This is a genomic window from Nocardia veterana NBRC 100344 (assembly GCF_000308855.1).
Lineage (GTDB): Bacteria > Actinomycetota > Actinomycetes > Mycobacteriales > Mycobacteriaceae > Nocardia > Nocardia veterana.
This window is the reverse complement of the sequence record NZ_BAGM01000136.1, coordinates 1-43,857: the sequence shown is the minus strand read 5'-3', so window position 1 is coordinate 43,857 and position 43,857 is coordinate 1. Positions and strand designations below refer to the sequence as shown.

33 protein-coding genes, 3 tRNA genes and 1 pseudogene are annotated in these 43,857 nt (G+C 66.6%); 11 read left to right on the top strand and 26 right to left on the bottom strand.

What is annotated here, in order from left to right:
• Nucleotides 1-207: 207 nt before the first annotated feature.
• From ON37_RS26470 to ON37_RS26450, 5 genes are all read right to left on the bottom strand, one after another.
• Complete coding sequence (locus ON37_RS26470; protein WP_040723116.1) at nt 208-1,014, bottom strand: ABC transporter permease; 807 nt, start codon at nt 1,012-1,014, stop codon at nt 208-210.
• Nucleotides 1,015-1,049: 35 nt separating this feature from the next.
• Nucleotides 1,050-2,054 carry a daunorubicin resistance protein DrrA family ABC transporter ATP-binding protein gene (locus tag ON37_RS26465; RefSeq protein WP_040723098.1) on the bottom strand — a complete coding sequence of 335 codons (1,005 nt, stop codon included), beginning with the start codon at nt 2,052-2,054 and terminating at the stop codon, nt 1,050-1,052.
• A 664-nt stretch (nt 2,055-2,718) separates the two neighbouring features.
• Nucleotides 2,719-3,732 (bottom strand): adenylate/guanylate cyclase domain-containing protein, encoded by a 1,014-nt coding sequence (locus tag ON37_RS26460; protein WP_040723097.1) that lies wholly within the window; start codon nt 3,730-3,732, stop codon nt 2,719-2,721.
• Nucleotides 3,733-3,862: 130 nt separating this feature from the next.
• On the bottom strand, nt 3,863-4,273 hold the full coding sequence (locus ON37_RS26455) for a DUF7144 family membrane protein (protein WP_040723094.1): 411 nt from the start codon (nt 4,271-4,273) through the stop codon (nt 3,863-3,865).
• Between the two features lie 127 nt (nt 4,274-4,400).
• Nucleotides 4,401-5,549 carry an AI-2E family transporter gene (locus ON37_RS26450; RefSeq protein WP_051032075.1) on the bottom strand — a complete coding sequence of 383 codons (1,149 nt, stop codon included), beginning with the start codon at nt 5,547-5,549 and terminating at the stop codon, nt 4,401-4,403.
• A 298-nt stretch (nt 5,550-5,847) separates the two neighbouring features.
• Here ON37_RS26450 and ON37_RS26445 point away from each other — a divergent pair, with 298 nt between their 5' ends.
• The gene (locus tag ON37_RS26445) at nt 5,848-8,436 is read left to right on the top strand and encodes a winged helix-turn-helix domain-containing protein (protein ID WP_040723093.1); all 2,589 of its coding nucleotides are present in this window, start codon (nt 5,848-5,850) and stop codon (nt 8,434-8,436) included.
• Between the two features lie 9 nt (nt 8,437-8,445).
• Here ON37_RS26445 and ON37_RS26440 read toward each other — a convergent pair whose 3' ends face one another.
• The 4 genes from ON37_RS26440 to ON37_RS26425 all read right to left on the bottom strand — a co-directional run bounded on the left by ON37_RS26440 (nt 8,446) and on the right by ON37_RS26425 (nt 13,568).
• Entirely contained in the window at nt 8,446-9,489 is a 1,044-nt protein-coding gene (locus ON37_RS26440) for an alpha/beta fold hydrolase (RefSeq protein WP_051032072.1), read from the bottom strand.
• A gap of 154 nt (nt 9,490-9,643) precedes the next feature.
• Nucleotides 9,644-11,155, bottom strand: coding sequence for an FAD-dependent monooxygenase (locus tag ON37_RS26435; protein WP_085997403.1), 1,512 nt, complete (start codon nt 11,153-11,155; stop codon nt 9,644-9,646).
• Nucleotides 11,156-11,229: 74 nt separating this feature from the next.
• Nucleotides 11,230-12,294, bottom strand: coding sequence for a lipocalin-like domain-containing protein (locus ON37_RS26430; RefSeq protein ID WP_051032071.1), 1,065 nt, complete (start codon nt 12,292-12,294; stop codon nt 11,230-11,232).
• 14 nt (nt 12,295-12,308) lie between these two features.
• Nucleotides 12,309-13,568: an oxygenase MpaB family protein gene (locus ON37_RS26425; protein WP_040723088.1), complete on the bottom strand. Its 1,260-nt coding sequence runs from the start codon at nt 13,566-13,568 to the stop codon at nt 12,309-12,311.
• A gap of 199 nt (nt 13,569-13,767) precedes the next feature.
• Between ON37_RS26425 and ON37_RS26420 the strand changes: the two genes are divergently transcribed.
• Nucleotides 13,768-14,421, top strand: coding sequence for a TetR/AcrR family transcriptional regulator (locus tag ON37_RS26420; protein ID WP_051032070.1), 654 nt, complete (start codon nt 13,768-13,770; stop codon nt 14,419-14,421).
• Nucleotides 14,422-14,501: 80 nt separating this feature from the next.
• Here ON37_RS26420 and ON37_RS26415 read toward each other — a convergent pair.
• The 11 genes from ON37_RS26415 to dnaA form a co-directional block, all read right to left on the bottom strand.
• Nucleotides 14,502-14,574 (bottom strand) — tRNA-Ala (locus tag ON37_RS26415).
• 16 nt (nt 14,575-14,590) lie between these two features.
• Nucleotides 14,591-14,698, bottom strand: coding sequence for a DLW-39 family protein (locus tag ON37_RS33900; RefSeq protein WP_210741223.1), 108 nt, complete (start codon nt 14,696-14,698; stop codon nt 14,591-14,593).
• A gap of 114 nt (nt 14,699-14,812) precedes the next feature.
• Nucleotides 14,813-14,885: transfer RNA gene (locus ON37_RS26410), tRNA-Ala, on the bottom strand.
• 33 nt (nt 14,886-14,918) lie between these two features.
• Nucleotides 14,919-14,992 (bottom strand) — tRNA-Ile (locus ON37_RS26405).
• Between the two features lie 149 nt (nt 14,993-15,141).
• Nucleotides 15,142-16,113 carry a DUF3566 domain-containing protein gene (locus ON37_RS26400; RefSeq protein WP_040723087.1) on the bottom strand — a complete coding sequence of 324 codons (972 nt, stop codon included), beginning with the start codon at nt 16,111-16,113 and terminating at the stop codon, nt 15,142-15,144.
• A 79-nt stretch (nt 16,114-16,192) separates the two neighbouring features.
• On the bottom strand, nt 16,193-18,691 hold the full coding sequence (gene gyrA / locus ON37_RS26395; protein WP_040723086.1) for a DNA gyrase subunit A: 2,499 nt from the start codon (nt 18,689-18,691) through the stop codon (nt 16,193-16,195).
• Nucleotides 18,692-18,763: 72 nt separating this feature from the next.
• Nucleotides 18,764-20,812: a DNA topoisomerase (ATP-hydrolyzing) subunit B gene (gene gyrB / locus ON37_RS26390; RefSeq protein WP_040723085.1), complete on the bottom strand. Its 2,049-nt coding sequence runs from the start codon at nt 20,810-20,812 to the stop codon at nt 18,764-18,766.
• A gap of 368 nt (nt 20,813-21,180) precedes the next feature.
• A complete protein-coding gene (locus tag ON37_RS26385) occupies nt 21,181-21,756 on the bottom strand; it encodes a DUF721 family protein (RefSeq protein ID WP_040723084.1) in 576 nt (191 codons plus the stop codon).
• Nucleotides 21,757-21,920: 164 nt separating this feature from the next.
• Nucleotides 21,921-23,126 (bottom strand): DNA replication/repair protein RecF, encoded by a 1,206-nt coding sequence (recF, locus tag ON37_RS26380; protein ID WP_040723082.1) that lies wholly within the window; start codon nt 23,124-23,126, stop codon nt 21,921-21,923.
• A 165-nt stretch (nt 23,127-23,291) separates the two neighbouring features.
• Nucleotides 23,292-24,461, bottom strand: coding sequence for a DNA polymerase III subunit beta (dnaN, locus tag ON37_RS26375; RefSeq protein ID WP_040723081.1), 1,170 nt, complete (start codon nt 24,459-24,461; stop codon nt 23,292-23,294).
• An 864-nt stretch (nt 24,462-25,325) separates the two neighbouring features.
• A complete protein-coding gene (gene dnaA / locus ON37_RS26370) occupies nt 25,326-26,891 on the bottom strand; it encodes a chromosomal replication initiator protein DnaA (RefSeq protein WP_505786789.1) in 1,566 nt (521 codons plus the stop codon).
• A 1,021-nt stretch (nt 26,892-27,912) separates the two neighbouring features.
• On the opposite strand from dnaA, the gene rpmH reads away from it, so the two are divergent.
• The 9 genes and pseudogenes from rpmH (at nt 27,913) to ON37_RS26330 (ending at nt 35,052) form a co-directional block, all read left to right on the top strand.
• Entirely contained in the window at nt 27,913-28,056 is a 144-nt protein-coding gene (gene rpmH / locus ON37_RS32030) for a 50S ribosomal protein L34 (RefSeq protein ID WP_006550910.1), read from the top strand.
• 85 nt (nt 28,057-28,141) lie between these two features.
• A complete protein-coding gene (rnpA, locus tag ON37_RS32025; protein WP_083893307.1) occupies nt 28,142-28,564 on the top strand; it encodes a ribonuclease P protein component in 423 nt (140 codons plus the stop codon).
• Nucleotides 28,561-28,797 (top strand): annotated as a pseudogene (gene yidD / locus ON37_RS34775) (membrane protein insertion efficiency factor YidD); the annotation flags it as partial. The gene rnpA and the pseudogene yidD, both read left to right, overlap by 4 nt.
• 223 nt (nt 28,798-29,020) lie before the next feature.
• On the top strand, nt 29,021-30,166 hold the full coding sequence (gene yidC / locus ON37_RS26355; RefSeq protein ID WP_040723077.1) for a membrane protein insertase YidC: 1,146 nt from the start codon (nt 29,021-29,023) through the stop codon (nt 30,164-30,166).
• A gap of 73 nt (nt 30,167-30,239) precedes the next feature.
• Entirely contained in the window at nt 30,240-30,809 is a 570-nt protein-coding gene (locus ON37_RS26350; protein WP_040723076.1) for a Jag family protein, read from the top strand.
• A 135-nt stretch (nt 30,810-30,944) separates the two neighbouring features.
• A complete protein-coding gene (rsmG, locus tag ON37_RS26345) occupies nt 30,945-31,691 on the top strand; it encodes a 16S rRNA (guanine(527)-N(7))-methyltransferase RsmG (RefSeq protein WP_083893306.1) in 747 nt (248 codons plus the stop codon).
• A 382-nt stretch (nt 31,692-32,073) separates the two neighbouring features.
• A complete protein-coding gene (locus ON37_RS26340) occupies nt 32,074-33,084 on the top strand; it encodes a ParA family protein (RefSeq protein WP_245553495.1) in 1,011 nt (336 codons plus the stop codon).
• Nucleotides 33,085-33,088: 4 nt separating this feature from the next.
• Nucleotides 33,089-34,090 carry a ParB/RepB/Spo0J family partition protein gene (locus ON37_RS26335; RefSeq protein WP_040723074.1) on the top strand — a complete coding sequence of 334 codons (1,002 nt, stop codon included), beginning with the start codon at nt 33,089-33,091 and terminating at the stop codon, nt 34,088-34,090.
• A gap of 221 nt (nt 34,091-34,311) precedes the next feature.
• Nucleotides 34,312-35,052 (top strand): hypothetical protein, encoded by a 741-nt coding sequence (locus ON37_RS26330; protein WP_040723073.1) that lies wholly within the window; start codon nt 34,312-34,314, stop codon nt 35,050-35,052.
• An 81-nt stretch (nt 35,053-35,133) separates the two neighbouring features.
• Here ON37_RS26330 and ON37_RS26325 read toward each other — a convergent pair whose 3' ends face one another.
• From ON37_RS26325 to murJ, 6 genes are all read right to left on the bottom strand, one after another.
• The gene (locus tag ON37_RS26325) at nt 35,134-36,330 is read right to left on the bottom strand and encodes an N-acetylmuramoyl-L-alanine amidase (RefSeq protein WP_040723070.1); all 1,197 of its coding nucleotides are present in this window, start codon (nt 36,328-36,330) and stop codon (nt 35,134-35,136) included.
• A 234-nt stretch (nt 36,331-36,564) separates the two neighbouring features.
• The gene (gene trxA / locus ON37_RS26320) at nt 36,565-36,894 is read right to left on the bottom strand and encodes a thioredoxin (RefSeq protein ID WP_040723069.1); all 330 of its coding nucleotides are present in this window, start codon (nt 36,892-36,894) and stop codon (nt 36,565-36,567) included.
• A 52-nt stretch (nt 36,895-36,946) separates the two neighbouring features.
• On the bottom strand, nt 36,947-37,933 hold the full coding sequence (trxB, locus tag ON37_RS26315; protein ID WP_040723067.1) for a thioredoxin-disulfide reductase: 987 nt from the start codon (nt 37,931-37,933) through the stop codon (nt 36,947-36,949).
• A gap of 97 nt (nt 37,934-38,030) precedes the next feature.
• Nucleotides 38,031-38,870 carry an RsmA family anti-sigma factor gene (locus ON37_RS31215; RefSeq protein WP_157171595.1) on the bottom strand — a complete coding sequence of 280 codons (840 nt, stop codon included), beginning with the start codon at nt 38,868-38,870 and terminating at the stop codon, nt 38,031-38,033.
• A gap of 183 nt (nt 38,871-39,053) precedes the next feature.
• On the bottom strand, nt 39,054-39,686 hold the full coding sequence (gene sigM, locus ON37_RS26305; protein WP_245553490.1) for an RNA polymerase sigma factor SigM: 633 nt from the start codon (nt 39,684-39,686) through the stop codon (nt 39,054-39,056).
• A 205-nt stretch (nt 39,687-39,891) separates the two neighbouring features.
• Complete coding sequence (gene murJ, locus ON37_RS26300; protein ID WP_245553493.1) at nt 39,892-43,647, bottom strand: murein biosynthesis integral membrane protein MurJ; 3,756 nt, start codon at nt 43,645-43,647, stop codon at nt 39,892-39,894.
• Nucleotides 43,648-43,857: the final 210 nt, after the last annotated feature.

The following is a 43,857-nucleotide window of genomic DNA, read 5'->3' as shown; positions in this document are numbered from 1 at the left end:
CCCAGCCGCGGCGGCTCGGCGGCCGGTTGCGGCAGCTGCGGGCGGCGCGAGGCGGCCGCCCACGCGGCACCACCCGCGACCGCGGCCAAGCCCGCGGCGATGAGCCGATTGCGCAACCGACCGGATTTCCGGGAACTCCCCAACTGCATGCGTCCATGCTGTCACAGCCCCCCGCGGTCCGCAGTAACGCCAGGTGAGGCGAGCGGCTCACCGGCTCACCGACCGCTTGAACTGCCGCAGCGCCAACGGCACGAAGATCACCAGGATCGCCACCACCCAGATCAGGGTCGTCGCGACCGGATGCTGGAGCGACCACACATCAGGAGTGGGATTGGTGGGGCCGGTATTACCGAACAGGTCGCGGGTCGCCTGGGTCACCGCCGAGACCGGATTCCATTCCGCGATCACCCGCAGGGGCGTGGGCAGCACGTCACTGGGGACGAAGGTGTTGGCGATGAAGGTGAGCGGGAAGATCACCATGAAGCTGGCGTTGTTGAACACCTCCGGTGCGCGCACCAGCAAACCCACCACCGCCATGATCCAGGAAATCGCGTAGGCGAACAGCAACAGCAGCACATAGGCCAGCACGGTCTCCAAGAAGGATCCGTGGATGCGCCACCCGACGATCAATCCGGTCAGCGACATCACCACCAGGCTGACCACATTGATGACCACATCGGCGACCGTGCGCCCGACCAGCACCGCGGACGGCGCCATCGGCAGCGAACGGAACCGGTCGATGATGCCGCGCTGCATATCCTCGGCCAAGCTGGTTCCGGTGAACGTGGCCCCGAAGACCGAGGTCTGCGCGAAGATGCCGGCGATCAGGAATTCCCGGTACGAGGTGCCCTGCACGGTGATCGCCGAACCGAAGATGTACGCGAACAGCAGCACGAACATGATCGGCGACAGGGTCGAGAAGATCAGCACGTCGGGCACGCGTTTGATCTTGATGACATTGCGCTTGGCGATGGTGATGCTGTCGCCGACCACGATGGCCGCGCGCTCGGCCATCGACGGCCGACGGGTGTCGGTCACCGCGGTGGTGGTCATCTGCGGGTTCCTTCCGTGGCTTGTTCCAGCTTTTCGGCGGCATCGGCCGGATCGATGGAGTCCTCGGCCTCGTGCCCGGTCAGAGTGAGGAAGACGTCGTCGAGAGAGGGCCGGCGCAGCCCGACGTCCTGGATGCGAATGCGGTGCGCGGACAATCGTTCGATGGTGTCGACCAACGCCTGGGATCCGTCGTCCACCGGAATGGTGATCCGCCGCAGGCCGGGTTCCAGGTGGATGTCGCCGACGGCGAGGCCGGTCAGCGCCTGCTGGGCGGCCGCGAGACTGTCGACGTGTTCGACCGTGAGCTCGATGCGATCGCCGCCCACCATGGCCTTCAACTCGTCGGCGGTGCCGCGGGCGATCACCGTGCCGTGGTCGATCACCGCGATCGCGTCGGCCAGCCGATCGGCCTCCTCCATGTACTGGGTGGTCAACAGCAGGGTGGTGCCGCCCGCCACCAGCTCCTCGATGACGTCCCACAGATCGAGCCGGGCCCGCGGGTCCAGCCCGGTGGTCGGCTCGTCGAGGAACAGCACCGGTGGGTTGGCGACCAGCGCCCCGGCCAGATCGAGCCGCCTGCGCATACCACCGGAGTAACCGCGCACCGGACGGTCCGCCGCCTCGGCGAGCCGGAAGCGTTCGAGCAGTTCCCGGGCCCGTTGTTTACTGCGCTGGATCCCGAGGTGGTACAGCCGGCCGACCATCTCCAGATTCTCGAAGCCGGTGAGGTATTCGTCGACGGCCGCGTACTGTCCCGAGGCGCCGATATGGGCCCGCAGCCGCTGCGGCTCGCGCAACACGTCGATTCCGGCGACCGTCGCTCGCCCGGCGTCGGGGGTGAGCAGCGTGGTCAGCACCCGAACGGTCGTGGTCTTCCCGGCGCCGTTCGGCCCGAGTAGTGCGGTCACCGTTCCCTCCGGAACCCGTAGGTCCAGACCGTCGAGGGCGACGAGCCGTCCGTACTTCTTGACCAAACCCTCGGCAATGATGGCGTCGGGCATGCTTTTCCCCTGCCGTTCGATGTGGATGTGAGGTTCGCTACTGCCGTGCAGTATTGCCCACACCACCGACAAGTTTCATCCGAATAACCGCAAAACGGACAGGTGCGCCTTCGGGGGAAGAAGGCTTCGGGGGAGAAGAGGCCGCATCCCGTGATCCGGCGGTGCTCGGGGGTGCCGGCGGGATGCGACCGGCTTCGATACTCCCCTACCGCGTCCGCGCGGTCCCGAGTAGTGCGCTACCCGACTCCGCCCGGTCGGGCTACTCACCGCACCTCGGACCGGCCGCAGCATGTGAAAACGCCCACCGTTGTGCGTTACCGCGCCGACAGAGCTACCGACCACGCGCAGGGCCGGCAAGGGCGACGAAGACCTGTAGTTTCACCTGGAACTACGGTAATACGTTGCTATACAACAACATTCACATCTACTGCGGCATGCACTATCGGGCCTCACGCGAAGCGTTCGGCCGACCCCGCAACACGCCAGAGAAAAAAATTCGGAAACTAGCGCCCCTCATGCAGACACAATCGAGAATCGTCGCGTAGGATCATTCACGTCGGCCCCTCCCCCCCGGGCCGACCCTACGCGGGCCTCGGCTAACTCCCCCCCTTCGCCGAGGCCCGCTTCCTATTCCCGGGACTTTCCCGCCCGCTACGCCCGCGGGCTAACCGCTACGCCCGTTGCGCCGCAGCACATGCGAGCGCAACCGGTTGATCCCGCGGACTCGAACGCTGCGCAGATGCCGCAGGGCGAACTCCGGTTCGTCCGCCAATTGTGTTGCCACACCGTCGTCCACCAGTACGGTGCCGGGTCGCGCGACGCCGGTCAGCCGGGCCGCGGTGTTCACCACCGAGCCGTAGAGATCACCGAAGCGCTGCAATACCTGGCCGTAAGCGAGGCCGACCCGCAGTTCCGGTGTGGTGCCGGCCCGAAACGTGGCTTCCTGGATGGCCAGTGCGATTCGCGCCCCCGCGACCGACGATTCCGCCGCGAACATCACTTCGTCACCGACGTTCTTGATCACCCAGCCGCCGTTGGCGGTGATCGCCTCGGTCGTGATCGATTCGAAGGACTCCAGCAGATCGTCGAGTTCATCGGCCTCGAGATGCCGGGTGAGCCGGGTGTAGCCGACCATATCGGCGAAGCCGACGGCCAACTCCCGCAACGTTTCTCCGGTTCCGTCCCCGGCCAGCGACCGGGCGAGTGCCGCGGCCAGATGACGCCGCCACGCATAGGCCTGCAATTGCTGGAGCGCCGACACGACCTCCGCGGTGGCCTCGCGGGCGACGGCCTCCTCGTCCACCGTCGGATCGCCGGCCGTGATCGATCGAATGCGGTCGGCGATCTCCTCGGCGACCAGATCCACCTGCCATTCCGCCAGCCGCGCCATCGACTGCCCCAGGGTTCGGGCGGCGGCCTGCTGCCGGCGCACATCGGCCTCGGCGAGGGCATCGAGACTTTTGAAATTGCGGACCGCGTTCACATCGCCGTCGGTGTATTCGACGGCGGCGTCGTCGGCATGGGCGGGAAAGCCGAGCGAAACCCACAGCCGCCGTGACAGATCCGCGGGCACGCCGGAGAGTTCCGCCACCTCGTCCCGGTTGTAGCGCCGCGGCCCGTCCAGTAAATAGGGCTCGACAACCGACTGAACCAGCTTCGACAGCTCCGGGGAGGCCATGGTTCGACGATACGGATCCGGCCCCGCTCCGACCTCCCGGTGGTGATTTGTCACAGTCCGTGTCCGGATCGCACGCGCGAACGGTCGGGTTCCACGTGGAACCCGACCGCTGCCGACCCCTGCCTGGGTACTACCGGTCCAGTCCGGGCTGCCAGGTCGCGATCGCCCAGATCACCACCACATTCAGCGCGATCACCAGAATCGACCACGCCGGGTAGTACGGCAGCCACAGGAAATTTCCCAGGATCGACAACGCGGCCAGCACGATCGCCACGATGCGCCCCCAGGTCGTTCCCGCCATCAGCCCGAGGGCCGAGACCACGAGCAGGATGCCCAGCACGATGTGGATCCACCCCCAGGTGGTGGTGTCGAACTCGTAGACGTAGTCGATGCCCGCGACGAACAGCTTGTCGTTCGCGACCGCCGAAATACCTTCCAGGATCGACAGAACACCGACCGTGATCAGCAGAATCGCTGCCCCGATCGAGGTTCCGGCGGCGATACCCTGCCGGACGGGGTGCTCCTGCGGGGTTGTTGTCATGACGAACTCCTTCGCAGCCGAGGGTCTTGCCCCGACTGTGCCCGGGGTGCCGGAGGTCGGCTTCACCCGTGGAGGGTGAGCCGCGCGCCGCCTCGCCGGGCCTCACCCCGGCGACAGCCGGTGGGCCTCACCCCGGCTGCAGCCGCCGGGCGTCGTCGGTGGCGCCGACCGTCTCGTCCGGTCCGGGTGCGTGATCGCTGATCAATACGCCGACCCACCGGGTGCTGGGGTCGATGTCGAGGAGTAGTGCCTTCATCAGCAGGGTCAACGGAATCGCCAGCAGGGCGCCCAGCGCGCCCAGGACCCACGACCAGAACACCAACGACAGAAAGGTCACCGTGACACTGAGCCCGACCGCATCGCCCACGAATTTGGGCTGGATGATCGACTGAATCACGAAATTGATCACCGAGTACGCGACGATCACCCAGATCATCAGCATCGGCCCGCTGTCCAGCAAAGCCAGTAGCGCCGGTGGAACCAGCCCGATAACGAAACCGATATTCGGGATGTAGTTGGTGATGAACGACAGCAGCGCCCACAGCACCGGCAGCGGCACCCCCATCAGCCACAGCGCGCCACCGTCGAACACCGCGACGATCAGGCCGAAAACCGTGGAGACGACCAGATATTTGCGGGTGCCACGGGCGAATACGGTCAGCGCATACGCGATCTCCGGCCGGGCCTGCGCCACCACTGCGAGTTTGCGGTCGATCATCATGCCGTCGATCGCCATGAACAACAGCAACGCGAGCACGAAGAAAAGATTCGAGAAGATGCCGAGGGCATTGCTCAGGGCCGCCGACAGCACGTCCACCACTTTGCCCACGTCCACGCCACTGAGCGCGTTGTGGATCTGCTCGGTGTCGACCCCCGCGTCGGCCAGCGTGCTCCGCACCCCGGCGAGCAGATCGTTGAGTTTCTCGGAGTACTTGGGCAACTCGGAGGCCAGCTGCGCGACCGAGAGCACCAGCGAGCCGAGCAGGCCGAGCAGGATCAGCACCACGAGGAGAAGTGCGGCGACCATGCCGATCCACGGCCGCCACCCGCGCCGCTGCGCCCAGGTCTGCACGGGCTGGACGGCCATTGTCAACATCAGTGCCAGAAAGGTCGGCCCCAGCACACCGGAGAATGCCTTCATACCCGCGATGGCCACCACGGCGCCGGCGGCCGACAGCACCACGATCAGACCCCGCGGCAGTGACCAGGTCCCCCCGGAGGCGGGTGGCGGAGCCGCCGTTTCACCCCGCGGTGCTCGATCTCGTCGGGATCGCATCGGTTCCACCTCGCCGCCTCGAGCGCGCGCCAACGGTTATCGGGGCTGACATTAGTGCCCACGCCGGGGTATCCGCTGGATATCCGCTGCGGGTGCATCGGGTCGCCCGAGACGGTTTCGATACTGAGACGGAATTCACTTTTGCCCGAATTTCGGCAAATTGGTGGTGTACGTTTCAAATTGGAGATAGCAAGGCTTCGCCGCTCCTGCCTTTGATGAAGGCGCAGCTCCGGGAGGCGCTTTGAATGCTTCACCCAGAACTTACCGGTCGATTTTCGATAACTCGAATGTTGCCACCGTGCGCAGTGGCCTCCAGCTCGGCGTGCCGCGGCTCTCCTTCCGACCGCTCTCCATACCCGCCGCTCATTCCCGCATCGACGAGGCCGCGGCCGCCGGCGCCGCCACGGTGCTGATCTGTGCGCCCGCCGGGACCGGCAAGACCGTCCTCGCCACCGACTGGCTGACCCGGCACGCCCGTCGCCATCCCGAATACCGGATCGGCTGGCTGACCTTCACGGGACGCCGGGGCGAATCCGCCGAGCTGTGGCGCGCGATCGCCGGCGTACTCGGATTTCCCGGTGAACCGGCCACCGCTTCCGATCTCACCGCGCCACTGGCCGAACCGGCGGAACTGGTGGACCTGCTGACCGCCCGTGCGGAGCCGGCGGTTCTGGTGCTCGACGATGCCCATCTGCTGACCGACCCGCTGGCACTGGCCGGACTGGAATATCTCGTCGAGAACGCCCCGCCGACGCTGACCACCATCGTGACCGGCCGGTTCGACCCGCCGATGCGCTGGCACGGGATGGAATTGAGCGGCCGCCTCACCCGGTTGAGCGCGCACGACCTTGCCCTCGACGAGGACCTCACCGCCCGCCTGCTGGATCAACACGATCTGCGTCCCACCCCCGCCGAGGTCGCCGGCGTGCACCAGCTGACCTGCGGCTGGGCCGCATTGGTACGCATCGCGGCAATCTATCTGGCGGCCAACTCCGAGGATCGGGTGACCGCGGTGGCGGCGTTGGCCCGCGCACCGCATGCGATCAGCGATTTCCTGGTCGGTGAACTCCTGGCGGCCCTGCCCGGGGATGCGCTGCACTTCCTGCTCGCCACCGCCGTACCCGAAGAATTCACCGTGCCGTTGGCCACCGAGCTGGTCGGCGAATCGGCTGCCGCCACAATGGATTTCCTGCTGCGCAACAACCTGCCGATCAAGTGCGTGGCCCGCGACGGCGAGCTGTGGCACAGCTACCATCCGATGCTGCGCGCCTATCTGCTGGCCGAGGCCACCCGCTCGGTTCCGGACCGGATGCGGCGGATCCACCGCAGCTGTGCCCAATGGCTTCTCGACAACCGAATGCCCTCGGCCGCATTGCATCACGTCCTCGCCGAGTCCGGGCATCCGCGGTTGACCCGGTTTCTGCGGGAGAACGGACCTCGGCTGGTGTTCTCCGGTGACGGCCCCTCCCTGCTGGCCCGGCTGGACGAGATCGGTGAACTGGCCGACGATCAGTTCGTCCAGTTGCTGCGGATCGCCGAGGCCGCCGACCGAGCCGATATCGCCGCCTGCACGGCCTACCTGGATCGGCTACTGGCCGAACCGTATTCGGCCTCGGCGCTGGTGCCGGCAGCCTGGTTGACCGCCCTGCGCGAGGCCGTCGCCGTCGACGTCGCCGTGGTGTCCGGCACGGAACCGGCCGCATCGGCGCTGACCACGACCACTCCCACCGGTCACCCCGATCTGGACTGCTACATCGTGCTGCAGTTGGCGACCGCCCATCTGTATCGCGGCGAGCTCACCCGGGCCGAATCCGGTCTGTGGCAGGCGTTCTCCCTCGCCGAGCAGGCCGGCCTGGGCCGCCTGCTGCTCCCGGCGGCCACTCGAGCGGCCCTGTGCGCGGGCCTCGACGGACACCTCACGGTGATGTGCGGACGCGCCGAACACGCTGTCGAGCTGGCCGGAAAGTACGGGCTGCGAAGCCATCCCGCGGTCACCTACGCGCGAGCGATCGTCGCCTACGGCCGCTACCTGCAGGGTGATCCGGTGGACCCGCACGCGATCCAGCTTCCGCCGGCCGTATTCGAGGGTCTGGCCCCCACACCCATGGCCGACCGGCAGACGCTCGCCGTGGTGCGCATCCTCGAATTCGATTCCGCCGGTGACCGGTTCCGCGCGGCGGATGCCGCCCGCATCCAGGTACTGGAGGTGCTGAGCGAGCCCGCGCCCTCCCCCTCGTCGGCCTATCTGGTTCTCCATACCGTATCGGCGCTGCTGCGCATCCAAGCCCGGGTTGCCGCGCAGAGCCTGGTCGAACGGGCGATTGCCGTGCTCGGTCGCACGCCGGAGGTCGTGCTTGCGCAGGCGCTGCTGTCCGAGTACGCGCAAACGGCTTCTACCACAGTGGATCTGGTGCAGCCACTACTGCGCCGCTCGCACCGGCTCACACCGCTCGCCGCGATCACCGGCTGGTTGGTCTATGCCTCGGCGAGCGCGCAATTGGACCGGCCGGTCAAGGCCTACGAGGCCCTGACGCAAGCGCTGAGCTGTGCGGCCGAGGACCGGATCATCCGTCCCTTCCTGGATGTTCCCGGCATCGTCGCCCTGCTGGACGGATCGGTCGGGCGTTTCGGCCACCTCGACCGGCTGGTCGAGGTGATCCGTGCGCATCCGCTGGCCCGCGCCGAGACGCACAATCCGGGACTGACCGAAACCGAGATCTCGGTATTGCGCCAATTGCCCTCGGGCATGACCACACTGAATATCGCCGAGGGTATGGGTGTTTCGGTGAACACCGTCAAAACACATCTGCGCGGGATCTATCACAAACTCGGCAGCGGCTCCCGCGCCGACGCCATCGCGCGGGCTCGCGAACTCGGTCTGATCTGAGCGAAACCGCTACTCGCCCAAGAATTCGCCGATGGCGGGCCAGGTCGAGTCGGCGGCGTTCGGCCCGACCATGAGCCCGAGATGCCCACCGCTCACCTCGACGAACCGCACCTCGGCCGCACCGGTCAGCAACTCCACGCCACGGCGGGTCGATCGAGCCGGCACCAACATATCGGTCCGGCTGCCGATCAGCAGGACCCGGCAGGTCAGCTTCGACAGCTCCACCACCAGATCCGATCGCAGTCGAATCACCCCGTCGGCCAACTCGTTTCGCAGGATCAGGCTGCGGTAGATCTGCCACAGCGACCGGCCGGGGTAGCCCGGCATCGTCGCCATGAACCGGTCCACCGCTTCCATCCGGGCCAGCGCCTCGGTGTCGGCGGCGTGCCGGGCGATGAACAGCGGCCTGGTCAGCTCCCGATCGAAGGCCTGCAGCCGGAACCCCAGGCGGACCAATTCGCGCGGTGCGCCGCCGAGCAGCCGGGTCGCCATCGCGATGCCACGACCGCCGGTCACTCGTCCCGCCATCCGCACCGGCACCAGGAAGGGGGTGCGGCGCTGATCGAACGGTGTGGCGAGGCCGGTCACCGAGGCGATCGGCAGATCGGCCGCGGCCGCTGCGGCGATCATCGCCAGTGCGCCGCCGAGCGACCAGCCGATCACGTCCACCGGTCGGCCGTGTTCGGCCGCGACCCGCCGGACGGCGTCCGGCACGATGCCGTGCGTCCAGTGTTCGAGGCCGAGATGCCGGTCGCCGTAATCGAAATCGCCGTAATCGATCACGTACGGCTGCTTGCCGATTCCGAGCAGATACCGCACCAGACTCTGTCCGTCGCGCAGGTCGAAACATGCCGGGGTCACCGCCAGCGGTGGCACCAGCAGGACCGGATTGCCGGTCCCGGGCTCGGCGCGGTCGTAGCGGAGCAGTCGATTGTGTGGTTCCTCGCTGATCGGCGTGGACGGCGCCGGACGATAGGGCTCGATGCCGTCGCCGAACGACACCGCCCAGATATTGCGCGCGGCGCGCGGCAGATCAGCGACGAAGGCGACCACCGACGACTTCCTCCCATATCCCGCCGCGGGTGACCCACGGCCACGCCGAACCACGCCGACGCCCTCCGAACAACAGCCCCGATGGTAGTCAGCCCGCCATTGTTGCCGCTACTCGACGTTACATATAACACGTCCCGCGGCCGGTCCGCCCCGCTCAGGCACCCCCGAACCACCGGCGCAGGGCCGGAACGAGACCCTGCCGATCGTCGGTACCGGCCCACGCGACGTAGCCGTCGGGCCGCGCGAGCAGCGCCGAGGCCGACACCGGGTCGAGCGGCTTCGCGGTGACGATGCGGACCCGGTCCTGCCATGGGCGAGCAGCAGCGCGCAGGTCGGTGGAATCGGCGAAATCGAACAGCACACCGGAACCCGCGGCGAAGTGTTCGGACACCCTCGATCCGTCCGAGAGGTCGCGCTCCGGGACGACCGCACCGACCAGATCATGGTCGCCACCGAGGTCGTACCGATGCAGGACCCCCGCGATCCGCTTGTAGACGGTGGTGGCGCCGTCGGTCGTCCCCAGCAGCTCGCGCATCACCGCGCGCAAGGCCTTGCTCCGGCGATCCAACCGCATCAGGGCCACTTGGGCGCGGGTCCAGTCGAGCACCCACGCACCGATCGGATGCCGTTCGGCGGTGTAGGTATCGAGCAGTTCCTCCCCCATCCGGCCGGTGACGACCGCGGCCAGCTTCCAGCCGAGATTCACGGCGTCACCGATGCCCAGATTCAGACCCTGACCGCCGAAGGGCGAGTGGACGTGGGCCGCATCGCCGGCCAGCAGCACTCGGCCCCGGCGGTAGTCGGGCACCTGGCGCGTGTTGTCGGTGAACCGCGTCGCCGAGTGAACGGCCGTGATCCGCACCGGTTCGCCCGTAACTCGGCGCAGGCCGGCCTGCAGTTCGTCCGCGGTGATCGGCGCATCGCGGTCCGCGGGCGGACCGTCGAGTTCGACGGTGAGAAAGCGTCCGGGGGTCGGTCCGTACACGTAGATACCGTGCTCGGTGTCGTGCCATCCCGGTCGCAGCCCCTCGGTTCCGGTCATCTCGACCACGGCCTGGCGGCCGGTGATCTCCGGATCCAGCCCCGGAAATTCGAACCCGGCGAGTTTGCGGACCGTGCTGCGCCCGCCGTCGCACCCGACCAGCCAGGACCCGCGAATCCGCGCGTCCCCGCACGTCACGGTGACGCCCCGGCCATCGTCGACGAATTCGGTGAGTTCGACGCCGCGTCGGACCACCACACCGAGTTCGGCGGCCCGGGCCCCGAGAATCTCCTCGATCCCCTGCTGATTCACCAGGACCGCGCGACCGGCCGGGCCCGCGTCGACGAAGACCGGATCCTCGACGTCGACGACGCCGAACGGCAACATGATGCCCGCGAAGTGACCGCCGATCGGCGGCCGATCCGAACTGCCGATCGGGGCGCCGGCGAACGCCCGCATCCGCTCCAGCGCCGCCTCCTGGCGCACCAGCAGTTGCGGCAGCAGCCCGCGCCGATCGAAGGCCTGCGCGGTGGGCACGTTGACGGCGCCGGCCTTGAGCGTCCGATCGATCTCCGGCAACCGCTCCAGGACCACCACGTCGACCCCCGCCAACCGCAATTCACATGCCAGCATCAGCCCCACCGGGCCGGCGCCGGCCACAACCACGTCGAATACCTCGTCCATGCCCCCGACACTGCCGTCGGCCACTTGCAGGCGACTTGCATCGTGAATGCGCCGCCGCCGGGCTCATGCAAGCCTCAGGTGAGCGCGACCAGTTCGTGCAGCGTGATACCGGACCGTCGGACCGGTGCACCGCCACCGTGGACGGTCAGTTCGAAGCCCGATTCGAACCGGAAATAGCCGGGATGCCCGATCATCTTGTGCGCCAACGGTTTCACCAGCGATGATCGCACCACGGGAATATCGTCGAGCAGATCGTGGGCATGGATCACCCGCTGCACGGTCAACCGTAACTCGACGTGGTCCGGAACCAGCAGTTCGATCCATTCGGGATAGGTGCGCCCCGCGGTGGCGTCGTAACGTGGCGGCCCCTCGGTCAATCGGGTCTCGCCCGTCGACAACACGATGCGGTCGCGGTGGGCCAGCATCAGCGGGGCGATCTCGTGCGCACCACGCCGCTGCTGGGTCAGCACATCCGCGAACAGCAGCGAATAGTCCTCGACGTACAGCCGTCCCCAGTGCCAGCGCTCGATGATCTTGCGCATATCGCCGACACCCCAGTTGTGATCGGCGTATCCGCGCCCGGTGACGGTGAATTCGCTGCTGTCGACGCGGATCGTCCCGCTCACCCTGGCCCGGGGCGCACCGACCACCCAACCGAACGAATCACCTCCGCCGAAACGGGTTTCTCCCTGTCCGGGCATCCAGCTCGGCAGCTCGTTGTCGAAACGCAGATCGAATTCCAACCCGCCCTCGGCCAGCCGCAAGTGGTGGGTCGGCAGCCCGCCGGCGCGAAATTCGGTGTGCGCGCGATTATCTCCGATCCGAACGTCGCACGCACGAGTGGCGAAGGACGCGCGATCACGCGGGTACTTTCGGGCGACCTGCCGACGGGTGCCGTCCGGCTCGTAGACCATCAATTCCACCCAGGGCCGCGCATGCGGAAAGTCTTCCGGCCGGCGTTTGATCAGAAAGCCGATCACGGTGTGCCCGCTGTCGAGATGCGCGTCGAAATACCAATGTTCGAAGGCCAGTGAACTCGCCGCGGGATGTAATGCGTTGTGGTGCGGCTCGACCGGTGTCAGTTCGCCGTCCCGGCGGCCGGGACCGTTCCAGGCCTCGACAATAGCGGTGCTGGTCATGGCTGGTCCTTCCCTCACCGGCGCAGTGCGCCGCCGGCGTCGAATTCCGCTTCCCGGCCCTGCATCTGGGCTCGATACCAGTTCTCCCGGTGCCGAACCATCACCCGCTCGTGTATCCGGCCGATCGGTGGTACCCGCCGCGCGAACTCCATGGCGGAGATCAACGGAAACCGCAGCACCGGAATCAACAGCCACGGAAATGCCGGTGGCAGCCGGTATTTGCGTCGGGTTCGGGGTGCCATGTACATCGCCGAGTACACGGAGTTGATCCGGAAGTTGTAGGCGGCGCGCAGCCGGCTCAGGCCGCGATGTTCCGGCCGCGGCGCGAAGGCCGCCGGATAGGACTCGATCAGTTCGGCGCCGTGGTCGCCGGCATCGTAGGAACGTGATGCGATGGTCATCGCGAGGACCCGGAGCGAATCCGCGATCGTCTCCGGATGCCACCGCAGGCGCACCCCGAGCAGGTAGCCCATGTACTTCTGAAAGTGCAGCAGCGCACGGATTTCCGCGGGCGTCGTCTGATACCCCAACGCCCACAACCCGAGTCCCGGCGTGACGCTGCCGGCGATCAGAGTCAGCAACTGATAGGTCTGACTGATCGGCAGGCCCCACCTGTCGATGTCCCATTCCGGATGTTCGGCCACCTTCGCACGCACCGACACATGCATCACCCGAACCTTCAATGCCGTCGCCCGGCCGGTCGAGCCCGGAGTCAACAGCGCACCGGGCTGCGAGACGTCCATCCAGAATCGGCAGGTCTCCAGGTATCGGCGCAGTGCGCTGTTCCCGGCATAACCGCCGGCCAGCGACAACGGGGTCGCGACGGCGGATTCGGTGTACATTTCCAGGGTTTCCGCGCCGGCGAAACTGAACAGCATGGTGCCCCACCGACGCCAGATGGCCGCACCCTGTTCGACGAGGTCCGGGACGACCCAGTCGGGAACGGTCTCGAATTCCGCGAACAATTCCCGCATGGCCGCGGGCGCCTCGGGTACGGCGGCGATGCCGTCGGTCAGGGCCCGGTCGAGCAGTTGCCGTCCCGCCGCCGAACCGCCCGGACCGCGCATCACCTCAGCGACGAAACGTTCGGCGACCGGATCGCCGGCGAACAGATCCTCGGTGAGCGCGCGGGCCTGCTCGTCGGTGGGGAAGAGATGGGAGCCGGTCACCTTCCGCACGAGCGACTCCACTCGGCGCACCGCGGGTCGATTCCTCGCCTCCCAGTAGCGAAAAGCGCTGGGGCAGGTGACGTTCTGAATATCGGTTGGAGTCATGGTCTCACCGAACCGTTCGGAATCGCAGCATCGAATCGGTGACTTCGCTCGTCACCGTCGCAGCGACCATACCATCGAGTACGGTGGACGGTACTCGAAAGAATGGTCCGTTCTCGGGAGGTGAGCCGTGGGCGCATCCCGACGGCGGTCGGCTCCCCTACCATCGGGTCATGCATCTCGGCAGTGCGACGGCGCGGCGATGACGGCGGAGCTTCCGCTACCGGACCGGCGGAAGACGACACCCCCGAAGTCCTCGTCGGAAAGAGTCCCGCTGTCGAAGAAGGCCGAGGCCCAGCACCGCAGCCGCCGCCGGACGCCGCGGCTGTCCTACGACGACTGGGTCGACGGCGCGCTGGACCTCCTCGCCCGTGAGGGGGTGACAGCCATCCGTATTCCACGGCTGTGCCAGGAACTCGGTGTCACCAAGGGCAGCTTCTACTGGCATTTCGACGATCTCGAACAGTTGATGGCGGCCATGGCCGACCGCTGGCGTGACCGGCAGAGCGAGGCGGTCCGCGCACTGGCCGCGCTGGACTCGATCCCGGTGGAATCGCGCATCGAACAGATGGCGGCCATGCTCGTCGACCCGAAGCACTGGATGGTCGAGGCCTCGGTGCGGGAGTGGTCACGCACCGACGAGACCGTCGCCCGGGCCGTCGAAGCGCTCGATCAGCGCATCTTCCACACCGTACAAACGGCGATGCTAGACCTCGGCTTCGACCCGGCGCAGGCGAGGCTGCGGGCGGGCGCGATGGTGTATCTGGGGATCGGCCTGATCCACGGCCGCGACAATCTACCGACCCCGACCACGGCAGAAGTGCAGGCCGTGATCGATCTGCTGGCGCGGCCATGACCTGCCGTCACGGCACGTCGGCTATCAGCGCAGCCGCAGGTCCCGACCTGCGGCCTGCTCGATCGAGTGGAGCCATCGAGTGGAGCCTAGGGGAATCGAACCCCTAACCCCTGCCTTGCAAAGGCAGTGCTCTGCCAATTGAGCTAAGGCCCCGGCAACTCGCGCTGGTTCAGCGCGTGGTCACCTCGTGCCACAGGTCCGCGTCGTTGCGCTTGCGAACCTTGGTGACAGCGAAGACAACTGCGGCCACTACACCGATCGTCAGAAGAAGTTTCATGCCACCACCCTACTGTGCTCCGGGCAGTGCGGCCGCCACGGCCGTAACGGCGACAGCGGCGTGATGATGAGTCCCCCGGGATCGGCTACCGGATGCGGTGACGGCCGAACGAAGTGGAGCCTAGGGGAATCGAACCCCTAACCCCTGCCTTGCAAAGGCAGTGCTCTGCCAATTGAGCTAAGGCCCCCTCGGCCGTGGAATACGACCAGGTCTGTGGATGTGGGCCTAGGAGGACTTGAACCTCCGACCTCTTCGTTATCAGCGAAGCGCTCTAACCGCCTGAGCTATAGGCCCGTAGTGCTCGTCCCGACTCGCGGTGTGTCGTGACTTGACTCGGTAGAGACTACACAACCCCCCGATTGCTCTCCAAAACGCCTGGTCAAAGCCCCAACAAAGCACGAACGGCCGGGCGGGAACACCCGGCCGGCCGTTCGCCGCGATCGTCAGTCCGGATCGGCCAGCGTCACCTGGACACCGCCGACGAGGTCGGTGCACTGGTTGTAGATGAACACCCCGACCGTGGACAGGGCGGTGAACAACACCACGTTGATGAGGCCGATGACGGCCGCGTATCCGAACACGCTGCCCGCATCGATGATCGTCGTCGCCGAGGAGTTGTTGTCGTTCACCATGTCGGTGAAGGTGCTGTTCAACCGGTCCCAGACACCCATGCCGGAGAGCACGATGTACAGGAAGCCGACCGCCAGCATCCAGACGAAGAACATGGCGACACTGATCACCAGCGACACCTTCAGCGTCGACCACGGATCGATGTGGCGCACCTGGACCGTCGCGCGCAGCGGCTCCCCACTGCTGACCGCTTGGGCCACCGCCGCCTGAGCGGCCGGGGACACGGTGGCCGAGCCCGGCTGCACCGCCATCGGAACCGCCTGTGCCGCAGCGGGTTCGGCCTGCGGCAGCGGATGGCGCAGCTCCGACAGATCGGGCAGATCCTTGATCAGCTCCGGCCGCGAAATGCTACGAGTCGGTCCGTCGATGCCGACGGACTTCACCATGGCCGCCTCCTTGCGGGCGGCCTTGGCGGCGAGGTCGGTAGTGGTGCGGGCGTTGCTCACGCCCCCACCGAGTCCGGTGGAGCTCGAGCGGCCCGTCACCGGCGCCGCGCCCGGCCGGGGCAGATTCGACTGCGGTTCCCGCTGCGGCAGCTGCGACCATCCCTCCTCGAAGCGGGAGCCACCACGACCCTCGCCACCTTCTGCTGCCTCCGGCGCCGCGGCACCGGACTTCGCGGAATCGCCCTGCGGCTCGGAGTTCGCGGGCGAATTACCCGAGCCGTTGTCGGCCGACGACCCGGACCGCGGCGCCGGCCGCGGCGGAATCGGTGACGGTGCGATCCGCTCGGTCACACCGTTGGCGTGGTGTCGCTCGTCGTTCGGCTGATTCGGAGTGGTCAATGCAGAATCCTTCGATCCGTCGTGGCGCCGCTGCTTGTGGAGAAACTACCGCTTCCAGAACCTAACGCTAATCCGAGCCTCAGGCCTCTTCTTCACCGGAAACCTGGTCGGGCTCATCGGCGTTACGCGCGATCGCGAGCAACGTATCGCCCTCGCCGAGGTTCATCAACCGCACGCCCTTGGTCTGCCGGCCTGCCTTGCGCACCTGGTTCGCCGCCGTCCGGATGACGCCGCCGCCGGAGGTTATGGCATAGAGCTCGTCATCGTCGTCGACGATGAGCGCTCCGACCAGACTGCCACGCTTCGGGTCGTACTGAATCGTCAACACGCCTTTACCGCCACGACCCTGCGCGGTGTACTCCTCGATCGCGGTGCGCTTGGCGTACCCGCCCGCCGTCGCGACCAGTAGATACGTGCCGTCGCGAACGACGTTGAGCGACAACAGCTCATCGTCGGCGTTGAACCGCATGCCCTGCACACCCGAGGTGGCGCGGCCCATCGGGCGCAACACCTCGTCGTTGGCGGTGAACCGGATGGACTGCCCGTGCGCGGACACCAGCAGCAGATCGTCCTCCGCCGAACACAGTGCGGCGCCGACCAATTCGTCACCGTCGCGCAGATTCACCGCGACGATGCCGCCGGTGCGGTTGGAGTCGAAGTCGGTCAGCTTGGACTTCTTCACCAGACCGTTGCGGGTCGCCAGGACCAGATACGGCGCATCCTCGTAGGTCTTGATCCGGATGACCTGGGCGATCTTCTCCTCCGGCTGGAATGCCAGCAGGTTGGCCACGTGCTGACCGCGAGCGGTGCGGTTGGCCTCGGGCAGTTCGTAGGCCTTGGCGCGGTAGACCCGGCCGAGGTTGGTGAAGAACAGCAGCCAGTCGTGGGTCGAGGTCACGAAGAAGTGCTTGACCAGATCGTCCTGCTTCAGGCCGGCGCCCTGCACACCCTTGCCACCGCGCTTCTGGCTGCGGTACAGATCGGTCTTGGTGCGCTTGGCGTAGCCGGTCGCGGTGATGGTGACGACGACATCCTCGCGGGCGATCAGATCCTCGTCGGCCACGTCGCCGTCGGCCGCGACGATCTTCGTGCGCCGCTCGTCGCCGTACTTCTCGACGATCTCGGCCAGCTCGTCGCGCACGATGGCACGCTGCCGTTCCGGCTTCTCCAGAATGTCCTTCAAATCGGCGATCTCGGCCTCGATGCGGGCCAGTTCGTCGATGATCTTCTGCCGCTCCAGGGCCGACAGGCGCCGCAGCTGCATATCGAGGATGGCGGTCGCCTGGATCTCGTCGATCTCCAGCAACTCCATCAGGCCGGTGCGTGCGGTATCGGTGTTGGCCGACCGCCGGATCAGCGCGATGACCTCGTCGAGCATGTCCAGCGCCTTGACCAGGCCGCGCAGGATGTGGGCTCGCTCCTCGGCCTTGCGCAGCAGGTAGCGGGTGCGCCGGACGATGACGTCCAACTGGTGTTCGACGTAGAGCCGGATCATCTGATCCAGGCGCAGCGTGCGCGGCACGCCGTCGACGATCGACAGCATGTTCGCGCCGAAGCTGGTCTGCAGCTGGGTGTGCTTGTAGAGGTTGTTCAGCACCACCTTGGCCACGGCGTCCCGCTTGACGGTGACCACGATCCGCATACCCGCGCGATCGGAGGACTCGTCGTGGATATCGGAGATACCCGCGATCTTGCCGTCCTTGACCTGCTCGGCGATCGAGTTGATGAAGTTGTCGGTGTTGACCTGGTACGGCAGCTCGGTGATGACGATCGTGGTGCGACCGCGATTGTCCTCTTCGATCTCGACCACACCGCGCATCCGGATGGAACCGCGGCCCGTGGTGTAGGCGTCGTGGATGCCCTGGCTGCCGACGATCAGGCCGTAGGTCGGGAAGTCCGGGCCCTTGACCCGTTCCATGCACGCGGCGAGGGTGGTCTCCTCGTCGGCGTCATAGTTGTCCAGCGCCCAGTAGATGGCCTCGGCCAGCTCGTTCAAGTTGTGCGGCGGGATGTTCGTCGCCATACCGACCGCGATGCCGTTGGACCCGTTCATCAACAGGTTCGGCACCCGGCTGGGGAGAACGACGGGCTCCTGGGAGCGGCCGTCGTAGTTCGGCGTGAAGTCGACCGTTTCGTGGTCGATTTCGCGGAGCAGCTCCATCGCCAGCGGGGTGAGGCGGCACTCGGTGTACCGCATGGCGGCCGCGCCGTCGTTACCGCGGGAACCGAAGTTGCCCTGGCCGTCGACCAGCGGATACCGCAGCGACCAGGGCTGCGCCATGCGCACCAGGGTGTCGTAGATCGACGCGTCACCGTGCGGGTGGTAGTTACCCATGGTCTCGGCGACCGGACGAGCGGACTTCACATAGCCGCGGTCGGGCCGGTAGCCGTTGTCGTACATCGCGTAGAGCACGCGCCGGTGCACCGGCTTGAGGCCGTCCCGCACATCGGGCAGCGCGCGGCCCACGATCACGCTCATCGCGTAATCGATGTAGCTGCTCTGCATCTCGTTCTGGATGTCGACCGGCTCGATCCGGTCGCCCGCACCACCGTTGGGCGGCAGCGTGGTCTCGGTCATGAACTCTCCTTGGAAGGCCTGTGCATAGGGCTCGACATGGGGACGGGCGCGCGGTGAGCCGCGCGGCGCCGGCTACACGTCGAGGAAGCGAACGTCCTTGGCATTGCGGGTGATGAAACTGCGACGCGCCTCGACGTCCTCGCCCATCAGCACGGAGAACAGCTCGTCGGCCGCGGCCGCGTCGTCCAACGTCACCTGACGAAGCACCCGCACCGCGGGATCCATGGTGGTCTCCCACAGCTCCTTGGCGTTCATCTCGCCGAGACCCTTGTACCGCTGGACGCCGTCGTCCTTGTTGATCTTCTTGCCGGCGGCCAGACCGGCCTCCAGCAAACCGTCGCGTTCACGGTCCGAGTAGGCGAATTCCGGATCCGCGCGCTGCCACTTCAGCTTGTACAGCGGCGGCTGCGCCAGATACACGTGACCGTGCTCGACCAGCGGCCGCATGAAGCGGAACAGCAGGGTGAGCAGCAGCGTCGAGATGTGCTGGCCGTCGACGTCGGCGTCGGCCATCAGCACGATCTTGTGATACCGCAGCTTCGAGATGTCGAACTCGTCGTGGATACCGGTGCCGAAGGCGGTGATGATCGACTGGACCTCGTTGTTCTTGAGGACCTTGTCGATGCGCGCCTTCTCGACGTTGATGATCTTTCCGCGCAGCGGCAGGATCGCCTGATACATCGAATCGCGGCCGGACTTCGCCGAACCACCGGCCGAGTCACCCTCGACGATGTAGATCTCGGACTTGCTCGGATCCTTGGACCGGCAGTCGGCCAGCTTGCCCGGCAGGCCGCCCAGATCGGTCGCGCTCTTGCGCCGGACCAGCTCACGGGCCTTGCGAGCGGCGACGCGGGCCTGCGCCGACGACACCGCCTTCTGCACGATCGTCTTGGCGTCGGCCGGATTGGCCTCGAACCAGTGCGCCAGATGTTCGTTGCAGGTGCGCTGCACGAACGACTTCACCTCGGTATTGCCGAGCTTGGTCTTGGTCTGACCCTCGAACTGCGGCTCGCTGACCTTGACGCTGACGATGGCGGCCAGGCCCTCACGGATGTCGTCACCGGTGAGGTTGCCGTCCTTCTCCTTGATCAGCTTCTTGTCCTTGGCGTACTTGTTGACCACCGTGGTCAGCGCCGCGCGGAAGCCCTCTTCGTGGGTACCACCCTCGTGGGTGTTGATCGTGTTGGCGAAGGTGTGGACGGATTCGGAGTAACCCGAATTCCACTGCATCGCGACCTCGAGCTCGTGGCCGGTGCCCTTGCTGGTGAACGAGACGACCGTGTTGTGGATCGGCTGCTTGGTGCGGTTGATGTGTTTGACGAAGTCTTCGAGTCCGCCCGGGTAGTGATAGGTGCGGGTCTTGACCTTCTGTTCCGGCGCCTGCGACTCGCCGTCGTCGTGCTTGGGCGCGTCGGCCGTCTCGCTGACGACCTCGTCGGTGACCTCGGCCTCGCTGACGCGCTCGTCGGTGAGGGTGATGGTCAGGCCCTTGTTCAGGAAGGCCATCTCCTGCAGCCGACGAGCGATCGTCTCGAAGTTGTAGGTCGTGGTCTCGAAGACCGCGGGGTCGGCCCAGAACCGCTGGGTGGTGCCGGTGCGGTTGGTGGGCTCACCCTTGACGAGCTTGCCGGGCTTGGCGTCCTTGTACTCCTGGGTCCAGTGGAAGCCGTCGCGGTCGATCTCGGTGACCATCCGGGTCGACAGCGCGTTCACCACGGAGATACCGACACCGTGCAGACCACCGGAGACGGCGTACGCGTCCGAGTCGAACTTACCGCCGGCGTGCAGCTGGGTCATGACGACCTCGATGGTGGGCACACCGGAGGCGTGCATCTCCACCGGGATACCGCGGCCGTCGTCGACGACCTCGACACCGCCGTCGGCGAGCAGGGTCACATCGACCCGGCTGGCATAACCGGCCATCGCCTCGTCGACGGAGTTGTCCACAACCTCCCAGATCAGGTGGTGCAGACCGCGCTCACCGGTGGAACCGATGTACATACCCGGGCGTTTGCGGACCGCCTCGAGTCCCTCGAGGACCGTGATGTTGGAGGCACCGTAGTCCTTGTTGCCCGCTTTCGCCTTGGACGAGCCGCTTGCGTTGGAGTCGTTGGCAGCCACTGCTCGGTAGCTCTCCTTACTTGCTGATCCCTCGATGCGACGTCGGACAACGCACACAGACGAGCCCCGTATGGCATCTGCTCGAGATTTCGAACTGCTCGAGAATTACGGGTCCTCGCGCGGGCTGCACGGAACGCGCCGAAGGTATCGCCGCTAGTTACTCCTCCATCCTACTGGTACCCCCGGCACAGGATGCACCTATGACACCCCTGACGGCGTCGTGGGTGCGTGAAATCGGTCGCCACCGGGTCCGGTTATAGGCGAACTCGCTCTCGCGAGTCTCAGCGGGAAGCTGCGGCCACTCCCCGATGTCCAGCGAAGCGAACCTCGCATCGCTCACACGTTCCACGTGAAACTCACCGGGCGGATCAGCCGTAGGTGTCGCGCGGGCCACGGCCCTTGATATGCCGCTCCCCCTTGCGCCAACTGGGCGCGGCCGGCCCGCTGATCTTCAGCGAGGTCACCACCCCCTGACCGACGGCGGCGTTGATCTTCGCCAGCAACTGAGCCTGCAAGAGGCGCAGCTGCGTGGCCCAGGCCGTGGATTCGGCCTGGATGCTCAGCACCCCGTCGGTGAGTGAGACCGGGTCGGCGTGGGCTGCGATATCGTCGCCGACCACCGCCGCCCAACGGCCGAAAACCATGCCCTCCGCGACCTTTCCGGACCAGCCGCGGCTCTTCGCCAGCGAGCCCGCGAGGGTGGCGAGCAGCTGCGGATCGCGGTCGTCGGGTCGGGCGCCGGACCATCCCGAGCGCCGGCGCAATGCCCGCACCCCGCCTTTACGCGGTGACGCGCGGCCCTGGCCGACCGCCTTCCCGCTCGCCCGAGCGGCCGCCCGGGCCTCTTCCAAGGCCCGGCGCGCGAGATCCACACCGCGTAGTTCCGGTTCGGGACCGGCGGGAGCCGACGCGGAATCGTCCGGCGGGCCGGGGTTGGTGGCCACGTTCGTCTCCTTTCCGTCCGACTTCGCCCGCAGGCTCGAAGCGAGCCGGTCAGCTGCGGTGATCCGATCTGCCGGTGCCGCTCGACCACCGGTGGGCGTGGCAGCAAGGCTAGTCGGTCGGTCCGACAATCGATGCGCAGCCGATGGCCCCGGTAGGTCGACGGTCAGGACGGGGTTCCGTCCCCGTCCGGCTGCCGCACCGCGATACGTGAGGTCCGCGCGTCGGCGGCACCCTCGGTCTCCACCCGGATCGGATCGGCCTCGAGTTCCGGCGGCACGTCCTCCGGGACGGCGGCCGTGATCAGCACCTGCTCGGCGCCGGCGGCGACCGCGGCGAGGGCGGTGCGACGACGACGATCCAGTTCGGCGAATACGTCGTCGAGCAGGAGCACCGGATCGGTTCCGGCGCTGCGCAGCAGTTCGAAGGCGCCCAATCGCAAGGCCAGTGCGAACGACCACGATTCACCGTGGCTGGCAAAGCCTTTCGCGGGGGCCGAACCGAGCATCAGATCCAGATCGTCGCGATGCGGTCCGACCAGGCAGACCCCCCGCTCCAACTCCTTCGACCGCGCGGATGCCAACTCGCGCAACATATTCGCCTCCAGTGCCGCGATATCGTCGGGCTGGGGAGGACGCTGTGGATCGAGGAATTCCGGGGGCAGCGAACCGCTCCGGTAGCGGATCGCCGCCGTCCGCGATTCCGGCGCGATCGACCGGTACGCCTGCTCCAGGTAGGGATGGAGTTCGTGCACCAGCCGCAGCCGCTGGGCCAGCAGTTCGGCGCCGTGCGCGGCGAGATGTCCATCCCAGACATCCAGCGTGCCGAGTTCGGCGGCCGCGCCGGAACGCGAACGAGCCTGTCGGCCTGCGGTTTTCAACAGGGCCGAGCGCTGGCGCAACACCCGGTCGTAATCCGAGCGCACCGCCGCCAGCCGGGGCAACCGTGCCGTCGCCAGTTCATCGAGGAACCGGCGCCGCTCGGACGGGTCCCCCCGGACCAGCGCCAGATCCTCCGGCGCGAACAGCACGGTGTGCAGGATGCCGAGAATCTCCCGCGGACGGCGGACCGGCGACCGGTTGATCTGTGCCCGGTTCGCAGCGCCCTGATTCAATTCCACATCGATCCGCAACTCGCGGCCGCCGTTGACCACGGTGGCGCCGATCCGAGAACGCTGCTGTCCCAAGCGAATCAGCGGCGCGTCGCCGGAAACCCGGTGTGAGCTCAGTGTGGACAGATATCCCACGGCTTCCACCAGATTGGTCTTGCCGTTGCCGTTCGATCCCAGGAAAACGGTTCGGCCTGTGGGTAATTCGAGATCGGCATGCTCCCAGGACCGGAAGTCGCGCACGGTGAGCGTTCGGATGTGCACAGAAAAACCCCGTCACCAGGTGCTTTGGGACGGAACGTTCGAAATGCACACGCGCCCGGGGTTTTTCACAGGTTTATCAACATCTCCACAGGTCGGGGTGAACGAGTGCCGCCTCGTCGGCCGATGCAGCGGCCGGCGAGGCGGACAGGACCGAAACCGAGACGATCAGCCGGGCAGACGAACCGGCATCAACAGGTAGATGTAGTTGCTCGACAACGCGGCGAAGGTTCCCGACTCCGAAACCTCCGGCTCGTCGTCGGTGGTCGGGCACATCACCGCCGGACGGCTGGGTGTGGTGAATCCGAAGGTCACCCGGTCGGAGTGCAGTGCCGACAGGCCGTCGTTCAGGTAGCTCGGGTTGAAGGCGATGGTGAGCGGCTCACCACGGAACTCGGCCTCCAGCCACTCCTCGGCCCGGCCGGCGTCGTCGCCGCCCGCCGACAGGAGCAGCCCCTGATCGGAGAATTCGAGCCGCACCTGCGCCCCGCGCTCGGCGACCAGGGCGACGCGCTTGATCGCCTCGATCAGCGCGCTGACCTGCAGCGTGGCGATCGAGGTGTGCTCCTTGGGGAGCAATTGGCGGAACTTGGGGAACTCGGCGTCGAGCAGCCGCGTGGTGGTACGACGCCCGCCGTTGACGATGCCCAGCAGACCGTCCGTACCGGTACCGAAGGCGAGCTGCACCGGCGCATCCGACGGGCCGAGCGTCTTCGCCGATTCCGAGAGTGTGCGCGCCGGGACGAGCACCGCCGTCTCCACATCCGGGCGGCCGGGCTGCCACTCCAGGTGCCGGACGGCCAACCGGAAGCGGTCCGTGGCGGCCAGAACGACCTGGGAGCCCTCGATCTCCACCCGGATACCGGTCAGCATCGGCAGCGTGTCGTCACGCCCGGCGGCGACCGCCACCTGGCCGACCGCCTCGGAGAACAGATCCACACCCAACTCGCCGGTCTGCGGCGGAAGTTCGGGCAGCTGGGGATAGTCCTCGACGGGCATCGTGGGCAACGAGAACTTCGCACTGCCGCACGCGATCAGCACCCGGGTGCCGTCGACGGAGACGTCCACCGGCTTGTTCGACAGCGCCTTGGTGATGTCGGCCAGCAGGCGGCCGGAGACAAGCACCTGTCCGGGGCCGGCGACTTCGGCGGCGACCCGCATCTGCGCGGAGACCTCGTAGTCGAAACCGGAAACCGTCAGACCGTCCTCGTCGGCTACCAGCAGGACACCGCCGAGCACGGGCACCGGCGGGCGAGACGGCAGGCTACGGGCCACCCAAGCGACGGATTCCGCGAAATCCTCGCGAGCGACCCGAAACTTCATACTTGCAAGCTCCATCGCCCGGTATGTCCTCTCCCAGTCTCGATCTGTCGTGATCTGTTCGGCGCAGGTGACCTGCTCGGCTCGTCAGCGTGGTGCATACAGCGATGTTGGTCGAAACGCTCGCCCGTCCGCACCGCAGTGTGGCACAGACGACCGACATCAAACCGTACCCGCGTGGACGGCCGATGACTACGCCACCCCCTCGTCCGGTGCGTCGTTCGCGCGGCGTGCCCGTGGCCTCGTGGCGAGCTCCGGCGAACCAGGACGACCGGATCGCTCTTCTCGTTGCTCGTTTCGGATGTGGAGTGCGGCCGAACGATCCGTGCGGTCCCGAGCCGAGTTTCCACACACCCTGTTTTCAAGAAGAAATCTAAAGAAGAAGAACTGAAGTAGTAGTAGGCGCTGTGGATTCTGTGGACTCGAGCCGTCCGCGCAGCTCATGAGGCGTGGCGGCGTGGGGATGTCCGGCGGGTGACTCGAGGATGAACAGGGACCCGCTGTGGAGGCCGCGAAACTGTTCAACTCTCATCCTCGAGCCATCCTCGAGTTCTTCCATGACTGGCGACCTGTTGTACACACGTGTGTGCCGATCGGTGCACTACCGGGGGATTCCTCGAGGACCTGACAGGGAGTCCTCGAGGAATCCACATGCCGATTTCGCTGTCTTCCCAGCTCCGGCCCCGTGGACGAATCGGGCTGTGGGAACTGTGTATCGACGGTTGTGAGCGGATGTGTGCACACCCTGCCCGCGCGACTGTGCGCAACCTCGAGGACAAACCGGGGATTCCTCGAGGACTCCACAAGGACTCCTCGAGGAATCCACAACACGAAAAAGCCGATCCACCCAGGTCAACGGGGTGGATCGGCTTGTGTAGGGAATCAGCGCGAGCGCTGTTTGATTCGAGCTGTGAGTTCTTGAACCTGGTCGTAGACGCGGCGGCGCTCGGTCATCTCCTTGCGCACCTTCTTCTCCGCGTACATCACGGTCGTGTGGTCCCGACCGAAGGCCTGGCCGATCTTCGGCAGCGAGAGATCGGTCAGCTCCCGGCACAGATACATCGCGATCTGCCGGGCCTGCGCCAGCGGACGAGCCTTACCGGGGCCCGTCAGCTCCTCCAGCGTGGTGTTGAAGTACTCCGCGGTCACGGCCATGATCGTCGAGGCCGTGATCTCGATCGTGGTGGTATCGGGCATCAGATCGCGCAGCACCACTTCGGCCAGCGACAGATCCAGCGGCTGGCCGTTCAACGAGGCGAAGGCCGTCACCCGGATCAGCGCGCCCTCGAGCTCGCGGATGTTTCGTTCGACCCGGCTCGCGATCAGCTCCAGCACATCGTGCGGAACGTCGAGACGATCCATTCGCGCCTTCTTGCGCAGGATCGCGATTCGCGTCTCCAGCTCCGGCGGCTGAACATCGGTGATCAGACCCCATTCGAACCGGGTGCGCAGCCGCTCCTCCAGGGTGGCCAGCTGCTTGGGCGGCCGGTCGGAGGAGACCACGATCTGCTTGTTCGCGTTGTGCAGCGTGTTGAAGGTGTGGAAGAACTCCTCCTGGATACCTTCCTTACCCTCGATGAACTGGATGTCGTCGACCAGCAGGATGTCGGTTTCCCGGTAGCGGCGCTTGAACGCCACCTTGCGGTCGTCCCGGAGGCTGTTGATGAAGTCGTTGGTGAATTCCTCGGTCGAGACGTATTTGACCCGCATCCCGGGAAACAGGCGCTGCGCGTAGTGCCCGGCCGCGTGCAGGAGATGGGTCTTGCCCAATCCCGAAGCGCCCCAGACGAACAGCGGGTTGTACGCGCGGGCCGGTGCCTCCGCGATCGCCACGGCGGCGGCGTGCGCGAAGCGGTTCGAGGCGCCGATGACGAAGGTCTCGAAGGTGTACTTCGCGTTCAGGCTGGCCGAAGACGAAGCCGGGGCCGGCGGGGGCGGCTCCGGCGACTTGGTGAAATACGTAGGCCAGGAATTGCGCGCGTTGACCACCGGTTCGTCGGATTCCTCGCCGGGTACCGGGCGCGGTACCGGTGCGACCTCCGCATCCGGTGTGAACAGCGATTCCTGCCCCGGATGTCCGCCCGGCCGAGGCAGCTCCTGATCATGCCGCAGCGGTTCGGCCTCACGTCGCAGCGATTCCTGAGGGTGCAGCATCTCGTGATCGCGACGCAGTACTTCCTGATCTCGCCGCAACGTCTCGGGGCCGGGTAGGGATTCGGGGCTGTGCAGCGGTTCCGGGCTGTGGAAGGACTCGGGAGCGCGCAGGGAATCGGGACCGCGCAGGGAATCGGGCTCGCGTCGAAGGGCGTCGGCCTCCCGGCGCAGACCTTCGGGATCGTGGCGCAGGGCGTCGGCGTCATGGCGCACCACGTCGTCGCGCAGGTGCGGTTCCGGCTCGCGCCGCAGCGGTGAGGACGGTCCGAGGCTGTCCGGCAATTCCCCCGCCATCGGCGCCGTCGGGTACTCACCCTGGGGATAGGGGTTACGGGCTTGGTAATCGGCTGGGGAAAGGTAGCGGGGGGTGGGGAATTCCCCAGGCTCGGGATACTGCGGCGGAGCCGGGAAGCCGACGGGTTCCCGGGGCTTGTCGCGCATCCGTTCCGGCCGGGAGGTGAGCCGCGCGTGCCGCGGTGTGGTGCCGGGACGGTCGGGCGGCGGACTGGTCGGCGCCGCGATCCGGACGCCGAGACCCTCCACCTGGGGCCCCAGCCGGCGGGCCAGCGAACGCAGGATCGGTTCCCGAAGATCGCGCTCGATCGCCTCCTGAGCGAGGGAAGAAGGTACCGAGAGCAGGGCAAAGCCTTGTGCGACCGTCAGCGGCTTCACCAGTCCCAACCACGCCTTCTGTGCGTTGGTCACCGGCGGAATAGCGCCGTCGGTGGAGCCGGCGGTAAGCTCGGCGACCACTTCGGGCCAGACCGCGGTCAACACGTTCTGCTCGTCGTCCACGTATATATCCTCCCCGGAGCATGTCGATAGGGGCACCAGCGGTTGGCGACCACCGACAAGCCTGGCCGTCAGCCATACGAATATGCCACTCCAGGGGTCTTTCCACACAATTATCCACAGATGTGGAGAACGGTGGTGATACGTGGCTTGCTGCGATAACCCCCCGGTCAGCGCCTGGACCTGCGCTTCTGCAGCAATCTTCTAGCTATGAATCGTAGTGGGTCGGCGACGGCTGTGACAAGGGTGGTTCACGCACCGCCGTTCGCACCGGCGAGTCGTCCGAGTGGCGGGCGTCTCATGGGGTACCCCGAGTTTGACCCTGTCCTGGCTGATCAGTACCCTCGTACAGTCACCCGTTGACGCGGTGTTGGCTGCCTGCTGCCCGGTCGAATCTCGATCCAGCGGGACCACCACGCAATGGGCGTTGTGCCGATGAAGACCAGTTTTCATCGCGTCCACATCGTTTCACCGAACAGCTTCGGGCGCCACCTGGTGCCCACCAACTCGAGGAGTGTTGACCGTGGCCAAGGGCAAGCGGACGTTCCAGCCGAACAACCGTCGTCGTGCGCGGGTCCACGGCTTCCGTCTCCGGATGCGCACCCGTGCCGGGCGCGCGATCGTGTCGGCGCGCCGTCGCAAGGGCCGCGCTTCTCTGACGGCCTGATCGCTCGGCATCGGCATCGCCGCCATGCCTCGCTCGCCGTTCGTCCCGCTCCTTCCGTTCACCCGTTACGTGCTCGGACACTCGGGTGTTGCCTGAGCCGTACCGGCTGCATCATCGTGCCGACTTCTCCCGGACGGTGCGGCGGGGCCGACGAATCGGGAGACGGGACATCGTCGTGCATGTGGTGTTGCCGACGCCGTCGGACGACCCGGCATTACCCGATGCCGAGACCGGACCGCTGGTGCGGTTCGGGGGTCCTCGCTTCGGTTTGATTGTCAGCAAGGCGGTGGGCACCGCGGTGGTTCGACACCGTGTGGCTCGCCGCCTGCGTCATATCTGCGCCGGGCTGATGGCCGATCTTCCCGCCGACGCCGATGTCGTGATCCGTGCGCTCCCCGGTGCGGCCACAGCGACGTCGGCGGATCTCGACCGGCAGCTGCGGTCGGCATTTCGAAAGCTGGCATTCGACATCGGTCCCACCCGGCTCGATCAGAGTGGTGCGTCATGAACCGTCTGCGGGTCGTGACGCGTCTGCCGGCGAATGCGCTGATCTTTGTGATCGAGCTGTACCGGACCTACGTCTCCCCCACCCGCATGCCGGTATGCCGCTTCACCCCCACCTGTAGCGAGTACGCGGTGACCGCCCTGCGTACCCGCGGGCTGGTCGTCGGACTCGGATTGACGGTCGTGCGTCTGGCCAAATGCGCACCCTGGCACCCTGGTGGGTGGGACCCCGTTCCGGAATCGAAACGGGCCGCCGCCGAAACCGCTCCGCCACGTCTTGCTCATGAGCCGGCAACCCATGAGCCGAACGCGGACGAGTCGAGCGCCGACGAGTCGAATGCTCGGGAGTCCGACTCCCATCGGAGCAGCCGACCCCACGACGAGGCGGCTGAACACAAGTCTTGTAAAGGGTCGCCGCGCGCGGTGACCGGCGACACGACCGACGGGAGTACATAGAGCCGTGCTCGACTTCATCTATTACCCGGTGTCCTGGATCCTCTGGTTCTGGCACCGAATCTTCGGGTTCATATTCGGACTCGGAGACTTCGACCGGGGGGCCAGCAATGGCTTCGCCTGGGCGCTGGCCGTGGTCTTCCTGGTGTTCACGCTGCGGCTTGTGCTGTACAAGCCGTTCGTCAAACAGGTGCGTACCACGCGGCAGATGCAGGAGTTGCAGCCCCAGATCAAGGAACTGCAGCGCAAGTACAAGAACGACCGCCAGAAGATGGCCGTCGAAATGCAGAAGCTGCAGAAGGAACACGGCTTCAACCCGCTGATGGGCTGTCTGCCGGTGCTGGCCCAGGTGCCGGTGTTCATCGGTCTGTACCACGTGCTGCGCTCGTTCAACCGGACCGGTAGCGGCATCGGTCAGCTGAATATGACCCCCGAGCAGAACGCCATGACGCCGAACTACGTGTTCAGCGCGCACGATGTGCAGTCGTTCCTGAGCGCCCGAATCCTGGGCGCGCCGATCTCCGCGGCGATCACCTCCCCCAAGGCGACGTTGGACGCATATGCCGATTACGGCGGCATTCCGCACGTCTGGAATATGGTCGCGGTGGCTGTGCCGCTCATGATCATCGCGGGACTCGCTACGCACTTCAACGCCCGTGCCTCGGTGGCTCGGCAGAGCGCGGAGGCGGCGGCGAATCCGCAAGCCGCGCTGATGAACAAGCTCGCGCTGTGGGTCTTCCCGCTCGGCGTCGTCGTCGGTGGCCCGTTCCTGCCGATCGCCATCCTGCTCTACTGGGTGGCCAACAACATCTGGACCTACGGGCAGCAGCATCTGGTCTTCGGCCGGATCGACAAGGAAGAGCAGAAGAAGAAAGAGGAGGCCATCGAGCGGAAGGCGCAGAATGCGCCCAAGCCCGGTGCCAAGCCGAGCAAGAAGAAGTCCGGTTCGGCCGAGACCGCCTCGCCCGGGAGCGCCGACAAGTCCGCGGACGTCGAGACGAACGGCGCTACCCCGGCCGCCGCGAATTCGGGTACCTCGGCGAAATCCGGTTCTACGGCGAAGTCCGGTTCCTCCGCCGGCAAGGGGCCCGGTTCGGGTAATCGCAAGCGGCCCGGCAACAGGGGTCGCGCGAATCAGAAGCGACGTCGCTAGGCGCAAGGTCACGGCTTCCCGGCGCGGTGCGCGCGCCGGATACGACGGATGATCAGATTGAAGGAAACGACATATGACTGTTGAGACCGATGGAGGGGACGCCACTGTGGCCCTCGGTGTGCAGGATGATGCGGCGGTGAACGATCACGACGAGGCGACCGAGCCGGACCCGACCGATGCCGAGGAGGCGTTGATCGAAGAGGGCGAGATCGCGGGCGACTACTTGGAACAGCTGCTGGATGTCCTCGATTTCGACGGCGATATTGATCTGGATGTCGAAGGCGACCGCGCGGTTGTGAGTATCGATGGCGGCCGGGATCTGTCGAAACTGGTCGGCCGGCGCGGTGAGGTGCTCGACGCGCTGCAGGAGCTGACCCGGCTTGCGGTACAGCAGGCGACCGGCGTGCGCAGCCGGCTCATGCTCGATGTGGCCGGCTGGCGGGCCAAGCGACGTGAGGAGTTGAGCGCACTCGGCACGGACGCCGCACGGCGGGTTGCCGAAACGGGTAAGCCCGAATCGCTGGCCGCCATGACGCCCTTCGAGCGCAAGATCGTCCACGATGCGGTCGCGGCCGTCGAGGGTGCCGCGAGCGAGAGCGAGGGCGTCGAACCCAACCGGCATGTGGTGGTCATCCCCGCCTGACAATTTCATACGACTGAGGTAGGGCCCCCGGTTCATCGAACCGGGGGCCCTACGCTTTGGATGAGTTTCCGCAATGGTTGATTCGGCCGGGCGACGGTCGCCCGGATACCGTGAGTTTCCCATCGGCCCGGAAGGATGTTTCACGTGGAACGAGGCGCGGGTGCCACACCCCACTCCCCCGACGACGGCGCTCCCACCGACCTGACGCCACCCGGAGTGGCGCACGAGGTATTCGGCGATCGCCTCCCGTTGGCCGAGCAGTACTGCGCCGCGTTGGCCACCGCGGGCGTGGAACGGGGTCTCATCGGGCCGCGTGAGGTACCGCGCCTCTGGGACCGTCACATCCTGAACTGCGCGGCGCTGGGCGAGCTGATTCCGATCGGTGCCTCCGTGGTCGATATCGGCAGTGGCGCCGGGCTTCCCGGAATCCCGCTCGGGATCGCGCGACCGGACCTCCGCATCACGCTCGTCGAACCACTGCTGCGCCGAACCAAATTCCTGGCCGAGTTCATCGAGTCGGCCGGTTTGGCGATCACCGTCGTCCGCGGCCGCGCCGAGCAACCGGATGTGCGGAAGGAGGCCGGCGGCGCCGACTACGTCACCTCGCGGGCCGTCGCTCCCCTGGGGAAGTTGGCCAAGTGGTCCCTGCCGCTCGTGCGCGAGCACGGCCATATGTTGGCACTCAAGGGTTCCAGCGTCGCCGAAGAGTTGGAGCGAGACCGGATGGAACTCGCTCGCGCCGGCGCCGGCCATGCGCGCATTCTCGAATGCGGAATCGGCATCGTGTCACCGCCCACGGTCGTATTGAGCGTCGAACGCGTCCCACGCGCCGAGAAGCGCGCCAACAAGCAGGCAACGCGGCGGGCCGAGCGCGGTCGGTAGGAGTCGATGTTTCACATGAAACATCGGTCCCGGCGGGCGTATTCGGTGGCCGGAACGAGTCATTCCGAGCGTGTCGCAGAGTGATTGCCGCGGTTCAACTTCCGTATTGTGGCCCGTGCTGGCAAGCTAGTTGTCGTCGAGCGTGAGCGCGGATTCGCGGTTCCCGGCGGCTCGTCGGTTAGGGCAAGTTTGTCGGTCAGGGCCTGATCTCGGAGCGGGCAAGGTCTCGAAGGTGGCCTGTGAACCCGACCGCGTTCAGCTTGTTCGAGCCATGCGGCGCCGGTGCTGCCTGGGCACGTGTCTGAAGTTCTCGGGGTTAGGAGCCTGTATGTCGAACCGTCCGGCGAATGTTTCACGGGAAACAACGTCCCGGGTGCCCGGAATGCTGGACAGCGGCGGCCTCGAGGGAGATGAGTTCGCGAAGACCGCATTCGGGAACATCTCCGCCGCCGAGACGCCGATCGCGGCCGAGGCGCACCGCGCCAGCCAGGTCCTACACCCCGGCTCGCTCAGCATTCCGAAACCGCGCGAACAACGCATCATCACCATCGCCAACCAGAAGGGTGGCGTGGGCAAGACCACCACTGCGGTGAATCTCGCTGCCGCCCTTGCTCTGCAGGGGATGACGGTCCTCGTCATCGACCTCGATCCGCAGGGCAATGCCAGCACCGCTCTCGGCGTCGATCATCACTCCGGGGTGCCGTCGAGTTATGAACTGCTGATCGGTGAGATTTCGGTGCAGGAGGCGATTCAGCGCAGCCCGCACAATGAACGGCTGCTGTGCATTCCGGCCACCATCGATCTCGCCGGCGCCGAAATCGAACTGGTCTCGATGGTCGCTCGCGAGGGGCGATTGAAGGCCGCGATTCAGGAAGCGAATCTCGCCGGCTACGACATCGACTACGTGATGATCGACTGCCCGCCCTCCCTCGGTCTGTTGACCGTCAACGCGCTCGTCGCCGCGAAGGAAGTGATGATCCCGATCCAGTGCGAGTACTACGCGCTGGAGGGTGTCGGGCAGTTGTTGCGCAATATCAGTCTGGTGCAGTCGCATCTGAACCCGGAGCTGCATGTATCGACCGTCGTTCTCACGATGTACGACGGTCGCACCAAACTCGCCGACCAAGTGGCCGAAGAGGTGCGTGGCCACTTCGGCGATGCCGTGCTGAAGTCCGTGATTCCACGCAGTGTCAAGGTTTCGGAGGCGCCGGGCTACGGGATGACCGTCCTCGATTACGATCCTGGTTCCCGCGGTGCGATGAGCTATCTGGATGCGGGGCGGGAGATCGCTGCCCGTTCGGGAGTGGCGCGCGCGGCGGCGCCGACCACGACGCAAGGCCAGGACGGCGCCGCGGTCGGTACGGGTGGTGCAGCAGAGGAAAGGGGTCGGTAAGCCGATGAGTCAGGCGAAGAAAGGTGGATTGGGGCGCGGGCTGGCCGCGTTGATCCCGACCGGTCCCGCCGATGTGCAGGGTTTGGGTAGCGCGGCCGCGAATGCGGTGATCGGCCTCGATCCGATCGGGCCGCATCCGGCGTCGGCCTATCTGCACCGGGTTCCCGACGCGGCGGAGGAATCCGGCGCGGGCGCGGTTTATCGTGAGATCCCGCCGGACCAGATCGAGCGCAATCCCAAGCAGCCGCGACAAGTCTTCGAAGAGGAGGCACTCGCCGAGCTCGTCCACTCGGTGCGCGAATTCGGCTTGATGCAGCCGATCGTGGTCCGGTTGCTCGAGTCCTCCCCCACCCCGCGCTATCAGCTGGTGATGGGTGAGCGGCGCTGGCGAGCCTGTCAGGAAGCCGGGCTGGAAACCATTCCGGCGATCGTGCGGGAGACCACCGACGACGCCATGCTGCGCGATGCGCTGTTGGAGAATATCCATCGCGTGCAGCTCAACCCGCTCGAAGAGGCCGCGGCTTATCAACAGCTGCTGGAGGAATTCGGCGTCACCCATGAGGAATTGGCGAATCGTATCGGCCGGTCCCGACCGGTCGTGACGAATATGATCCGTCTGCTGAAGCTGCCGATCCCGGTGCAGCGCCGGGTGGCCGCCGGTGTGTTGTCGGCCGGGCATGCACGCGCCCTGCTCGGACTGGAGGCCGGCGCCGAGGCACAGGAACGGTTGGCGGAACGAATTGTCGCCGAGGGTTTGTCGGTACGCGCGACCGAGGAGGCCGTCACTCTCGCCAACCGCTACCCCGAGGACGAGCCGAAGCCGGCGCCGAAGCGGAAGCAGATTTATGCGCCGGGACTCGACAAGGTCGCCGAGCGGTTGGCCAACTCGTTCGACACCCGGGTAACGGTGAGTATGGGCAAGAAGAAGGGAAAGATCGTCGTCGAGTTCGGTTCGGTCGACGATCTGGAACGCATCGTCGGGCTGATGGAACAACAGCAGCTCTGACGACCATCACGGGCCGAAATTCATCGTGATCGGGTAGAACCCCGGGCCTCGGCGAGAAACGTCACTGTGACGCCACTGTTTTTCGAACCGAACCGGCTCTGCCGCGATCGATAAGGGATGGGAAATGAGGCGTTCGCTTTGATCGCATATTCTTGCTGGCGAGAAGATGTTGATGCGGCGTGAGCATAGATGAATCGGAAAGCTGGAGGCTGAGTAGAGCGGTGTCGACCAGCGTGACCGCACTAACCCTCGGCGGACTGGACAAACTCCCCGCGCATGCGCGTCGATGCGTGTTCTGGGAGATCGACCCGGCCGTGGCGGCAGACTCCCGTGAATTCAGCGATCCCGTCTTCGAGAAGGAGGCGTGGCTGTCCACGGTGATGCTCGAATGGGGTTCGTGCGGACAGATCGCGCTCGTCGACGGTCAATCGGCCGGCTGCGCACTCTATTCGCCACCGAGCGCCGTGCCACGAGCCACGCTGTTCCCCACCTCCCCGGTCAGCCCGGATGCGGTCCTGCTGACCACGCTGCGGGCCGAACCTCCGCACAACGATGGCGATATTGCCCACCGATTGATCCAGGCCGTCGTGGGCGATCTGATGCGCCGTGGCGTTCGCGCGATCGAAGCCTTCGGAATCCGCACGGAACCCGCTGCCACCGCTCTCCCGGCGGGCGGGGTGCGCTCGATGTTCTTCATGGAACGGATCGATACGCCTGGGCAGGGGGTCGCGTCGGCGCCGCGCCGGCGAGCCAACAGCGAATGCTCACCGGAAAGCTGCATGATCGACGCCGAATTCCTGGAGAACGTCGGATTCACCGTGGTCGCACCACATCATCGTTTCCCGCGGTTGCGGCTCGAGCTGGACAGCGATCACCTGTGGAAGGAAGACGTCGAACGGGCGTTGGATCAGCTGTTGGCGGCCGCCGCCGCGCAGGCACAGCCCGGAGTGCCCTGTCACTGAACCGAGAAAAGGCGCCCCGGTGCGAAATTCCGGGGCGCCTTTCGGGTGTTCGAAAGAGCCTGGATAGAGCCGACGATCTGCCTACATGCGGTCGGCCGCGGCCAATTCCTCTGCCAGCAGCTCCGCGAATGTGTATGTACCCGTGGGCTGATCATCCTGACCGAGCAGATACAACCGCTTCACCGAAATCAGGATCGCCTCGGCGATGACATCGCGCATCCGCGGATTCGTCAGCACGGACGCGTCGTATTCGTTTGTCAGGTAACCGATATCGACCTGTACTGTCGGCATCTTGGTCAAACGCAGCAGATCCCAGGTGCGGGCGTGCGTGCGGCAGTCCTGCAGTGAGGTGCGCGCGACGATCTCACGCTGGATGAATCCGGCCAGAACCTGGCCGATCATCGACACCGATCCGTGGGAATTGCCGAAGTGGAAGCTCGCGACTCCCCCGGCGGACGAGCTCAGATTCGCCGCACAGCGCAGCGAGATCATCAGATCCGCATCGAAGGTGTTGGAGGTTTCCGCACGTTCGGCATCGGTCGGATTGGCGCCCCACGGCCGGGACAGGAACGTTTCCATGCCGGTGGCCGCCATCCGGCCCTCCAGCCGGCTCGCGAGGTCCCACAGAATCTCCGACTCGTACACATCGCCGAACTCGGTGGGGACCGCCAGACCCTTGTCCTCACCGCCCATTCCCGGATCGATGACGATGCGCTTGCCGGTCAGCTGCGGGCCTGCCCGGTGCACCACCTCTTCTTCCGCGATGCGGTGTGGGTTGCCACCGGTCACCCGGGCCCCCAGCAGTTCCAGTGAGCGGAGGGTGTCCGGACCGCAGATACCGTCCGCGGACAGCCCGATCTCACGCTGGAACGCGGTCAGCGCCTCGTGCGTGTGTGGACCGAAGTAGCCGTCGATGCGGTGCACGTAGAAGCCCAAATCCTGCAGGCGGCGTTGCAGAGTGGCCACATCGTCGCCGTAGAGGGGCGCCGACAGCTGATAGATGAGGGTACGAGCGCCCAGCCGGTAGGAGGCCTCCTTGAGGGCGCGATAGGTGGCGGGTCCGACGACGCCGTCGACCAGCAGACCACGCTGCTGCTGGAAAGCGCGTACGGCCGAATCGAGTTCACGATCGAAGATCGCGTCGGAGTCCTTCCAGTACTCCCCGTGCCCGCCGGACCGGTCGGTTCCGTTCGGATGCGGATGGAATCCGAGACTTGCCAGGGTGCTCCGGACCTCAGCGACGGCTGGACCAGTATCGCCGTGACGAAGTCGGTGCATGCGTGAGAGCCCTTTCCTTCCGCCAACCCGGGTACCCACTTATGCGACGGCACACACCCTCGCACGACCGGAGCGTCGGTCGATTGTCTCAGACCCGAGCCGAATTTCGGCAATTCTCCGGGTGCCGAAATAGTACACAGCTATCGGATCCGGAGTGCCCGCTGGTGAACCGCAACGGGCCCCGACCGGACGACGCTCGCGACGTGTCGCAGCCGGGGCCTCGATGAGGACGACTCAGATGATGCCTTCGAGCTCGCGCAACAGCGCGGCCTTACCCTTGGCGCCCACGATGCGCTTGGCCTCCTTACCACCGGAGAACAGGATCATCGTCGGCAGCGCCATCACACCGTAGTCGCGGGAGCTGGTCGGGTTGGCGTCCGCATCGACCTTCGCGACGGTGAGCTTGTCGGCGTGGGCGGCGGCGATCTCCTCCAGTACCGGGGCGACCATTTTGCACGGACCGCACCAGGAGGCCCAGAAATCGACGAGCACCGGCTTGTCACTGCCCAGCACATCCTGCTCGAAGGTGGCGTCGGTGACGGTCTTGGTGGCTGTTTCGGACATGGTGGAACTCCTAGCGGTGTGCGGTGACGCGATATTCGAGGGGTCTCGGGGATCAGCCGGCGGTTACTTCGACCGGATTGCCGGCGTTGTCGAGGGTGTTGCTGGTGATATCGCCCTTCTCGGCGAGCCAGCGCTCGGCATCGATCGCCGAACGGCAGCCGGTGCCCGCCGCGGTGATCGCCTGCCGATAGGTGTGATCGACCAGATCGCCCGCGGCGAAGACGCCCTCGACGGAGGTGGCGGTGCCGGGCTCGCGGACCTTCACATAGCCCTCGGCGTCGAGATCGACCTGGCCGCGGACCAATTCGCTGCGCGGGTCGTGACCGATCGCCACGAACAGGCCGGTGGCGGCGAGTTCGGAGGTCTCGCCCGTCACGGTGTCGCGCAGGGTGAGGCCGGTCACAGAGTTCTCGCCGTGCACCTCGACCACCTCGGCGTTCAGGCGGAAGCGAATCTTCTCGTTGGCCTTCGCACGCTCGAGCATGATGCGTGACGCACGGAACTCCTCGCGGCGGTGCACGATGGTGACGCTGGAGGCGAACTTGGTGAGGAACGTCGCCTCTTCCATGGCCGAGTCGCCGCCGCCGACCACGACGATGTCCTGTCCCTTGAAGAAGAATCCGTCACAGGTCGCGCAGGCGCTCACCCCGCGGCCGAGGAGCTTCTGCTCCCCCGGCACGCCGAGGTACCGGGCGGCCGAGCCCATGGCCAGAATGATCGCGTAGGACCGGTAGACCTCACCGCCCACGGTGACCGACTTGATCGGGCCGGTGAGATCGATGGCCTCGACATCCTCGGTGCGGATATCGGCGCCGAAGCGTTTGGCCTGCTCACGCATCTCTTCCATGAGGTCCGGGCCCATGATGCCGTCCCGGAAACCGGGGAAGTTCTCGACCTCGGTCGTCGTCATCAGCGCGCCGCCGAACTGGGTGCCCTCGAACAGCAGCGGTTCGAGTTCGGCCCGGGCTGCGTAGACCGCGGCGGTGTAGCCGGCGGGGCCGGAGCCGACAATGATCAGATCGCGAACAGGCGTACTCATGGTGCCCTTCCGAGGAGTGTTGAACAGGCGTGTCGGTCAACAACAGGGTAAACGCAGTTGTTCCCGGACCGGTCGGCTGTGGCCTGCGGGTGTGACGTCAGCCGATATCGCGCACGTCGAGGATCTGCGGATCCGCTGCGCTGCAACCCGACCCGACCACCAGTGCCGTGATCTTCGGCGGCCGGGGACCGGTGAGCAGAATCAAAACGGCGGGGCCACCGTGATATGTGACATTCGTCGAACCGAGAACGGTGCGGTCCGGCACTGCCGCCTTCACGCAACTGGTCAGGGCGCCCGGTCCGGAGAGCGGGCCGGTGACATCGTTGCGTCCCATCGCACTCAGGACCGCTCCCGAGGACAGATCGTCGTCGAGTGCCACGGTGGTGGTTTGCTTGGCGGGCAACGCATTCGGGCTCACGGTGCGGTCGCGCACCGCGTCCAACGCGACCAGGCTTCCGGCGAGGACAGCCACGGCAGCGGCTGCCGCGGTGAGCCAGCGCAGTCGCTTCGCGCGGTAACCGTCCAACGCGACCGGCGCTTCCGGAGCATCCGGTTCCGCGGCGAGCGGCTCGTCCGCGGGCTCCGGTGCCACCGCCTCGAGGGCGGGCATCGGGCGGGTCGAGGGCTGCTCGGCGGCGAAGAGGCGATGAACCGTCGCCACCGGTTTCGGTTGCTCGCCGCGGGAGAGCTCGTCGAGCACCGCGTCGAGCCGCGCCGCCACCTGGGCCGGTATCGGGTGCATGATGCGGTCGTCCAAGGCCAGAGCGCGCAATTCGGCGGTGACGTCGTCGAGGGAATGCAGGAATCGGAGTGCTTCGGGGTCCTGGCGAACTCGGGGCCACAGCGCCTCGGCCTGTTCGGCGGGGACATTGTCGGCGTGAAGATCGGCGAGCAGATCGGTGGACAACGGAGGCTGCGACACCGAACGGGCTGCCATCACACCTCCTGTGTCCGCTTCGTCGCCCCACATCCCGGAACGGCGGCGCCGCGCGGCGAATTCGCCCTTGTCGTCCATCGCCTCTCCGGGTCCGGCCTCGTGACGTAGCGCCTGTCTCGCATCGCGGATGCGACGGCAAGCACGACGAGTTTCTGTTCGTCTCTTAGTAATGACGCTTCTCGGCTACGTCCGGTTCCCCGGATTCCGCAGGAATTCCAACTCCTGTTCCAGCCGTTTCCGGCCCCGGGCGCAGCGACTCTTGATCGTCCCCTCGGCGACGCCCAGCAACTGCGCCGCTTCCGCTACGGTATACCCTTCCATGTCGATCGCAACCAGCGCTGCGCGCTGATCGGGAGGCAGCGTGAACAGCGCGGCCGCGACCACCATCTTCACTTCGCGATGGGCGATGTCGTCGCGTTCGGCCGCCGGCTCGGCCACCGATTCGTCCGACAGTGAAGTACTCGGCCGAGACTTGTTGCGCCGCATACGATCCAGGCATGCGTTGACGACGATGCGGTGCAACCAGCTGCGCACCTCGGCATCGCCGCGGAAGCTTGCCGCGTTGCGATGGGCGGACAGCAGGGCATCCTGCAGGGAATCTGCCGCGTCCTCCGGGGTACGGCAGGTACGCAACGCCAACTGCCACAGCCGGTTGTAGTGGCGGCGGAAGAGGATGCCGAAGGCGTCGCGGTCGCCGGCTACGTGGGCGGACAGTAGTTCGAAATCGGTGCTCTCGTCCGGATCGAGGGAGCGATGGCGGACAGCAGACGGCTCGGTGGTCCCCCCACTGGATCGCTCGATCGCTTCAAACGACACACAAACCCCTTGGACAGCGCTCACGGCGGCCCACACGTCCAACACCCGGACGGGCCGCAAACTTCGCATCATCCAGGACCGAGACACCAGATCCCAGGAAGCTCCCCTGCTGAGAGCGCGCTGTGGATCATATCGTTTATTACGAATCGGTAGCAACCAGGACGAGGGCGCATCACGGGCGGGAAAACCGGCCCGGAGAGCCGGATCAGGGGGCTGCTTCGAAGCGAATGTCGCCGAGCGACGACTGGAATTGGCCCCCGTTGTTCGCCAGCTGGGTGATCCAGATCAGGACGTAGCGCGCGGGCTGGTCGGACTGAACCGGGATGGTGGTGGCGCCGTCGGCCAGGGTGGCCTGGCCGATCAGCTGAGTCTGATCCAGGGTGGGGACCGCGGTCGGCGAGGTTCGCACCTCGACCACGGTGCCCGGCGACGCGGAATCGATGACGACCTTGGTCAGCTTCGCGGTGCCGGGCAGGGTCGCCAGCACGCCGACCCCCTTCTTCAACGCCGGGAACTGCTGGAAGTACTGATCCGTATGCCAGGTCGTGGTCGGATTCCCGTCCAGCAGCGCCGACACGCTGCCGGGGCTGTCCGGGGTGCCTTCCGGCGAGTACACCGACACTCCCGACGCCGGCACCGGAGTTCCGGCGGCCGTGGTCGCCGCCGGCCCCGCGGCCGCCGACGCCGACGTGCTCGGCGCGACACTGGCCGTGGTCAAACCGAGTTTGCGCTGTTCGTTCAGCGGTTCGTCCGCGGAACCGGGCGCGAAGATGCTCAACAGCCACCAGATGATCACACCGACCACCAGGGCGGCCAGTACACCCAGCGCGACCAGGATCCACATCATCCGCTGTGACCGCTCCCGTTCCGCCGCGAGCAACTCCGGATCCGCGAGGGATTCGTCCGGATTCGCCACCGCGCGCTGGCCCAGCCGCAGCACCGGAATGAAGTCGGTCTTCTGGTCCACGACCGAGGCCTGCTCGAGGACGTGCTGAACGGTCGCCGCGGTGCGCACACCCTTGTCCGACTCCAGCGAGCGGACGGCTACGGCGGAGATCTCGAACGGCACCTCGGGACGAATCTGCCGCGGCTCGACGGGTGAACCGTCGCTGCCGAAATCGGCCAGTTTCAGCCCGCCGACGGTCGCCGCCGAACCGGTGACTCCACCCGTCCGAATCGGCCAGCGGGCGGTGATCAGCGCGTACAACATGGCGCCGAGGCCACGCACATCCGACTGGGCGTCCGAATCGGCCAGAGTGCCCGGGAAGGCGAGGACGGCGTCGCCGGACGCGCTGATGCGCACCCGGTCGGGGTGGTCGATCGACAGTGAACCGCCGCCGCGATGAGCCATTTCGGCCGCCGCGGCGAGCGCCCGGATGGCCCGCGCGGCGCCGATCGGGGACGGCTTGGTTTCGGCCATTTCGCGCAGCGAACGGCCGGGCGTCCATTCGGCCACCACGATGCCGCCCGAACTGCCACGGACCACGTCCAGTACGCGCGCGAGGCCCGGCGAATTGATCCGGCCCAGGCGCAGGGTCCGCGAGAGGATGGCCTGCGGTCCGTCGTGACCGGGGTTGTCACCGGCCTTCTGATCGGCATCGACGAAGGTGAGCGCGACCTCGCGGTCCAACTTCACGTCCAGGGCCTGCCAGAACCGCAGCCCGCGCGCCCCGCCGTGATCGGCGAGCAGGCGGTAGCGGCCACCGGCCACCGAGGCGCCCGGAATGAGTTTCGGGCCGCGCGGCAGTCGCCGGGCCGGTGGTTCCACCCGCATCGGCGGCATCTCCGGCGAACCCACCGGCAGCATCCCGGTGTCGTAGGCCGGGTCCCGCGGCGGGATCTGCGTGGCTGCCGCGCCGTCAGTCGGTGCCGCGCCCTGCGGCGCATCCTGCTCCGAGGCGCTGTCGACATCGGATCCGGTCGCCGGACCGGCCGGGTCCTCCGGACGGTCGGATGCGGAATCCTGCGCGCGTTCGGCCGGCGGGACCCTCCCGGGCGGGACGTCGTCGGTGCGCACTGCGCCTGCCGCGTCGGCAGCCTCGACGGAAGGCTTGCCCTCCGCCGCGTCGTCGCTCACCCTCGCTCCTCCTTCGCCCTGATATGTCGAAGTCCGTTGTGCCGATGCGGCACCGGCATTTGCGTTTCTCTGCCGAACAGGGTACGGGAACTCGCCCTGGCCGGTGCGGTCAACCGCACCAGGACGGATCACCGGCAACACCATGGTCTGGGCGTCGGTGTACGGGTCGTACCGGTAGTAGTACGGGGCCGCGAGGTCGGGGCGCGGCAGCACCATCGTGTCGTGCATATCGGCGGCGGTGTCGTCCAAACCGAGGTCCGGCGCCGGCGGAGTGAAGCCGAGGCGACGCGAGATGGCGACCGTGATCGCGACCATTTCCGGAATGCCGGCCAGGCGCATCAGACCGAAGGCCACGCCGAACATCACGATCGCGTCCAGACCCACCCGCACGATCGACGCGATACCGCCGTCCAGCCGGGACAGACCGAGGACCTGGTCCACGATCAGGGTGACGGCCGCGCCCGCGACCGAGGCCAGCACCACTCGGGTCACGGTCCGGCCGACATTGGCCATGCGCAGGTCGCCCAGGCTGCGGTGCAACAGCCAGCCACCGATCACCGCACCGGTCACGAAGCCCAGACCGTTCGCCACGCCGAGGGCGATGACGACGTGATCATCGGCGAAGAAGACGGGGGTGAGCAGCGACAGCACGATCTTGACGCCGGTGATGCCGAGGATGATCCAGGTCGGGGTCCAGGCCTGTTCGCGGGCGTAGAACACGCGCAGGTGGATCAGCACCAGGGCGTACGGGATCAGTGTGAAGGCCGACCAGGACACGGCCTCGCCCAAGCGGCCGGCGTCGGAACTGCCGAAGTTGCCGTAGCCGTACAGCGCCTGGCCGATCTGCGGTCCCGCGATGGTGAGGAAGGTGACCACCGGGACCAGCGAGATCATGGTCAGCCGGGTGGCGTCGCCCAGGTCGTCGACGACAGCCGGATTGTCGTCGGCGGCGGCATTGCGGCTCAGTCGCGGCATGATCGCGGTCAGCAGCGTCACGCCGAGCACGCCGTACGGCAGCTGCAACAGCAGCCAGGCGTTCTGATAGATCGTCGGACCGGCGACGTCGGCATGTGAGGAGACACGAGTCGCGATCGTCCAGCCGATCTGGCTGATCAGGACGTAGAGGATGATCGCCGCGCCCATTCCGGCGAACTGCTTGAGCCGCGCGTCCACTCCCCACAGCGGACGCAGGTCGATCCCGAGGCGGCGGATCGCCGGCAGCAGACTGATCATCTGCACGATCACACCGACGGTGACGCCGACCCCCAGCACCAGCAGTTTCGGATCGCCCATCCGCACCGGATCGAGACTGATCTCCCCCGGCGTGATCGCATAGAGAATGAGGACCGCGAGTACGACCAGGTTGTTCAGCACCGGTGCCCATGCCCCCGGTTTGAACACCTGGTGGGTGTTCAGGATCGCCATCAGCAGCGCCGACATGCCGTAGAACAGGATGGCCGGCAGCAGCAGGAATGCCAGCGCTGTCGTCAGCGCCGTATTCACCTTGCCGTCGTCGGACAGGAAGATGTGCGTGGTCATCACCGGTGCCGCGGCCACGGCAAGGACCGTGCCGACGGCCAGCACGGTGAACGCCGCGGTGACCAGGCGGCGGACGAACGCGGCGCCGCCGTCGGGGTCCTCCTTCTCGGCACGCACCAGCGTGGGCACCACGATGGCGGTGAGCACCGCGCCGAGCAGCAGTTCGGAGATCATGGTCGGGATCGTGCTGGCGACCGTGAACGCACTGGCGATCGCCGGACCGAGCACGGTGACCAGCAGCAACTGCTTACCGAAGCCGGTGATCCGGCTGACGAGGGTGGCGACCGCGATGGACCCGGAATCGCGAACCAGTCGCGAATTCGGGGTTTCCGGTTCCCGTTCCAGTACCGCCTGCTGGGCGGTCCGTGGGTTCGACTGCTGGGCGTCGGCGCGGGCCGGTCGACCGGAGCCACCCGGCGCGCTCTGCTTCGGCGCCGCGGACTGTTGGCCGGCCGGTCGGTGCCGGGACTCCGAGTCCGGCGGTGGGATGTGCCGCGGCACGGCCCGCTCGGGGCGGGGTGCGCGCGGGACCTGGTCGACCGGGCCGCTCGGGGG

Bases quoted from the DNA above. Each gene is read 5' to 3' on its own strand.
- ON37_RS26470 (WP_040723116.1), bottom strand. From the start codon at position 1,014: ATGGCCGAGCGCGCGGCCATCGTGGTCGGCGACAGCATCACCATCGCC.
- ON37_RS26465 (WP_040723098.1), bottom strand. From the start codon at position 2,054: ATGCCCGACGCCATCATTGCCGAGGGTTTGGTCAAGAAGTACGGACGG.
- ON37_RS26460 (WP_040723097.1), bottom strand. From the start codon at position 3,732: ATGGCCTCCCCGGAGCTGTCGAAGCTGGTTCAGTCGGTTGTCGAGCCC.
- ON37_RS26455 (WP_040723094.1), bottom strand. From the start codon at position 4,273: ATGACAACAACCCCGCAGGAGCACCCCGTCCGGCAGGGTATCGCCGCC.
- ON37_RS26450 (WP_051032075.1), bottom strand. From the start codon at position 5,549: ATGCGATCCCGACGAGATCGAGCACCGCGGGGTGAAACGGCGGCTCCG.
- ON37_RS26435 (WP_085997403.1), bottom strand. From the start codon at position 11,155: ATGGACGAGGTATTCGACGTGGTTGTGGCCGGCGCCGGCCCGGTGGGG.
- ON37_RS26430 (WP_051032071.1), bottom strand. From the start codon at position 12,294: ATGACCAGCACCGCTATTGTCGAGGCCTGGAACGGTCCCGGCCGCCGG.
- ON37_RS26425 (WP_040723088.1), bottom strand. From the start codon at position 13,568: ATGACTCCAACCGATATTCAGAACGTCACCTGCCCCAGCGCTTTTCGC.
- ON37_RS26420 (WP_051032070.1), top strand. From the start codon at position 13,768: ATGACGGCGGAGCTTCCGCTACCGGACCGGCGGAAGACGACACCCCCG.
- ON37_RS33900 (WP_210741223.1), bottom strand. From the start codon at position 14,698: ATGAAACTTCTTCTGACGATCGGTGTAGTGGCCGCAGTTGTCTTCGCT.
- gyrA (WP_040723086.1), bottom strand. From the start codon at position 18,691: ATGACCGAGACCACGCTGCCGCCCAACGGTGGTGCGGGCGACCGGATC.
- dnaN (WP_040723081.1), bottom strand. From the start codon at position 24,461: ATGGAGCTTGCAAGTATGAAGTTTCGGGTCGCTCGCGAGGATTTCGCG.
- dnaA (WP_505786789.1), bottom strand. From the start codon at position 26,891: ATGGCGGGGGAATTGCCGGACAGCCTCGGACCGTCCTCACCGCTGCGG.
- ON37_RS26350 (WP_040723076.1), top strand. From the start codon at position 30,240: ATGACTGTTGAGACCGATGGAGGGGACGCCACTGTGGCCCTCGGTGTG.
- rsmG (WP_083893306.1), top strand. From the start codon at position 30,945: ATGTTTCACGTGGAACGAGGCGCGGGTGCCACACCCCACTCCCCCGAC.
- ON37_RS26340 (WP_245553495.1), top strand. From the start codon at position 32,074: ATGCTGGACAGCGGCGGCCTCGAGGGAGATGAGTTCGCGAAGACCGCA.
- ON37_RS26335 (WP_040723074.1), top strand. From the start codon at position 33,089: ATGAGTCAGGCGAAGAAAGGTGGATTGGGGCGCGGGCTGGCCGCGTTG.
- ON37_RS26325 (WP_040723070.1), bottom strand. From the start codon at position 36,330: ATGCACCGACTTCGTCACGGCGATACTGGTCCAGCCGTCGCTGAGGTC.
- trxA (WP_040723069.1), bottom strand. From the start codon at position 36,894: ATGTCCGAAACAGCCACCAAGACCGTCACCGACGCCACCTTCGAGCAG.
- trxB (WP_040723067.1), bottom strand. From the start codon at position 37,933: ATGAGTACGCCTGTTCGCGATCTGATCATTGTCGGCTCCGGCCCCGCC.
- ON37_RS31215 (WP_157171595.1), bottom strand. From the start codon at position 38,870: ATGGCAGCCCGTTCGGTGTCGCAGCCTCCGTTGTCCACCGATCTGCTC.